This is a genomic window from Terribium retamae (genome assembly GCF_022347545.1).
GTDB lineage: Bacteria > Pseudomonadota > Alphaproteobacteria > Rhizobiales > Rhizobiaceae > Mesorhizobium > Mesorhizobium retamae.
Genome location: NZ_JAKREW010000014.1, coordinates 55,611 through 112,097, shown reverse-complemented (window position 1 = coordinate 112,097; position 56,487 = coordinate 55,611). Strand labels below are relative to the sequence as shown.

At 62.4% G+C, this 56,487-nt stretch carries 55 protein-coding genes (2 of these 55 running past the window's edge); 27 read left to right on the top strand and 28 right to left on the bottom strand.

All coding sequences use genetic code 11. The features are described 5' to 3' along the window. The 3 genes in view from L4923_RS15850 to L4923_RS15840 are tightly spaced (at most 16 nt apart) and all read right to left on the bottom strand, a layout consistent with a single transcriptional unit that may run on beyond the window. Nucleotides 1-121, bottom strand: partial view of an HPr kinase/phosphorylase gene (locus tag L4923_RS15850; protein ID WP_239366736.1) — the beginning only. The gene continues 353 nt to the left of window position 1, outside the view; only the first 121 of its 474 coding nucleotides appear in the window; the start codon lies at nt 119-121; its stop codon lies beyond the left edge, outside the window. A 5-nt stretch (nt 122-126) separates the two neighbouring features. Next, entirely contained in the window at nt 127-1,908 is a 1,782-nt protein-coding gene (locus L4923_RS15845) for a sensor histidine kinase (RefSeq protein ID WP_275448431.1), read from the bottom strand. A gap of 16 nt (nt 1,909-1,924) precedes the next feature. After that, nucleotides 1,925-2,626 carry a response regulator transcription factor gene (locus L4923_RS15840; RefSeq protein ID WP_129412111.1) on the bottom strand — a complete coding sequence of 234 codons (702 nt, stop codon included), beginning with the start codon at nt 2,624-2,626 and terminating at the stop codon, nt 1,925-1,927. Nucleotides 2,627-2,978: 352 nt separating this feature from the next. On the opposite strand from L4923_RS15840, the gene L4923_RS15835 reads away from it, so the two are divergent. The 4 genes from L4923_RS15835 to L4923_RS15820 all read left to right on the top strand — a co-directional run bounded on the left by L4923_RS15835 (nt 2,979) and on the right by L4923_RS15820 (nt 6,520). Continuing rightward, nucleotides 2,979-4,589 (top strand): phosphoenolpyruvate carboxykinase, encoded by a 1,611-nt coding sequence (locus L4923_RS15835; protein WP_239366734.1) that lies wholly within the window; start codon nt 2,979-2,981, stop codon nt 4,587-4,589. Between the two features lie 182 nt (nt 4,590-4,771). After that, the gene (gene arfB, locus L4923_RS15830; RefSeq protein ID WP_239366732.1) at nt 4,772-5,209 is read left to right on the top strand and encodes an alternative ribosome rescue aminoacyl-tRNA hydrolase ArfB; all 438 of its coding nucleotides are present in this window, start codon (nt 4,772-4,774) and stop codon (nt 5,207-5,209) included. An 85-nt stretch (nt 5,210-5,294) separates the two neighbouring features. After that, on the top strand, nt 5,295-5,762 hold the full coding sequence (gene lysM / locus L4923_RS15825; RefSeq protein WP_239366730.1) for a peptidoglycan-binding protein LysM: 468 nt from the start codon (nt 5,295-5,297) through the stop codon (nt 5,760-5,762). A gap of 104 nt (nt 5,763-5,866) precedes the next feature. Continuing rightward, nucleotides 5,867-6,520, top strand: coding sequence for an alpha-ketoglutarate-dependent dioxygenase AlkB family protein (locus L4923_RS15820; protein WP_239366728.1), 654 nt, complete (start codon nt 5,867-5,869; stop codon nt 6,518-6,520). On the opposite strand, the gene L4923_RS15815 is transcribed toward L4923_RS15820, so the two are convergent. The 10 genes from L4923_RS15815 to hisB all read right to left on the bottom strand — a co-directional run bounded on the left by L4923_RS15815 (nt 6,496) and on the right by hisB (nt 13,541). After that, nucleotides 6,496-7,722, bottom strand: a complete 1,227-nt coding sequence (locus L4923_RS15815) for a glycosyltransferase family 87 protein (protein WP_239366725.1) — start codon at nt 7,720-7,722, stop codon at nt 6,496-6,498. The genes L4923_RS15820 and L4923_RS15815 overlap by 25 nt on opposite strands. A gap of 64 nt (nt 7,723-7,786) precedes the next feature. Continuing rightward, nucleotides 7,787-8,746 (bottom strand): type I pantothenate kinase, encoded by a 960-nt coding sequence (gene coaA / locus L4923_RS15810; protein WP_239366722.1) that lies wholly within the window; start codon nt 8,744-8,746, stop codon nt 7,787-7,789. Between the two features lie 23 nt (nt 8,747-8,769). Beyond that, nucleotides 8,770-9,096: a phosphoribosyl-ATP diphosphatase gene (locus L4923_RS15805; RefSeq protein WP_239366719.1), complete on the bottom strand. Its 327-nt coding sequence runs from the start codon at nt 9,094-9,096 to the stop codon at nt 8,770-8,772. A gap of 9 nt (nt 9,097-9,105) precedes the next feature. Further along, nucleotides 9,106-9,900, bottom strand: coding sequence for an imidazole glycerol phosphate synthase subunit HisF (gene hisF, locus L4923_RS15800; RefSeq protein ID WP_239366717.1), 795 nt, complete (start codon nt 9,898-9,900; stop codon nt 9,106-9,108). Next, a complete protein-coding gene (locus L4923_RS15795; protein WP_239366714.1) occupies nt 9,897-10,754 on the bottom strand; it encodes an arginase family protein in 858 nt (285 codons plus the stop codon). Before L4923_RS15795 ends, hisF begins: the two co-directional genes overlap by 4 nt. After that, a complete protein-coding gene (hisA, locus tag L4923_RS15790; RefSeq protein WP_239366711.1) occupies nt 10,751-11,497 on the bottom strand; it encodes a 1-(5-phosphoribosyl)-5-[(5-phosphoribosylamino)methylideneamino]imidazole-4-carboxamide isomerase in 747 nt (248 codons plus the stop codon). Before hisA ends, L4923_RS15795 begins: the two co-directional genes overlap by 4 nt. Beyond that, nucleotides 11,498-11,788 (bottom strand): DUF1330 domain-containing protein, encoded by a 291-nt coding sequence (locus L4923_RS15785; RefSeq protein WP_239366709.1) that lies wholly within the window; start codon nt 11,786-11,788, stop codon nt 11,498-11,500. A gap of 10 nt (nt 11,789-11,798) precedes the next feature. Then, complete coding sequence (gene hisH / locus L4923_RS15780) at nt 11,799-12,449, bottom strand: imidazole glycerol phosphate synthase subunit HisH (RefSeq protein WP_239366708.1); 651 nt, start codon at nt 12,447-12,449, stop codon at nt 11,799-11,801. Nucleotide 12,450: 1 nt separating this feature from the next. Beyond that, nucleotides 12,451-12,939 (bottom strand): DUF2628 domain-containing protein, encoded by a 489-nt coding sequence (locus tag L4923_RS15775; RefSeq protein ID WP_239366707.1) that lies wholly within the window; start codon nt 12,937-12,939, stop codon nt 12,451-12,453. Nucleotides 12,940-12,941: 2 nt separating this feature from the next. Beyond that, nucleotides 12,942-13,541, bottom strand: coding sequence for an imidazoleglycerol-phosphate dehydratase HisB (gene hisB, locus L4923_RS15770; RefSeq protein ID WP_054312620.1), 600 nt, complete (start codon nt 13,539-13,541; stop codon nt 12,942-12,944). A gap of 238 nt (nt 13,542-13,779) precedes the next feature. On the opposite strand from hisB, the gene hslV reads away from it, so the two are divergent. From hslV to L4923_RS15720, 10 genes are all read left to right on the top strand, one after another. Continuing rightward, complete coding sequence (gene hslV, locus L4923_RS15765; protein WP_054312621.1) at nt 13,780-14,331, top strand: ATP-dependent protease subunit HslV; 552 nt, start codon at nt 13,780-13,782, stop codon at nt 14,329-14,331. Between the two features lie 2 nt (nt 14,332-14,333). Further along, nucleotides 14,334-14,861 carry a GNAT family N-acetyltransferase gene (locus L4923_RS15760; RefSeq protein WP_343303382.1) on the top strand — a complete coding sequence of 176 codons (528 nt, stop codon included), beginning with the start codon at nt 14,334-14,336 and terminating at the stop codon, nt 14,859-14,861. Further along, nucleotides 14,858-15,457: a DUF2585 domain-containing protein gene (locus L4923_RS15755; RefSeq protein WP_239366706.1), complete on the top strand. Its 600-nt coding sequence runs from the start codon at nt 14,858-14,860 to the stop codon at nt 15,455-15,457. Before L4923_RS15760 ends, L4923_RS15755 begins: the two co-directional genes overlap by 4 nt. 7 nt (nt 15,458-15,464) lie before the next feature. Beyond that, complete coding sequence (locus L4923_RS15750) at nt 15,465-16,643, top strand: hypothetical protein (protein ID WP_239366705.1); 1,179 nt, start codon at nt 15,465-15,467, stop codon at nt 16,641-16,643. A gap of 12 nt (nt 16,644-16,655) precedes the next feature. Further along, a complete protein-coding gene (gene hslU, locus L4923_RS15745) occupies nt 16,656-17,963 on the top strand; it encodes an ATP-dependent protease ATPase subunit HslU (RefSeq protein WP_239366704.1) in 1,308 nt (435 codons plus the stop codon). Between the two features lie 62 nt (nt 17,964-18,025). Beyond that, on the top strand, nt 18,026-18,361 hold the full coding sequence (locus tag L4923_RS15740) for a hypothetical protein (protein ID WP_239366702.1): 336 nt from the start codon (nt 18,026-18,028) through the stop codon (nt 18,359-18,361). Nucleotides 18,362-18,523: 162 nt separating this feature from the next. Next, a complete protein-coding gene (locus L4923_RS15735; protein ID WP_239366700.1) occupies nt 18,524-19,486 on the top strand; it encodes a DUF1402 family protein in 963 nt (320 codons plus the stop codon). A 199-nt stretch (nt 19,487-19,685) separates the two neighbouring features. After that, nucleotides 19,686-20,681, top strand: a complete 996-nt coding sequence (gene iolG / locus L4923_RS15730; protein ID WP_239366697.1) for an inositol 2-dehydrogenase — start codon at nt 19,686-19,688, stop codon at nt 20,679-20,681. A gap of 19 nt (nt 20,682-20,700) precedes the next feature. Next, nucleotides 20,701-21,495, top strand: a complete 795-nt coding sequence (locus L4923_RS15725; protein WP_239366695.1) for an SDR family oxidoreductase — start codon at nt 20,701-20,703, stop codon at nt 21,493-21,495. A 302-nt stretch (nt 21,496-21,797) separates the two neighbouring features. After that, nucleotides 21,798-22,889 (top strand): 3-deoxy-7-phosphoheptulonate synthase, encoded by a 1,092-nt coding sequence (locus L4923_RS15720; RefSeq protein ID WP_343303378.1) that lies wholly within the window; start codon nt 21,798-21,800, stop codon nt 22,887-22,889. A gap of 43 nt (nt 22,890-22,932) precedes the next feature. Here L4923_RS15720 and L4923_RS15715 read toward each other — a convergent pair whose 3' ends face one another. Beyond that, the gene (locus L4923_RS15715) at nt 22,933-24,048 is read right to left on the bottom strand and encodes a Gfo/Idh/MocA family protein (RefSeq protein ID WP_239366693.1); all 1,116 of its coding nucleotides are present in this window, start codon (nt 24,046-24,048) and stop codon (nt 22,933-22,935) included. Between the two features lie 141 nt (nt 24,049-24,189). On the opposite strand from L4923_RS15715, the gene L4923_RS15710 reads away from it, so the two are divergent. From L4923_RS15710 to iolB, 6 genes are all read left to right on the top strand, one after another. Then, a complete protein-coding gene (locus L4923_RS15710; protein WP_239366691.1) occupies nt 24,190-25,011 on the top strand; it encodes a MurR/RpiR family transcriptional regulator in 822 nt (273 codons plus the stop codon). 125 nt (nt 25,012-25,136) lie between these two features. Beyond that, nucleotides 25,137-27,068: a bifunctional 5-dehydro-2-deoxygluconokinase/5-dehydro-2-deoxyphosphogluconate aldolase gene (locus L4923_RS15705; protein ID WP_239366690.1), complete on the top strand. Its 1,932-nt coding sequence runs from the start codon at nt 25,137-25,139 to the stop codon at nt 27,066-27,068. Nucleotides 27,069-27,378: 310 nt separating this feature from the next. Continuing rightward, nucleotides 27,379-29,232: a 3D-(3,5/4)-trihydroxycyclohexane-1,2-dione acylhydrolase (decyclizing) gene (iolD, locus tag L4923_RS15700; RefSeq protein ID WP_239366689.1), complete on the top strand. Its 1,854-nt coding sequence runs from the start codon at nt 27,379-27,381 to the stop codon at nt 29,230-29,232. Between the two features lie 42 nt (nt 29,233-29,274). Continuing rightward, nucleotides 29,275-30,192: a myo-inosose-2 dehydratase gene (gene iolE, locus L4923_RS15695; protein WP_239366688.1), complete on the top strand. Its 918-nt coding sequence runs from the start codon at nt 29,275-29,277 to the stop codon at nt 30,190-30,192. Nucleotides 30,193-30,204: 12 nt separating this feature from the next. Beyond that, on the top strand, nt 30,205-30,432 hold the full coding sequence (locus tag L4923_RS15690) for a DUF3329 domain-containing protein (RefSeq protein WP_239366687.1): 228 nt from the start codon (nt 30,205-30,207) through the stop codon (nt 30,430-30,432). A gap of 4 nt (nt 30,433-30,436) precedes the next feature. Further along, complete coding sequence (gene iolB, locus L4923_RS15685; protein WP_239366686.1) at nt 30,437-31,231, top strand: 5-deoxy-glucuronate isomerase; 795 nt, start codon at nt 30,437-30,439, stop codon at nt 31,229-31,231. Nucleotides 31,232-31,297: 66 nt separating this feature from the next. On the opposite strand, the gene L4923_RS15680 is transcribed toward iolB, so the two are convergent. The 6 genes from L4923_RS15680 to L4923_RS15655 form a co-directional block, all read right to left on the bottom strand. Beyond that, on the bottom strand, nt 31,298-32,404 hold the full coding sequence (locus L4923_RS15680) for a DUF1513 domain-containing protein (protein WP_239366684.1): 1,107 nt from the start codon (nt 32,402-32,404) through the stop codon (nt 31,298-31,300). Nucleotides 32,405-32,414: 10 nt separating this feature from the next. Then, a complete protein-coding gene (locus L4923_RS15675; protein ID WP_239366682.1) occupies nt 32,415-33,554 on the bottom strand; it encodes an imelysin family protein in 1,140 nt (379 codons plus the stop codon). Beyond that, complete coding sequence (locus L4923_RS15670; protein ID WP_239366680.1) at nt 33,554-35,179, bottom strand: di-heme oxidoreductase family protein; 1,626 nt, start codon at nt 35,177-35,179, stop codon at nt 33,554-33,556. Before L4923_RS15670 ends, L4923_RS15675 begins: the two co-directional genes overlap by 1 nt. Nucleotides 35,180-35,190: 11 nt before the next feature. Then, complete coding sequence (bfr, locus tag L4923_RS15665) at nt 35,191-35,676, bottom strand: bacterioferritin (protein ID WP_239366677.1); 486 nt, start codon at nt 35,674-35,676, stop codon at nt 35,191-35,193. Further along, the gene (locus L4923_RS15660; RefSeq protein WP_239366675.1) at nt 35,642-35,953 is read right to left on the bottom strand and encodes a (2Fe-2S)-binding protein; all 312 of its coding nucleotides are present in this window, start codon (nt 35,951-35,953) and stop codon (nt 35,642-35,644) included. Before L4923_RS15660 ends, bfr begins: the two co-directional genes overlap by 35 nt. Before the next feature lie 92 nt (nt 35,954-36,045). Then, the gene (locus tag L4923_RS15655) at nt 36,046-37,350 is read right to left on the bottom strand and encodes an imelysin family protein (protein WP_239366673.1); all 1,305 of its coding nucleotides are present in this window, start codon (nt 37,348-37,350) and stop codon (nt 36,046-36,048) included. 467 nt (nt 37,351-37,817) lie between these two features. Here L4923_RS15655 and L4923_RS15650 point away from each other — a divergent pair, with 467 nt between their 5' ends. Continuing rightward, nucleotides 37,818-39,071: an NAD(P)/FAD-dependent oxidoreductase gene (locus tag L4923_RS15650; protein WP_239366671.1), complete on the top strand. Its 1,254-nt coding sequence runs from the start codon at nt 37,818-37,820 to the stop codon at nt 39,069-39,071. Between the two features lie 174 nt (nt 39,072-39,245). Here the strand turns inward: L4923_RS15650 and L4923_RS15645 are convergent, their stop codons facing one another. Beyond that, nucleotides 39,246-40,520: a 4-aminobutyrate--2-oxoglutarate transaminase gene (locus L4923_RS15645; RefSeq protein ID WP_239366669.1), complete on the bottom strand. Its 1,275-nt coding sequence runs from the start codon at nt 40,518-40,520 to the stop codon at nt 39,246-39,248. A gap of 316 nt (nt 40,521-40,836) precedes the next feature. Between L4923_RS15645 and L4923_RS15640 the strand changes: the two genes are divergently transcribed. From L4923_RS15640 to L4923_RS15630, 3 genes are read left to right on the top strand one after another with little or no spacing between them, the layout of a single operon-like run. Further along, nucleotides 40,837-41,919, top strand: coding sequence for an efflux RND transporter periplasmic adaptor subunit (locus L4923_RS15640; RefSeq protein ID WP_239366667.1), 1,083 nt, complete (start codon nt 40,837-40,839; stop codon nt 41,917-41,919). Then, nucleotides 41,916-42,983, top strand: a complete 1,068-nt coding sequence (locus L4923_RS15635) for an efflux RND transporter periplasmic adaptor subunit (RefSeq protein ID WP_239366665.1) — start codon at nt 41,916-41,918, stop codon at nt 42,981-42,983. Before L4923_RS15640 ends, L4923_RS15635 begins: the two co-directional genes overlap by 4 nt. A 10-nt stretch (nt 42,984-42,993) precedes the next feature. Beyond that, a complete protein-coding gene (locus L4923_RS15630; protein ID WP_343303370.1) occupies nt 42,994-46,059 on the top strand; it encodes an efflux RND transporter permease subunit in 3,066 nt (1,021 codons plus the stop codon). Nucleotides 46,060-46,082: 23 nt separating this feature from the next. Here L4923_RS15630 and L4923_RS15625 read toward each other — a convergent pair whose 3' ends face one another. Beyond that, complete coding sequence (locus tag L4923_RS15625; RefSeq protein WP_239366662.1) at nt 46,083-46,658, bottom strand: TetR/AcrR family transcriptional regulator; 576 nt, start codon at nt 46,656-46,658, stop codon at nt 46,083-46,085. Nucleotides 46,659-46,892: 234 nt separating this feature from the next. Here L4923_RS15625 and L4923_RS15620 point away from each other — a divergent pair, with 234 nt between their 5' ends. Further along, entirely contained in the window at nt 46,893-47,729 is an 837-nt protein-coding gene (locus L4923_RS15620) for a DUF3313 domain-containing protein (RefSeq protein ID WP_239366760.1), read from the top strand. 5 nt (nt 47,730-47,734) lie between these two features. Here L4923_RS15620 and L4923_RS15615 read toward each other — a convergent pair whose 3' ends face one another. From L4923_RS15615 to L4923_RS15590, 6 genes are read right to left on the bottom strand one after another with little or no spacing between them, the layout of a single operon-like run. Beyond that, complete coding sequence (locus tag L4923_RS15615) at nt 47,735-48,181, bottom strand: MarR family winged helix-turn-helix transcriptional regulator (RefSeq protein ID WP_239366659.1); 447 nt, start codon at nt 48,179-48,181, stop codon at nt 47,735-47,737. Beyond that, nucleotides 48,178-48,762 carry an amino acid synthesis family protein gene (locus tag L4923_RS15610; protein ID WP_239366656.1) on the bottom strand — a complete coding sequence of 195 codons (585 nt, stop codon included), beginning with the start codon at nt 48,760-48,762 and terminating at the stop codon, nt 48,178-48,180. The genes L4923_RS15615 and L4923_RS15610 overlap by 4 nt, the downstream gene beginning before the upstream one ends. Continuing rightward, entirely contained in the window at nt 48,755-49,648 is an 894-nt protein-coding gene (locus L4923_RS15605) for a UPF0280 family protein (protein ID WP_239366653.1), read from the bottom strand. The genes L4923_RS15610 and L4923_RS15605 overlap by 8 nt, the downstream gene beginning before the upstream one ends. After that, complete coding sequence (locus L4923_RS15600) at nt 49,645-51,180, bottom strand: 6-hydroxynicotinate reductase (RefSeq protein WP_239366650.1); 1,536 nt, start codon at nt 51,178-51,180, stop codon at nt 49,645-49,647. The genes L4923_RS15605 and L4923_RS15600 overlap by 4 nt, the downstream gene beginning before the upstream one ends. Further along, on the bottom strand, nt 51,177-53,957 hold the full coding sequence (locus L4923_RS15595; protein ID WP_239366647.1) for a molybdopterin-dependent oxidoreductase: 2,781 nt from the start codon (nt 53,955-53,957) through the stop codon (nt 51,177-51,179). The genes L4923_RS15600 and L4923_RS15595 overlap by 4 nt, the downstream gene beginning before the upstream one ends. Continuing rightward, the gene (locus L4923_RS15590) at nt 53,954-54,814 is read right to left on the bottom strand and encodes an FAD binding domain-containing protein (RefSeq protein WP_239366644.1); all 861 of its coding nucleotides are present in this window, start codon (nt 54,812-54,814) and stop codon (nt 53,954-53,956) included. Before L4923_RS15590 ends, L4923_RS15595 begins: the two co-directional genes overlap by 4 nt. A gap of 383 nt (nt 54,815-55,197) precedes the next feature. Here L4923_RS15590 and pncA point away from each other — a divergent pair, with 383 nt between their 5' ends. Next, on the top strand, nt 55,198-55,797 hold the full coding sequence (gene pncA / locus L4923_RS15585) for a bifunctional nicotinamidase/pyrazinamidase (RefSeq protein ID WP_239366759.1): 600 nt from the start codon (nt 55,198-55,200) through the stop codon (nt 55,795-55,797). A gap of 98 nt (nt 55,798-55,895) precedes the next feature. Then, on the top strand, nt 55,896-56,487 hold the beginning of the coding sequence (locus tag L4923_RS15580) for a sodium:proton antiporter (RefSeq protein ID WP_425530958.1). Its footprint extends 815 nt past the window's final position; the window shows 592 of its 1,407 coding nt (coding positions 1-592); its start codon is at nt 55,896-55,898; its stop codon lies off the right edge, out of view.

Below are 56,487 nucleotides of genomic sequence, written 5' to 3'. Positions count from 1 at the left end.
CCAGCGTCGACTTTCCCGCGCCCGACGGTCCGGCAATGAGAAGGCCACGGTCCCCAGCCAGAAGCGCGGTGCCATGAATGTTTTCGGTGGCTCTCGCAGCTACCCGCTTGTCGACGGCCAAAGGAATCACCCTTCGGCCGGCAAGGCGACGACGAAACGAGCGCCCTTGATCTCGCCCGGTTTGGTGCCTGGAATATTCTCGGCTGTCAGCGTTCCACCATGGGCTTCGACGATCTGCCGGCTGATCGATAGACCAAGACCCGAGTTCTGGCCAAAAGCCTCGCTGGCCGGCCTGTCCGTATAGAAGCGCTCGAAGATGCGCTCGATATTCTCGGCGCGGATGCCCGGACCGTTGTCGTCCACGGTCAGGATGTTGAATTTGCCGGAGCGCGCCAGCGACAGGGTGATCTGGCCATGGCCGTCAGGCACGAACGAACGGGCATTTTCAATCAGGTTGGTGATGACCTGGCCGAGACGCAGGTCGTGCCCTTGCACGAAATAGCCTTTGACGCCCTGCGGCAGCTTGGCGACCTTGAGGTCGATCTCGACCGACTTCTTGTGATGCGAGGCTTCGCGCGACACGCTGACGAGATCGGAAACGAATTGCTTGAAGTCGACCCTGGCGGCATCGTCGCGCGCCAGCTCGGCGTCGAGGCGCGACGCGTCCGAGATGTCGGTGATGAGGCGATCGAGCCGCTTCACGTCATGCTGGATCACTTCCATCAACCGGTTGCGCGATGCTTCGTTCTTGGCCAGCGGCAAGGTTTCGACGGCACTGCGCAACGAGGTCAGCGGGTTCTTCAGTTCATGCGAAACGTCGGCAGCGAAGCTTTCGATGGCCTCGATGCGGGCATAAAGTGCATTGGTCATGTCGCGTACCGCGATCGACAGATTGCCAATCTCGTCCTGGCGATCGGAAAAGTCCGGGATCTCCTCCCGGTTCTTGATCGAGCGGCGCACGCGCACCGCTGCCGCGGAGAGACGACGCAACGGATTGGCGATGGTGGAGGCAAGCAGCATCGACAGCAGCGCCGTCACCAGCGCGGCGACACCAAAGACGCGCAGGATCGCTTTGCGTTCGGTGGCGACGATCTTATCGATGTCTCCGCCTTCCGTGGACAGCATGAGCACGCCGAGCACCGCGCGGGGCCGCTGGATCGGAACCGCAACCGAAACGATCTGCTCGCCCTTCTCGCTGATCCGGACAAATGTCGAAGGGCCGCCCGTCAGCGCTTTCATCACCTCGGGAAAGGCTGCGCCATTACCGCCCGGCTGTTCCTTGTAAACCGGCAGGGAACGGTTCGAGAAAATATCGAATACGAATTTCTGCGCCCGCTCGACGAAGCTCGGTTCATCGTCGTCGACCGGCGGCAGATCGTAACGCAGGACCTGGCCCTTGGAATAGAGATGCCTGGAATCCAACAACAGATTGGCGTCGCGGTCGTAGATGCGAGCGCGGGTCCGGGTCGGCGATATCAGCCGCCGCAGGAGCGGCGCGACCCGCTCGGGATTGATCGGAAAGTCGAGATTGTCGAGTTGGTCGACGGAAGGCCCCAGGCTTTCGCCGGCCTGCAGCTCCAGCAGCTTTTCCGGATCGATGCGGATGGCATCCGTCTCCACCGTTGCCGAAGTCGCGACGGCGCCGGCGATGATCTCGCCCTGCGTCATCAGGCTTTCGACGCGGGCGTCGATCAGGCCGTCCCGGAAGGTATTGAGATAGAGGATGCCGACAACCAGCACCGCCAAGCCGGCGAGGTTGAGGAACAGGATGCGCCGGGTGAGGCTGGAAAAGATATGGTGGCCGAGGAAACGGCGCATCGGCACCGTCACCCTCGATAAGGTTGTGGGTAGAAATCGCGACGACCGCCGCGCGGCCGCAGGCCTGTTCCGCTCCACTTCTACCGCCATTGGATCCCGGTCAACCTCAGGCTTCGCGGAACCGGTAACCGACCCCGTAAAGCGTTTCGATCATCTCGAAGTCGTCGTCGACGGCCTTGAACTTCTTGCGCAGCCGCTTGATGTGGCTGTCGATGGTGCGGTCGTCGACATAGACCTGTTCATCATAGGCCGAATCCATCAGCGCATCACGGCTTTTCACGACGCCCGGGCGCTGCGCCAGGGAATGCAGGATGAGGAACTCGGTGACGGTGAGCACGACGGGCTCACCCTTCCAGGTGCAGGTATGACGCTCCTGGTCCATCACCAGCTGGCCCCGCTCCAGCGAGCGCGACGCCTGCGCCGGAGCCTTGGCGGCCGCCTCGCGAGCGCTGGTGCGGCGCAGGACCGCGCGCACCCGTTCGACCAGCAGGCGTTGCGAGAATGGCTTCTTGATGAAGTCGTCGGCGCCCATCTTCAGGCCGAACAATTCGTCGATCTCGTCATCCTTGGATGTCAGGAAGATGACCGGCAGATCGGTTTTCTGGCGCAGGCGTCGCAACAGCTCCATACCATCCATGCGCGGCATCTTGATGTCGAGAATGGCAAGGTTCGGTGGACGCGCCGCAAGCCCCTCGAGCGCCGATGCGCCGTCCGTATAGGTTTCAACCCGATATCCTTCCGATTCCAAGGCAATCGAAACCGACGTCAGGATGTTGCGGTCGTCATCGACCAGCGCGATAGTCGCCATTTCCAGCGGCTCCCTCATAAGCGGGTGTCCCTTCATAAGGTGGGAAGGGGCTTGTGCAGGACAAATTGGGTACAAAATGTGGCACGCCGCCAGCCGTCCTACATCGGCTAAGCGCTTATGTCCACAATGAGTCCTTCGCCATCACTTCGCCAAGGTTGGGACGCTGCTCCCCTTTCGGTCCTTTGGCGAAGACCTGGAGATTTTCACTTTTAAACGATTTAAACATCTTTCAAACTTTTTAAATCGATTAAAGATTTGATATCGTTTGCCTTTTCTGATTTTGGCCTTTTTCCAAGGCTTGGATCGCCCGATCCTGACGCAACCACCGAAACGGCAATCAAGGAGAATATCGATGGCGGAACGCGGCAAGCGTAATCCCGCATGCGGACTCGAGGCGATTGGCCTGAAGACGTCTGGCACGGTGCGCTATAATTTCGGCGCCGCCGAACTCTACGAGGAAGCACTGCGCCGCAACGAGGCGAAGCTGACCGCCCACGGCGCACTGGTTGCGGAGACCGGCCAGCACACCGGCCGCTCGCCCAAGGACAAGTTCGTGGTGCGCGATGCCAAGACCGAAAACTCGGTCTGGTGGGGCAACAACAAGGTAATCACATCCGAGCAGTTCGACACGCTGCTTGCCGATTTCCTGGCGCATGCAGCCGACAAGGATCTTTATGTGCAGGATCTCGTCGGCGGCGCCGACACCGAGCTGAGCCTGCCGACCCGCGTCATCACGGAATTCGCCTGGCACTCGCTGTTCATCCGCAACCTGCTGATCCGCCCGGAGGCCGAAGCGCTGGCCAGCTTCCTGCCGAAGATGACCATCATCGACCTGCCGTCTTTCCGCGCCGATCCTGTCCGCCACGGCTCGCGTACCGAGACGATGATCGCGCTCGACCTGACGCGCATGATCGTGCTGATCGGCGGCACTTCCTATGCCGGCGAGATGAAGAAGTCGGTGTTCACAGCGCTGAATTACCTGCTGCCGGAACAGAGTGTGATGCCCATGCATTGCTCGGCCAATGAAGGTCCCGCCGGCGATGCCGCCGTGTTCTTCGGCCTGTCCGGCACCGGCAAGACCACGCTTTCTGCAGATCCGTCGCGCACGCTGATCGGCGACGACGAGCATGGCTGGGGACCGCACGGCATCTTCAACTTCGAAGGAGGCTGCTACGCCAAGACCATCAAGCTGTCGGCCGAGGCGGAGCCCGAAATCTTCGCAACCACCCGGCGCTTCGGCACCGTGCTGGAGAACGTCATCCTCGACGACCAGCGGGTGCCGGATTTCGACGATGGCCGGCTGACAGAAAACACGCGCTGCGCCTACCCGCTGAACTTCATCCCGAATGCCAGCGCCAGCGGCCGTGCGAACCACCCCAAGAACATCATCATGCTGACGGCCGATGCCTTCGGTGTGATGCCGCCGATCGCCAAGCTGACGCCGGCACAGGCCATGTATCACTTCCTGTCCGGCTACACGGCCAAGGTGGCCGGCACTGAAAAAGGCGTGACCGAGCCCGAAGCCACTTTCTCTACCTGCTTCGGTGCGCCGTTCATGCCGCGTCACCCCTCGGAATATGGCAATCTGCTGCGCGAACTGATCGCCCAGCACGGTGTCGATTGCTGGCTGGTCAACACCGGCTGGACCGGCGGCGCCTATGGCACCGGCCGCCGCATGCCGATCAAGGCGACACGTGCGCTGCTCGCCGCCGCGCTCAATGGTTCGCTCAACAAGGCCTCGTTCCGCACCGATCCGAATTTCGGCTTCGAGGTACCTGTAGCGGTGGAAGGCGTCGACAGCGCCATTCTCGACCCGCGCTCGACCTGGGCCGACAAGGTTGGCTACGACCGCCAGGCTGCCAAGCTGGTCGGCATGTTCATCGACAATTTCGGCAAGTTCGAAGACCACGTCGATGCAGCCGTGCGCGGCGCGGCGCCACGCGTACAGGAAGCGGCGGAATAGCCAGCCGCAAAGTTTACATCGGTTCTCTGCCTCCAGGGCCCGACTTCGAGCAATTCCAGGAAAAGTGTGCAACGGTTTTCCGTCCGGAATTGCGCAAAACAAAATTGGAGCGTTTCCGCACGTACGGAAACGCTCCAAGGTGGGGCCTTTTCTTTTTGGTGCAGGCGCGCCATCACTGCACCATGGCGAATGAAGATATCATCACGGTGAGCAGAGAGGCGGTCATCCACCCGGACGACCTTGAAGAGAGTTTCATCCGTTCGTCCGGCCCCGGCGGCCAGAACGTCAACAAGGTGGCGACCGCCGTGCAGTTGCGCTTCAATGCAGCGAATGCGGTGGGGCTTTCCGAGCGCGTGCGCGACCGCGTTATCCGCTTTGCCGGCCAGCGGGCAACCAAGGACGGTGTCATCGTCATCGAGGCGGGCCGTTTCCGCACGCAGGAGCAGAACCGCGCCGATGCGCGTTCCCGACTGGTGGCATTGGTGGCCAAGGCAGCGGAGCCACCACCCCCGCCGCGCAAGAAGACTAAGCCCAGCAAAGGTGCAATCGAGCGACGCCTGAAAAGCAAGGCCGGGCGCTCGACAGTCAAAAAACTACGCGGGAGGGTTGGCGAAGAATAAGGGCCAAGTTCCTGAAGGCACTTCCCTTAGCGGCTTTCTGATGCAAAGTTGGCGCTCCCGCTCAACAGGCATGGAGGCCTCTCAAATGGGAATTTTCGATTTCGTCAAAGGCGTCGGCAAGAAGCTCGGCATTGGCGACGATGAGGAAGCGGCACCAGACGCCGGCACGCTGAAAAAGGAACTCGACTCGCACAATCTCGGCACCGATGGCGTGCAGGTCGAGGTCAAGGGCGATACGGCGGTGCTGAAGGGCGAGGTCAAGGACCAGTCGATCTTCGAGAAGGCAGTGATTGCTGTCGGCAACACGCTGGGTGTTTCGAAAGTGCAGGCGGATGAACTGAAGGTCGGCACCGACACCGCCACCGCAGCACCCGCCAAGGCCCCTGTGTTCTATACAGTGAAAAAGGGCGACAATCTCTGGAAGATCGCCGAAGCGCAATATGGCAAGGGCCAGGGCGCCAAGAACAATGTGATCTTCGAGGCCAACAAGCCGATGCTGACCCATCCCGACAAGATCTATCCGGGTCAGGTCCTGCGCATTCCCGAACTCTGATCGGCCGCAATAAGGCAAACAACGAGACGGCGGCTTTCGGGTCGCCGTTTTTCGTTTGCGGATTACATTGCCCTTGAACGCGAGTCGAACCCGGAAAAAGTTCCATGCTTGTTCTGCCCAAAGGCGTCCGCCACATGCCGGGCCACTTGCCTCGATCGACCCAGGAAACCCTGGTCGAGGCCATACGCGCCATTGTGCAGGAAGCACCGCTCTACGTGCCTGCCATGCCGCGCACCGGCAAGGAGATGAGCGTGCGCATGACCAATTGCGGCGCGCTTGGCTGGGTCACCGACAAGGAGCGCGGCTATCGCTATCAGGCCACGCATCCGGTGACCGGGAAGCCTTGGCCGCCGATTCCTGAAACCCTGCTCTCGCTGTGGCGCGAGGTCTCGGGTTATCCGCATCCGCCGGAGGCCTGCCTGATCAACTTCTACACGGCTGACGCCAAGATGGGCCTGCATCAGGATCGCGACGAGCAGGAATTCGCGGCACCGGTCGTATCGGTCTCGCTTGGCGACGAATGCCTGTTCAGGGTCGGGCAGACGGTGCGCGACGGCAAGACGGTTTCGTTCAGGCTGAAATCAGGCGATGTCGTGGTGTTGGGCGGTGACGGCCGTCTCGCATTCCACGGCGTCGACCGCATCTATCCGATGACTTCAGCGCTCTTGAAGAACGGGGGGCGGATCAACCTGACGCTGCGAAGGGTGACAAAGCCAGCCGCCGCCGAGCCGCACTATCCCGCTGTCGATACAGAGTGAATGGATCGTCTCTTCTCGACACTGCTGTTGCCATTGCGGAAAGCAAATCCGGCCTGTTTCAGCGCAACCCACCAGATCGCCAGCATCACTGGCGGGGCGATTGTAATTTTGACGAGACCGAGAAACATCATAAGCACGGGCAGTAACATCGCCAGTGAAAAGAGGAATTTGCGAATCCAGTGGCTGGGCTCAGTCCTTGCGTCCTTCATGGCAAGCAAGGCTACGGCCGCCTCGAAACTGGCCAGGTCGTAATTCAGCGCATAGGGTGTAACGATGAATGTCGCGATCAGCAGAATGGCAGCGCGATCTCTCGCATCCGCAACACGAAACAGTGCCCAGATGGATATCGTGGCCGTCGGCAAAGCGATCAGCCAGTGCACCGCCAAAGCGAGGCTGGCTCCCGCGCCGATATTGCGGAGTGCCCCATAAGAGGACGGCAGCATATCGAGGAACAGGCCGCCCAGATTGGTCATGACGCTGGTTTGGTAGGGCAATACTTCGCTCAGATATCCCCGCCACGCCTCAATCCCGAAGACAGCAGCAGAAACAGCGAAAAATGCTACGGTTGCCGCCACGGTGCTGATGATCATCAGCCAACGTCGTTCGGCGATCAGGAGAAACGGAAACAAAATCCCCAATTGCGGTTTGATCGTCAGCATGGCGAGCAAAACGCCGGCAACGATCGGCCGTTTGTCGCGAAGAGCGAGAGCGCCCAGCGCCAGGGCGCTGCTCAGATAGCCGTTTTGCACGCACCAAAAGTTGAGGATGAGCAGAGGAAAGACGGCCACCCAAGCCAAAAGGCTGCGCTCGCCGATAAAGGCCCGATAGGCGACAACGAACGCAACAGCAGTGCTGCCAAGGAACAGCAGCGCGGCGCTCTTGTAGTCGAACAGGCCAAGCGGCCAGATCAACAGCAGGTAATGGGGAGGATAGCTCCAGTTGTGCCACTGGAATTCCGGGCCGAACGCTGCCTTCAAATGAGCAAAATAAGCAGGGTGCGGTCCAAAGAGATCAAGCACCTTGCCGTCTTGGATCAAGCGCCCTGCGATCCAATAATTCGCAAAATCCTTATCGGCTATCGACAGATCAACGCTCGGCTTGAGAAACCCCATCGTCATCGACGTAACGACCAGGACCGCAAGCGCCAGGGAGGCGTAGAGAACCAGTCGGTAAATGAGAGACATTTGCTGAAGTTGCTGCATGGCGCCGGAGACGGTTGTCCTTGGCTTTGTTGACAGAAACTTCTTAAGGAACGGCCACTCAGCCCTACAGCTTCCGCAGCGCCACTTCTTCAACCAGATGATTGGCGCCCTTGCGCAGGATGAGATCGGCGCGCGGGCGCGTCGGCAGGATGTTCTCGCGCAGGTTCTTCAGGTTGATGTTGGCCCACAAGCCTTCGGCGATGGCACGGGCCGCCGTTTCCGACAGCTGCGAATAACGATGGAAGAAGGATTCCGGGTTTCGGAAGGCCGTCTCGCGCAGCCGCATGAAGCGGGCGATGTACCATTCGTGGATCAGCTCTTCGTCGGCATCGATGTAGATCGAGAAATCGAAGAAATCCGACAGGAAAGGCACGAACTTACCGTCCATCGGCAGCTTGCCGGGCTGCAGCACGTTGATGCCTTCGAAGATCAGGATATCCGGCTGGTCGATGGTGACATACGCGCCGGGCAGCACGTCATAAGTCAGGTGCGAATAGAGCGGCGCACGCACGTCGCGTTCGCCCGATTTTATCGAGGAGAGAAAACGCAGCAGTGCGCCGACATCGTAGCTGTCGGGAAAACCCTTGCGTTCCATCAGCCGGTCGCGGCGCAGCACCTCGTTGGGCAGAAGAAAGCCATCGGTCGTCACCAGATCGACCTTCGGGCTCGACGGCCAGCGCGCGAGCAACTCCTTCAGCACGCGCGCAGTGGTCGACTTGCCGACCGCCACCGAACCGGCGATGCCGATGATATAAGGCGTCTTGACCACGCTCGCCTTGTTGAAGAAAGCCCGGCGCTGGCGAAACAGCATCTGGCTGGATTCGACATGCGCCGACAGCAGGCGCGACATCGAGAGATAGATGCGCGTGACCTCTTCCAGGTCGACCGGGTCGTTCAGCGAACGCAGCCTGTCGATCTCATCCCTGCCCAGCGTCAGCGGCGTGTCGGCGCGGAACTTGGCCCAGTCCTCGGCGGAAAAGAAAAGATAGGGAGAGTATTTCTCGGTCGGCGTGAGCTGGTCCATCGAGTTCCCCGCCCTTTCCAGCATCAGCCGCGCCCGTCCCGCGAGGCCTTCTCGGCGATGCCAGAACGCCCGGTCCGGCGTTCGAGTTCCGCCAGGATTTCGTCCAGCGGCACGCCGGCGATGCCGAGCACCACCAGCCAATGATAAAGAAGATCGGCGCTTTCCGAAACGAGCCCTTGCCGGTCACCCTTGACGGCGGCAATGACGGTCTCGACGGCTTCTTCGCCGAGCTTCTGCGCGGCCTTGTCGATGCCGCGCGCATAAAGCTTGGCCGTCCACGATTCCGGATCGCCGGAATGCGCACGCTCGCGAATGGTCGCTTCGAGATCGGACAGCGAAAAGCCAGTCATAATAGCCGTTTAGGACCCTTTGGAGAGCGAGTCGAGTCGCATCGGCAGCCCAGCCGCCGCCATATGCTGCTTGGCCTCGGCGATCGTATAGGCGCCGAAGTGGAAGATAGACGCTGCAAGCACGGCGGTGGCATGGCCGTCGCGGATGCCGGCGACCATATGGTCGAGATTGCCGACGCCACCGGATGCGATCACCGGCGCTCGAACGGCGTCTGCGACAGCCCGCGTCAGAGCAATGTCATAGCCCGCCTTGGTGCCATCGCGATCCATCGAGGTCAGCAGGATCTCGCCGGCGCCGAGATCGACGACCTTGCGGGCGAATTCGACGGCATCAAGTCCGGTCTTTTCGCGGCCGCCATGCGTGAAGATCTCCCAGCGGTCGGCCTCACCGGCAGCGGAAACCTTCTTGGCGTCGATGGCAACGACGATGCATTGGTTGCCGAACTTGTCGGCAGCCTCCGCCACAAAGGACGGGTTTTTCACGGCTGTCGTGTTGATCGACACCTTGTCGGCCCCTGCCAGCAGAAGCTTGCGAATGTCGGCCAGCTGCCGCACGCCGCCACCGACCGTCAACGGCATGAAGCACTGTTCGGCTGTGCGGGCGACGACGTCGAAGATGGTTTCGCGGTTGTCGGACGAGGCTGTGATATCGAGGAAGCAAAGCTCGTCGGCACCCGCCGCGTCATAAGCCCTAGCGGCCTCCACGGGATCACCGGCGTCGACCAGGTCGACAAAATTGACACCCTTGACCACGCGGCCGTCTTTTACATCCAGACAGGGAATGACGCGTGCCTTGAGTGTCAAAGGGCGGCTCCTTCGTTCGGCAAGCCTTCCACCACAGCCAGCAAATCGGTGAGCAGTTGCCCGACCAGCGGCGGTACTTCGGCCTGGGCATCGAACGCCGGATCATAGGCCGAGATGGTGATGCCGACGACCGGAATTTCCTTGGCCATGATGCATGCCGCACGGCGCACCTGCACCGGATTTGGACCGCCTTCCGTCATGTAGCGGTTGGCCTGCAGTTCCTTCGGGTCATGCACATCGAGGTCGATATGCATGTGCGTGCGTGTCGCACCGGCCGCCTTCAGCTTCGCCACGGCTCCCGCCGCGCCGCCACATTCCGTTCGAATGACGGGCAACGTTTCCAGCAATGCCTTTTCGTCGGGGTCGAGGTCGCGCGCGTCGATGAGCATGCAGCGCGAGGGATCAATGGGCTTGAAACCCGGTATCTCCAGGGCCATCGGCTTCCAGCAAAGGCCGAGCACCGTCGACAGCGCCATGCCGTCGAGGAAGCCGTAAATCGATGTCTCGGGCGTGTTGAGATCACCGTGCTGATCGGCCCAGATGATCGAATCGGCATTCTCTCCGGCGACGGCTCCCGAGGCCGTCAGGCAGTTGCCCGTCAGCACGATGGGGAAGCGACCCTCCTCCCGTACGTCGCGCACTTTTTCAGCGACGGCCCGGCAAACGGCAAAACCAGTTGCAATCTCGCGACCCTGCTCGTCACCGACCTTGCCGATGTCTTCCACGTCGACTTCGTGACCGGCAAGCGTCAGCGCTTCGACCAGTCCGCCGGCAATCAGCGCGTCAGGCCCTTGGCCGCAGCCGCCGTGGAAGTGGCCGCTATCGTAAGAAGCCAGGATGATCGAGAGTTTCACCAGGCAGCCTCCTTGGTCTTGCCCTTCAGGATCGCCAGGGCCTCCGTAGGATCGATGCGGCCGTCGTAAAGCGCACGGCCGGAAATGGCGCCTTCGAGCTTGGCGGCGTCCGGCATGGTCATGCGCACGATGTCGGCAATAGAGGCCAGACCGCCGGAAGCGATGACCGGGATCGATACCGCCTCGGCAAGGTCGATGGTCGAATCCCAGTTGATACCGGTGAGCACACCGTCGCGGTCGATGTCGGTGTAGATGATGGCCGCGACGCCGGCGCCCTCGAACTTCTTAGCCAGTTCGACGACGCCGAGGCTGGAAGCTTCCGCCCAGCCCTCAACCGCCACCTTGCCGCCCTTGGCGTCGATGCCGACGGCGACCTGGCCCGGGAATGCCCGGCAGGCTTCCTTGACCAGTTCGGGGTCGCGCACCGCGACCGTGCCCAGGATGACGCGCGCAAGCCCACGGTCCAGCCAATCCTCGATCTGCGGCAAGGTGCGGATGCCGCCGCCGAGTTGAACCGGATTCTTGGTGGCTTTCAGTATGGCGCCGACAGCGGCGCTGTTGACGCTCTTGCCCTTGAAGGCACCGTTCAGGTCGACGACGTGCAGCCATTCGAAGCCTTGCGCTTCAAAGGCACGCGCCTGATCGGCGGGATCGTCGTTGTAGACTGTTGCCGTATCCATGTCGCCGAGTTTCAGGCGAACGCATTTGCCGTCCTTGAGGTCGATTGCCGGAAAGAGGATCACTTATGCCCCCTCGACGATGGCGACCTTGCCGACCGATCCGGCCAGCCGATGCTTCAGCGCCTCCTGATATTCCGGCGAGTTGTAGCAAGCGAGCGCTGTCTCGTAGGAATCGAACTCGATGATCACGTGCCGGTTGCCGGTCGGGCCCTCGGGCTCGGTATGGCGTCCGGCCCGGACCAGGAACTTGGCGCCGTATTTGGAAAAAGCCGTGCCATTGGTTTCGATGTATTTCTTGTAGATATCCGCGTCGCGGACATCGACCATGGCCATCCAGTAGCCCTTCTTGCTCACGATATCCTCCTCACGGCTTCCAGCGCAGGAAATTGGCGATCAGTGCAAGGCCAAGCGCCTGGCTCTTTTCGGGATGAAACTGCGTGCCGGCAAGATTGTCACGCGCCACGGCAGCCGTTACCTGCCCGCCATAATCGGTGACAGCCAGCATCTCGCCAGGGTTCCGTGCATCGAGATGATAGGAATGGACGAAGTAGGCATGAAGACCGTCCTGCCCGGTCGGTATGCCGGCAAACAACGGATGCTCACGCTTCAGTTCGATCGTGTTCCAGCCGATCTGCGGTATCTTCAGTGCCGGCTCGGAAGGCTTGATCTCCTTCACGTCACCGCCGACCCAGCCGAAGCCCTGGGTGACCGTCTTTTCCAACCCGCGCTCCGACATCAGCTGCATGCCGACACAAATGCCGAGGAAAGGTCTGCCTTTGGCAATGGCAACTTCCTGCACGGCCTCCCACATGCCCCCGACCGCATGCAGGCCGGCAGCACAATCGGCATAGGCGCCGACACCGGGCAGCACGATCCGGTCGGCGTTGCGAACCCGTTCCGCGTCCGCTGTCAGGTCGATGTCGGCAGTTATGCCCGCTTCGCGCGCAGCGCGTTCGAAGGCCTTGGTGGCCGAGCGCAGATTGCCCGAGCCGTAGTCGATGATGGCAACGCGCATGTCAGTGTCGTCCGGGGTGGGAAAGTCCAAGCGCCATGCCAGTCTGCAGCGGGCGCGCGTGACTAGCGTCCGGCACGATCGTCGGGCGCGGTTCGGTTGGCTCGACCGCCGGTTCGGACGGCTGGCGCCCGAATGCATAGCGGGTTTCGGCATCGGCAAAATTCTCAGCCTCGACCACGCCCCACTCGGTCCAGCCGGCACGGCGCAGGGCGGCAGCCCGCAATGCCTGCCCTTCGAACCCCACGATGAAGGAGACGAGCAAGGTCAGCAGCGAACCGGCAAGAGCGAGCCCCTCGCTTTCACCGACAAAGGACAGCGCGCCAAGAACGACGAAGGCCAGCACTGCGGCAAACCAGAGCCGATGCCATAGCAGCCACAGCGGCGGGAGGATGAAGCCTATCCAGGAAAATCCGTCACGGATCAACCGCGTCCCCTCGGGCCTCGTATCGAGGCCATCGGAAGGGGGCTCCATGACGATGTAGCTGGCCATGACTAACCCTGCAGCGAACCCTTGGTGGAAGGAACCGCGTCCGGCTGGCGCGGATCGCTTTCGAGCGCGGCACGCAGCGCGCGCGCGACAGCCTTGAAGCAGGTTTCCGCGATGTGGTGATTGTTGGCGCCGTAGTGGTTCGTCACATGCAGCGTGATGCCAGCGTGCTGTGACAGTGCCTGGAAGAACTCACGCACGAGTTCGGTGTCGAAAGTGCCGATTTTCGGCGCCGAGAAAGCGACGTTCCAGACCAGGAATGGCCGTCCCGACACGTCGATTGCGGCGCGCGTCAGCGTTTCGTCCATGGCGAGATCGATCGAGGCGTAACGCATGATGCCGCGCCGTTCGCCAAGCGCCTTGGCCAGCGCCTGGCCGATCGCGATGCCGGTGTCTTCGACGGTGTGGTGATCGTCGATGTGCAAATCGCCTTTTGCCTTCACCGTCATGTCGATCAGGGAATGGCGCGACAGCTGGTCGAGCATATGGTCGAAGAAGCCGACCCCGGTCGACATGTCGGATTTGCCGGTGCCGTCGACATGAACCGACACGGTGATGTCGGTTTCCTTGGTCTTGCGGCTGATTTCGGCCGAACGGGGCGCCATGACCTCATCCTCGTTACAGGAAAACGAGTGGGTTCTAACAGCATGATCCGGCGATTGCCAGTTGCCAAAACCGCCAGTCGAAACATATGCCTTTGGAGGCTATGGTCGATAGGGAGCCGGGTTGGGCAGCTGCTCCAGTCCGGGTTTGCAAACGGGATGGAGCTGCATACATATGTCGCAACTCAACTCGTACCGCGCCGGTCGCCTTGAAAGGGATGGCGCGGGTCCGGAGCAACATATGTCAGACGAACGTTCCATGCACTCCACGACCATCGTCACCGTGCGCAAGGGCGGCAAGGTGGTGATCGCCGGCGACGGACAGGTCAGCCTTGGCCAGACCATCATGAAGGGCAATGCCCGCAAGGTACGCCGCATCGGCAAGGGCGGCAGCGTCATCGCCGGTTTCGCCGGCGCGACGGCCGACGCCTTCACGCTTCTGGAGCGACTGGAAGCCAAGCTCGAGCAGTATCCGGATCAACTGATGCGCGCGAGCGTCGAACTGGCCAAGGATTGGCGCACCGATCGCTATCTGCGCCGGCTGGAAGCGATGATGCTGGTGGCGGACAAGAATGTCTCGCTGGCGCTGACCGGCAATGGCGACGTGCTGGAGCCCGAACAGGGCGTGATGGCGATCGGCTCGGGCGGCAATTATGCTCTGGCGGCGGCGCGCGCCCTGATCGACACCGACAAGGATGCCGAGGAGATCGCCCGCAAGGCCATGCAGATCGCGGCCGACATCTGCGTCTACACAAACCACAACTTCGTCGTCGAGACGCTGGACGCCGCCTGATCGTGAGTTCCCCGAAGGCGCCCAGCTACGGCTTTCGTCCACTGACGCATGAGGACATGCCGCTGCTGGCGCGCTGGCTCGTCATGCCGCATGTCGCTGCATGGTGGGGCGAGAAGGAGACCGAGATGACGGAGATCGCCGAAGCGATCGACAGCATCTGGGTCGAGCCCTTCATCATCGAGCTGGATGGCAAACCGATCGGCTTCATCCAGAGCTACGACCCTCATCTCGATGAAGGCGAAAACCCGTTCCAGGACCAGCCGACCGGCACGCTCGGCATCGACCAGTTCATCGGCGAACCCGCCCTGATCGGCAAAGGCCATGGTACGCGGCTTATCGCCCAATTCGTGGAGATGCTGTTCGAGGAAGGCGCGCCCCGTGTCATCCTTGATCCCGATCCGGCCAACAGGGTTGCCGTCAGGGTCTATGAAAAAGTCGGCTTCCGCCCGGTGCGTCGTTTCAAGACGGAGAAGGGTGGCGAAGCGCTGCTGATGGCGATCCACAACCCAGACAAAGCGGACGCAGAATGAGCACTGCCGGCGCCACTGACCTGCCGTTGCATCAGCGGCTGGCCTGGCCAGCCGGGCTGGCGATCATGGCGGCGCTGGTCGTCATCCAGGCCTTGGTGCTTTACCTTCAGGGCCATCCGGCGATCTGCACCTGCGGCTATGTCAAGCTGTGGCACGGCGTGGTGATGAGCTCGGAGAATTCCCAGCACATTTCCGACTGGTATACGCCGTCCCATATCATCCACGGCTTCCTGTTCTATGCGTTGGCCCGGTTTCTATTTCCCCGCTCATCGATCTGGGTCCGGCTTGCTTTCGCGCTGGTGATCGAGGGCGGCTGGGAAATCCTGGAAAACAGCCCGATCATCATCGACCGCTACCGCGCGGGCACGATCTCGCTCGACTATTTCGGCGATTCCATCATCAATTCGGTGGCTGACACGGTGGCCATGGTGGCGGGCTTTGCAGCTGCCCGCTACCTTCCCGTCTGGCTGGTCGTGATCATCGCCATTCTGTTCGAGCTCGGTACCGGCTACATGGTTCGCGACAACCTCGCGCTCAACGTCCTGATGCTGGTATATCCGCTGGAAGCAGTCAAAGCCTGGCAAGGGGCCGCATGATGACAGGATGCCTGTTGTGATCAGCCAGGAAACGCTCGACAGCGCGGTCACCCAGGGCGTGATCACGACACAGCAGCGCGACCGGCTTTACGCACTGGAGCGCACAGGCTCGTTCAACGCGGAAGACGCAGCGGAAGCGGCCGAGGAGAACCTGCGGCTGATCGGCGGCGGCAACGATCTTTTCGTGACCGTCGGCACGATCCTGCTGACGGTCGGTTTCTATTTCGTGCTCAACACATTGCTGCCAGGCCAGCGATTGTGGATCGCTGCGCTGGTGGCGGTGTTTTCCTGGGGGCTTGCCGAAGTGGTGACGCGCCAGCATCGCATGAAGCTGTCGTCGACGGTGCTCAGCCTGTTTTTCGTCATATCCTTCACTGTCGCGCTCGGGCTGGAGATCTTCGCACGCTATCCAATTCAGAAACCGGAATCGATCTGGCAATTGCTGGCGCTGCGCCAGCAGGTCTCCAGCGCCGGCTATCTCTTCCTTGGCGGCACCATGGCGGCAGTTGCGCTCTATTTCTGGCGCTTCAGGGTGCCCATTCTGGCAGGTGTTTTCGCGATCGCGGCAACGTTGCTTGCGTTCCTGCAGACTGCTGTCCTCCTGTACGATGGGGTGACAACCGGGGCGGTTGCTCCGCCGCGCCTGGAAGACATGCCGGAGCTGATGCGGGCAGCGCTATACATGCCGCTGATCTGCGGCCTGGTGGTGTTCGGCACCGCGGTTGCGCTCGACGTGTATGACCGAGAACGGCGCAAGATCTGGTCCGATTGCGCCTTCTGGCTTCATGTCGTGTCGGCGCCGATGCTGGTTCATCCCCTCTTCATCATGGCGACCGGACAGGATGTCGTGATGGGCCGCATCGAACCCGATGCGAATGCCACCATCATGCTGGCCATCCTCATCATCGCCTTCGTTTATGTGGCGCTTGCCATCGACCGGCGGTCACTGCTGGTGCCGACACTGGCCTATTTCGGCTCGCTGGGCATCTACTACCTGATCAATTCGACGGCCAACAGCACCGGCATTCCGCCCTTTGCCTTGATCCTGCTGGTGGTCGGCGCCTTGATCATAACCTTCGGCGCAGGCTGGCAGCATATCCGGCGCTTGATCGTACGCCCGACACTCCCCACATCCGTGCTCGACAAGCTCCCTCCCATCAAACTCCCTTCCATCAAACAAGCGTAGACGTGTAATTTCATGAGCAATTTTTCTCCCCGCGAAATCGTTTCCGAACTCGACCGTTTCATCATCGGCCAGAAAGATGCCAAGCGCGCCGTTGCGATCGCGCTGCGCAACCGCTGGCGCCGCCAGCAGCTGGAAGGCCAGATGCGCGAAGAGGTGATGCCGAAGAACATCCTGATGATTGGGCCGACCGGCGTCGGCAAGACCGAGATCTCGCGCCGCCTCGCCAAGCTGGCGGGCGCGCCCTTCGTCAAGGTCGAGGCGACCAAGTTCACCGAAGTCGGCTATGTCGGCCGCGACGTCGAACAGATCGTGCGTGACCTCGTCGAGGTCGGCATCGGCCTGGTGCGCGAAAAGATGCGCGAAGACGTCAAGGCGCGCGCCCACGTCAACGCCGAAGAGCGTGTGCTGGAAGCCCTGGTCGGCAAAACGGCTTCGCCGGCGACCCGCGAGAGTTTCAAGAAGAAGCTGCGCGACGGCGAGCTGGACGACAAGGAGATCGAGATCGAGGTGGCCGACACCGGCACCGGCGGCATGCCAGGTTTCGAGATCCCCGGCATGCCCGGTGGGGTCGGCGTACTCAACATCAACGACATGCTGTCGAAAGCCATGGGCGGCAAGCGCACCAAGATGCGCAAGACCACGGTGAAGGAAAGCTATGACCTGCTGATCCAGGACGAGTCCGACAAGCTGCTCGACCAGGACGAGGTGGTGCGCCGTGCCCTGGAAGCCGCCGAGAATGACGGCATCGTCTTCCTAGACGAGATCGACAAGATCGCGGCCCGCTCCGATGTCTCGGGGGGACCTTCGCGCGAAGGCGTGCAGCGCGACCTGCTGCCGCTGGTCGAAGGCACGACGGTGGCGACCAAATACGGGCCGGTGAAGACCGACCATATCCTGTTCATCGCCTCCGGCGCATTCCACGTCTCCAAGCCGTCCGACCTTCTGCCGGAATTGCAGGGCCGCCTGCCGATCCGCGTCGAACTCAGGGCGCTGGAGAAGGAAGACTTCGTGCGCATCCTGACCGAGACCGAGGCGAGCCTCATCAAGCAGTATATCGCGCTGATGAAGACCGAAGGCGTCGAGCTGGAGTTCAGCGACGACGCCATCGATTCCCTGGCCGGCATCGCCGTCGACCTCAACGCGACGGTGGAGAACATCGGCGCCCGCCGGCTGCAGACGGTAATGGAACGCGTGCTGGACGAGATCTCCTATGACGCGCCGGACCGCAACGGCAGCAAGGTGACGATCGACGCCGACTATGTGAAGAAACATGTCGGGGACCTGTCGAAGAACACCGACCTGTCACGCTTCATCCTGTAATCTGGGAAAGAAATGGCCGATGAAATCGCTCATAGCCGCGCCGAAGCGGCAGCGGCGACCGAATGATTTCATCGGCATTGCCCAGCCACCATCACGGACCGCAAATGACAGACGCCACATCACCGCTTGCCACCGTCGTTGACTGTGCGGCGGCGGCCGATGGCGGCTCGCTGTGGATTCAGCTTTCGATTGGCGGCCAGGTAAAGAATTACACACTCAACCGATCGATCGCCTCGCGCGGCACCGCTCAATACGGCCAGGTCAGCTCGCAGCATGGCCCCCTGTCGAAACAGGAACTTCGCGATTTGCTGCTGGTGCTCGACGTCCCCCGACAGGGGATGTGCGCCGGGCTCGTTGAGGAATTCGTGCAGTTCCTGAAGAAGTCGGCCCTCGGATAGACAGAGCCTCGGTGTGGCCAAATGGAAGCAGGCATGCGTCTTTCGCCGCAATTGGACACGAAAGGCTCGACTCGCCCCCCTGCTTTTCCTAGAGCAAATCCAGCGCGAGGTCTGTCCGGACCGTTGCGGGTTCTGGGATTGCACGATTTCGAGCGGCCACTGATGAAGAAACTGGTCTCTTTCCTTATCGCTTCGGCGCTGGCCGCGGGGACGCTGGTTGCGGCCCATGCAGCCACTTTGGTGCCACCGGGCAACCGCAATGCCGAGCAACCCCCGATCCCCGGCGCCTCCAGCAAGCGCACCAAGGCGACCAACACGTCCTTCGACGCGAAATACCGCAAGGTATACGCGCTGCTGCAGAACGACGCCGAGCTGCGCGGCAAGATCAAGAAGGCCGCGGCAGCTTACGGTGTCGACCCCATGCATATTGTCGGCGCGCTTGTCGGCGAGCACACCTATAATGTCGGCGCCTATGACCGCCTGCAGACTTACTATGTGAAGGCGATGTCCTATCTCTCCTCGAAGCTGACCTTCGCCTACAAGGGCGAGGACATCTCCGAATTCATCCGCCGGCCCGAATTCGCGAAATGCGCCGGAGAAACCGGCAGCAACGACATCTGGGAATGCCGCGAGCAGGTGTGGAACCGCTCCTTCCGAGGCAAGACGGTGGGCGGCAAGAGCTTCCCCAACGACCGCTTCGGCGCCACCTTCTTCCAGCCCTACTATGCCGGCCAGACCTTCGGCCTCGGCCAGCTCAATCCGCTGACCGCGCTGCAGATGAGCGACATGGTCAACAAGGTTTCGGGCTTTCCCAAGCTCGATGTCGACGATCCCAACGAGATCTACAAGACGATCATGGATCCGGACATGACGCTGCCCTACGTGGCCGCGATCGTGAAGACCTCCATCCAGGCCTATCGCAACATTGCGGGCTTCGACATTTCGGACAATCCCGGCCTCACCGCCACCCTCTACAATGTCGGCAACCCGGAAGCGCGCGCCTATCAGCTGAAGACCGAGAACGACCGCCGCCGCGCCGCAGGCGAGCCGGAAAAGCTGCCGGAAGAGAATTATTACGGCTGGCTGGTCAACGACAAGCTGGCCGAACTGAAGGCGCTGTTCTAGCCTCGACCAGCTCGCGCAGGGTTTTTCACCGCTGCGTTCGTTTCAAAAAAACATGCCTGTGTTCGAGATCGTATCCGGCATGCCTTGGTGCTTGACGGCCCGAGAGAACATGGAATAAATATTTCATACAGAGTCTTTCTGGCCTTTTCATTCCGTATCCGGTGCGACCTCGACCGGCGCGCCTAGCAAAGGGGTTGTCATGACAGTGCGTTTTGGTCTCCTCGGCGCCGGCCGCATCGGTAAGGTTCATGCGCGAGCGGTCGGCTCGAACCCGCAGGCCAAGCTGGTCGCCGTCGCAGATGCTTTCGAAAAGGCAGCCAAGGAACTGGCTGCCAGCTATGGTGCGGAAGTCCGTTCCATCGAAGCGATTGAGAAAGCTGCGGACATCGATGCAGTGATCATCTGCACGCCGACCGACACCCATGCCGACCTGATCGAGCGCTTCGCCAGGGCCGGCAAAGCGATCTTCTGCGAAAAGCCGATCGATCTCGACGTCAAGCGCGTGGAGAAATGCCTGGCCGTGGTCGACAAGACCAAGGCCGCGCTGATGGTCGGCTTCAACCGCCGCTTCGACCCGCATTTTGCCGCCGTGCGCAAGGCGATCGACGACGGCGCCGTCGGCAAGGTCGAGCAGGTGGTGATCACCTCGCGCGACCCGGGGGCGCCGCCGGTCGACTACATCAAGCGTTCGGGCGGCATCTTCCGCGACATGACCATCCATGATTTCGACATGGCGCGTTTCCTGCTCGGCGAAGAGCCTGTGGCCGTGTCGGCGCATGCTTCGGTGCTGGTCGACAAGAAGATCGGCGAGGCCGGCGACTTCGATTCCGTCAGCGTCATCCTGGAAACTGCATCGGGCAAACAGGCCGTCATCTCCAATTCGCGCCGCGCCACCTACGGCTACGACCAGCGCATCGAAGTGCACGGTTCGAAAGGCATGGTCGCTGCCGAAAACCAGCGCCCAGTCTCGATCGAAGTGGCCAGCGAGAAGGGTTATGTCCGCCCGCCGCTGCACGACTTCTTCATGACCCGCTACATCGACGCCTATGCCAACGAGATCGCCACCTTCATCGAGGCGACGACCACCGGCAAGAAAGCTTCGCCCAGCGGCAAGGACGGACTGATCGCGCTGAAGATCGCCGATGCTGCGCTCAAATCCGCCAAGCAGGGCAAGACGATCCGTCTCGACAAGTAAGCCAGGCAGGGAGGCCGGAATGAGCGCTCTCGATACACGCAACAGCGCAACGCGGGCGCTGGTCACCGGGGGTGCGCAGGGCGTCGGATTGGCGGTCGCACGACAACTCGTCGACGAAGGCTGCAAGGCGCTGGTTCTGCTCGGACGTTCCGAGGAGAAAGGCCGGACCGCTATTGCCGAACTGGAAAAGAAGGGCGCGGAAGCGATCTTCGTCAGCGGCGACCTTGCCGACCCGGATGCCTGTCTCGCTGCCGTCGAAGCCGGCGTGAAGCGGTTCGGCGGCCTGAATGCACTGGTCAACGCCGCGGCCTCGGCCGCGCGCGGCTCGCTGGTCGAAACCACGCCCGCCATGTTCGACGAGATGTTCGCGATCAATGTGCGCGGCCCGTTCTTCCTGATGCAGGGTCTGGTCAAGCACCTGCTGGACACCCGGCAGGCAGGCTCGATCGTCAATGTGCTTTCGGTGAACGTGCATGGCGGCCAGTCCTTCCTGTCCTCCTATTCGGCGAGCAAGGGCGCCCTGGCGACGCTGACCAAGAATGTCGCCAACGCCTATCGTCGCAACCGTATCCGCTGCAACGCGGTGCTGCCCGGCTGGATGGATACGCCGGGCGAGGCCGATACGCAGGCGAAATTCCATGGCGCCGGAGCCGACTGGCTTGCCAAGGCCGAAGCTGCCGCGCCGATGGGGCAGCTGGTGAAGACGCATGAGATGGCAGGCCTCATCACCTACATGCTGTCGCCCCAGTCCGGCGTGATGACCGGCGCGCTGGTGGATTACGACCAGAACGTGCCGGGCATTATCGGCGAGTAATGCCAACGGTCATGCTGATGGCCGGCGCTGCCCGTTGGCGCGATGCCAGCGGCCATGGCCGCGCCAGCGCTTGAGGCGTCCTGGATCCATCAATATCCAGCGTGACAAACGCCGCGACTTCGGCTAGAAGCCACGCCATGATCCACCTGACCGCCTCGTTTTGGTACTTTAGCTACGGTAGCTCGCTGGCGGCGGGAGGATTGCGCTCGATCTGAAGATTGCAGCATAAAAATCCGAACAGCCGCCAGACCTGGCGGCTTTTTTGTTTCAGCCGGCAGGTCTCCAACCAGGAGCAGAAAGCCGTGTTGACCACCACAGACGACCTTCGGGTCAAGGAACTCAAGGAACTGAGCACGCCTGACCAGGTGATGCAGGAGATACCGCGCACGCTGACCGCGACCCGCACGGTTGCCGCGTCGCGCAATGCGATCCACGCCATGCTGACGGGTATCGACGATCGGTTGCTGGTCGTCGTGGGTCCCTGTTCGATCCACGATCCGGCCGCAGCCATAGACTACGCCAATCGTCTGGCGGCACTGCGCGATAGTCTGTCCGACCGGCTGGAGATCGTCATGCGGGTTTATTTCGAGAAGCCACGCACCACGGTCGGCTGGAAGGGCCTGATCAACGATCCCGATCTCGACGGCAGCTTCAACATCGACAAGGGGCTGAGACTGGCGCGAAACGTACTGGCCGCCGTCAACAATCTCGGTCTGCCGGCAGCGACCGAGTTCCTCGACATGACGACACCGCAATACATCGCCGATCTCGTCGCCTGGGGTGCGATCGGTGCGCGGACGACCGAGAGCCAGATCCACCGTGAACTGGCATCCGGCCTGTCCTGTCCGGTCGGTTTCAAGAACGGCACCGACGGCAATGTCCGCATCGCTGCCGACGCGGTGAAATCCGCCGCGCACCCGCATCATTTCATGGCGGTGACCAAAGGCGGGCGCAGCGCGATCGCGGCGACCACCGGCAATGAAGACTGCCACGTCATCCTGCGTGGTGGCCTTGCGCCCAACTACGACGCGGCAAGCGTCGAGGCTGCCAGCGCGGAACTCGCCCGTGTCGGTATCGCGCCACGACTGATGATCGATGTCAGCCACGCCAACAGCAACAAGAAGCCGGAAAACCAGCCGATGGTCGCCGCCGATGTGGCTACCCAGGTCGCGGCGGGCGACGACCGCATCATCGGCCTGATGATCGAGAGCAACCTCGTCGCCGGCAGGCAGGATGTGATCCCCGGCAAGCCGCTGGTTTATGGCCAGAGCATCACGGACGGCTGCATCGACTGGGCAACGACGGAGACCGTGCTCAAGGGACTGGCCGAGGCCGTCGAACAACGCCGCAGCGCGCAGCGCGCCATGATTGCCAAGCGACCAGGCGCTGCATGATCATGCACCTGCCTGGCGGCGGGTCTCCCGCCGCTAGGCAGCGTTATCGCACGTCGACCCAGCGCCTTTCCTCGAACGACCGCGCCATGGCATGCACGGTGCGCTCGATCTCCAACCCTTCGTCGAACTCGATCAGGTTTGCCTCTTCACCGCGGATGCGGCGGATCAGTTCGCGGCATTCGATCGTCTTGAGATCATTGAAGCCCAGCCCGTGGCCGGGCGCCGGGATGAAACGGTCATAGGGCTTGTGGACCGGCGCCGCCAGGATGGTGCGGTATCCCTGTTCGGTGGCGCGATCGGCAGTGACATAGAGCTGGAATTCGTTGAACCGCTCCTGGTCGAACAGGATCGAGCCTTTCGAACCAAAGATCTGCACCGCGATACGGCCCTTACGACCCCAAGCCGAACGATTGACCAGCAGCGTGCCCGACACGCCATTGTCGAGATGGACCAGGGTGCTGGCGATGTCATAAGTCTCGACGGCACGCCGCCCGCCGCCTGCCACGGCGCGATCGGCATAAGGCTTGGCCATGTCGCACATCACGCTGGCGACGTGACCGAACAGCGCCTTGACCAGCGACAGCGGATGTACGGCGAAATCATCCAGCGCGCCATAGCCGGATGCCGCCTCATGCTTCCAGTTGAACGGCGTTTCGGGGGCGGCCATGAAATCTTCGTCCATCTCGACGCGCAGATGATTGACCGTGCCGATCGCTCCTTCATTCAGCAGCGTCCGGATATGCCGGATCGACGGGCTCTGGATGTAGTTGTAGCCAAGCGCCGCCGCTTTGCCGGAACGGCGCGCCGCGGCCAGCATCGCCTCGGCATCGGCGAAGGACGGCGCCATCGGTTTTTCGCACCAGACATGTTTGCCGGCTTCGAGCGCAGCTATGGCCATCTCCGGATGAAACTGGTTCGGGGTCGTGATCGAGACGACATCGACGGCCGGATCCTCGATCAGTGCGCGCCAATCGCCGGAAGCCTTCTCGAAGCCGAATTCGCTGGCGCGCTGCCTTGCCAGGTCGGGATTGGCCTCGGCCAGATGAACAAGCCGTACCGGTTCGACGTCTCCGAAGACGGTGCGCACGGACGTCCAGGCCAGGGCATGGCACTTGCCCATGAAACCGGTTCCGATCAAGCCGACGCCGATCATCTGCAATCTCCTCCGTGCGCAAGGTCGTGATGCATTTTTTAATCCATTTCCGTATCATACGGAACATATGATCTATTTCCTGTGACAGCTCTTGTTGAGACTGCTAAGCTCTTGCGATCAGGGACGGAACAGGGGATTCTCCGGCTCATGAACCCTCGCCTGCCGCAAGATTACGAATCGCTCCGCAACCTCGTCCTGGAACGGCGCGCCGCCTTGCCGAAGCGCATTGCGCAGATCGCCGCCTATGCGCTCGACAATCCCGACGAGATCGCCTTCGGTACGGCGGCGAGCATCGCAGCTTCTGCCGGCGTGCAGCCTTCGACGCTCATCCGCTTCGCACAGTTTCTCGGTTTCGATGGTTTCACCAGCCTGCAATCGGTTTTCCGGGAGCGGCTGCGCGAACGGACGACATCCTATGAAGACCGGCTGAAAACGCTGCGGGGGAGCGGCACCACGCAGAACCGCGCCATCCTCGACGGTTTCGTAGAAGCCTCGACTCGGTCGCTGGAGGCGGTGTCGCGTTCGCTCGACGATGGCCTGCTCGACCGCGCGGTAGATGTCCTGGCGAAGGCCGAGACTATCTATCTCATCGCCCGCCGCCGTTCCTATCCGATCACCTCCTACATGGCCTATGCACTGGGCAAGCTGAAGATCCGCTACACGCTGGTCGAATCCGCTGCCGGCCTCGATCCGGAAGTCATGTCCTTCGCCACGCCGAAGGATGCCGTGGTGGCGATCAGTTTCTCGCCCTACGCCACCCAGACCGTGGACTATGCCCGCATGCTTGCCGAGCAGGGCGTTCCAGTGGTGGCCATCACCGACAGCGCCTTTTCGCCGCTCGCCCAGTCGGCCAGGGTCTGGTTCGAAGTGGCCGAGGCCGATTGCGCCGGCTTCCGCTCCCTGTCGGCCACCATGGCGCTGGCCATGACGCTGGCCGTGGCAACCGCAGAGCGTCGCAGCGGAGCCTGATGGCCGCAAAATAGCTCGGGAATTTCCATTCCATATTGACTATGCAATGGAATTATCATTTCATATAAGGGAGTGACGACGGCGTCTTTTGGCGCCAGGAGCCTTTCATTTTCAGGGAGGAAAGCATGGCGAGCCCTCGCGACGCCGGCAAGGCGCTCGACGTCATCACCATCGGCCGCGCCTCGGTGGATCTCTACGGGCAGCAGATCGGCTCCCGGCTGGAAGACATCACCTCCTTCGCCAAATCCGTGGGCGGCTGCCCAGCCAATATCGCCGTTGGAACCGCACGGCTTGGCCTGAAATCAGCCCTGTTGACGCGTGTGGGCGACGAGCAGATGGGCCGTTTCATCCGCGAACAACTGCTGCGCGAAAAGGTCAATGTCGAAGGCGTCCATACCGATCCTGAGCGACTGACGGCCCTGGTGCTGCTTTCGGTGGAGGACGAGGGCGTCTCGCCGATGATCTTCTACCGTTCCGACTGTGCCGACATGGCGTTGTCCGAGGACGATATCGACGAGGCTTTCGTGGCTTCTGCCAGGGCGATCGTGGTCACCGGCACGCATTTCTCCAGGCCCAACAGCGATGCCGCGCAGCGCAAGGCAATCCGCATCGCCAAGGCGAGTGGCGGCAAGGTGGTGTTCGACATCGACTATCGCCCGAACCTCTGGGGCCTTGCAGGCCACGCCGAAGGGTTCGGTCGTTATGTCAAATCCGATCGCGTTTCGGCACAACTGAAGACCGTTTTGCCGGACTGCGACCTGATCGTCGGCACCGAAGAAGAGGTGCTGATCGCATCGGGCGAGAGCGACTTGCTGGCCGCCCTGAAGACCATCCGTTCGCTGTCGTCCGCCACCATCGTCCTCAAGCGAGGCGCCAAAGGCTGCATCGTCTATGACGGGCCGGTCAGCGACGATCTCGAGGACGGCGTCGTCGGCGACGGCTTCCCAATCGAAATTTACAATGTGCTCGGTGCCGGCGATGCCTTCATGTCCGGCTTCCTCCGCGGCTGGCTGGGCGGCGAGGATTTTGCCACTGCCGCGACCTGGGCGAACGCCTGCGGTGCATTCGCCGTATCGCGGCTGCTCTGCGCTCCCGAATATCCGACCTACACGGAACTGCAGTTCTTCCTGAAGAATGGTTCGAAACATCTGGCGCTGCGCAAGGACGAAGCGATCAATCACGTCCACTGGGCGACGACTCGCCGCCGTGACATCCCTCTCCTGATGGCGTTGGCCTGCGATCATCGCCTGCAACTGGAAGACATCGCCGCCAAGGCCGAGGTGGATGTTTCCCGAATCAACGCCTTCAAGGTGCTGGCGGTGAAAGCTGCGGCCAAGGTCGCTGCAGGCCGTGCCGGCTACGGTATGCTGCTTGACGAAAAGTACGGCCGCGAAGCGATGTTCGAGTTCGCCCGTCATCCCTTCGTCTGGCTCGGCCGCCCGGTCGAACTGCCGGGCTCGCGACCGCTGCGGTTCGAGTTCAGCCAGGATATCGGGTCGCAATTGATAGACTGGCCCGTCGACCACTGCATCAAATGCCTCTGTTTCTATCACCCGGACGACCCGGAAGATCTGAAGAAGGAGCAGCAGGAAAAACTGCGCACACTGTTCGAAGCGGCGCGAAAGGTCGGCCGCGAGCTGCTTGTCGAGATCATCGCCGGCAAGCACGGCAAGATCGACGACACTACCATTTCCCGTGCGCTTCAGGAACTCTACGCACTCGGTATCAAGCCCGACTGGTGGAAGCTGGAGCCCCAAGCCTCCGCGACTGCATGGGCGAAGATCGAGGAGACCATCCTCAGCAACGATCCGTTCTGCCGCGGTGTCGTGCTGCTTGGCCTTGAGGCGCCTCTGGCGGAGCTGGAGGCGGCTTTCGCCGCAACCGCGGAAGTACCGATCGTCAAGGGTTTTGCGGTTGGCCGTACAATCTTCGCGCATGCCGCCGGCCAATGGCTCACAGGCAACATGAACGATGAGCAAGCCGTGAACGACATGGCGCGGCGCTTCGAGGAATTGACCAGCGCGTGGCTTGCCGCGCGTGACCGCAAGGCGGCATAAGACCGGTCGGAGGAGACCCACGATGACTGGCCTGCATTTCTCACACTCGATGTGGCCTGCGCCGCTTCTTGAACCGGCCGTCCGGGTTGCCTTTCGGCGGACGTCTACGGCGTCGAGGGGCTCATCCGTATGTCCAATACGCTCTTCGGCCCTCGACGCCGTATCCGCCTCGCCAGCGCATGACCCCGAAAATCGCCTTCGATTTTCGGAAAGGATCATGCGCCAACTCAAAGTGTTGGGGCGTCCTTTGCGCGTCCGAATGGATGCGCGGCGCTCCAAAGTGCAACGCAGGTCACATGGAGTGTGAGAAATGCAGGCTAGAACCGTTCGCCTGACGATGGCGCAGGCGCTCACCCGCTACCTGTCCCGCCAGATGACCGAGATCGACGGCGAGAAGCTGCCGATCTTCGGCGGCGTCTGGGCGATTTTCGGCCATGGCAATGTCGCCGGCATCGGCGAGGCGCTCTACCAGCAGCGCGGCGAACTGCCGACCTTTCGCGCACATAACGAGCAGGCCATGACGCATGCGGCCATCGGCTATGCCAAGGCGCACTTCCGCCGCCGTTTCATGGCCGCCACAAGTTCGATCGGTCCGGGCGCCGTCAACATGGTCACCGCTGCTGCTCTCGCGCATGTCAACCGGCTTCCCGTGCTGCTCTTGCCCGGCGATGTCTTCGCCAACCGTGTTCCCGATCCGGTGCTGCAGCAGGCCGAAGATTTTTCCGACGGTACGGTCTCGGTCAACGACTGCTTCCGCCCTGTCTCGCGCTATTTCGACCGCATCACCCGGCCCGAGCAGATCATCCCGGCACTGGCCCGCGCCATGCAGGTCCTGACCGACCCTGCCGAGTGCGGACCAGTGACACTGTCGCTGTGCCAGGATGTGCAGGCTGAGGCCTATGACTATCCGGAGCGTTTCTTCGAGGAGCGCATCTGGCAGGTACGCCGGCCACGCCCGGACCGCGCCGAACTCGCTGCCGCCATCGACGCTCTGAAGGGCGCCAAGAAGCCGTTGGTGATTGCCGGCGGCGGCGTGCTCTATTCAGGCGCCTCCGCCGAACTGACGAGTTTCGTTGAAGCCGCCGGCATTCCGGTCTGCGAAACGCAAGGCGGCAAATCCTCCTTGCCGGACACCCACCCGCTCAACATGGCCGCTGTCGGCGTCACCGGCACCTCGGCCGCCAACCGGCTGGCTGAAGAAGCCGATGTCATCCTGGCAGTGGGGACTCGTCTGCAGGATTTCACCACCGGGTCCTGGGCTTTGTTTCGGAATGAGGCCAAGACCATCGTCGGTCTCAACGTCCAGCCTTTTGACGCCGGCAAACATCGTGCTCTGCCGCTGGTGGCCGACGCCGCCGAGGGACTGGCGGAACTGGCTGCCGGCCTGCGGGGCTGGAAAGCTCCGGCTGACTGGACGCAGAATGCGACCAACGGCAAGACCGAGTGGCAGGCTGCCGCCGCCAAGGTCACAGCGCCCAGCAATGCGGCCTATCCGTCCGACGCGCAGGTAATCGGCGCAGTGCAGCGTGCGATGGGCTCCGGCATCACCATTCTGCACGCCGCCGGCGGGCTGCCGGGCGAACTGCATAAGCTGTGGCAAGCCGGCGCCCCGGGTTCCTATCACGCCGAATACGGCTTCTCGACCATGGGTTACGAGATCGCCGGCGCCCTCGGCGCCAAGATGGCGAAACCGGAGCAGGAAGTGGTCGTCATGCTCGGCGACGGTTCCTACCTCATGCTCAATTCCGAGATCGCAACCTCGGTGATGCTCGGCCTGAAGCTCACCATCATCCTGCTCGACAATCGCGGCTATGGTTGCATCAACCGGCTGCAGATGGCGACCGGCGGCGCCAACTTCAACAACCTGCTCAAGGATGCGCGCCACGAGACGCTGCCCGACATCGACTTCGCTGCCCATGCCGCAAGCCTTGGTGCAACCGCGGAAAAGGTCGCCTCGATCGCCGACCTGGAAAGTGCCCTGGAGAGGGCGAAGACCAACAGCCGCACAACGGTCATCGTCATCGACACCGATCCCCTGGTCTCCACCGAAGCCGGCGGCCACTGGTGGGATGTGGCGGTGCCGGAGGTGAGTACACGCGCTGAAGTCAATGCCGCCCGCAAGAACTACGAAGAAAAGCTGAAATTGCAGCGCGTGGGCGATTGAGCAACCATCGCCGCGATCTGATCACTGAACCGGAGTCCTGAATTGAAAGCCAAACTGGGCATGTCCCCCATCGCATGGTGGAATGACGACCTCGTGGAACTGAGCGACGATGTTTCGCTCGAGGAATGCCTGCGTCAATCGCGCTCGGCCGGTTTCACCGGCATGGAACAAGGCCGTCGGTTCCCGAGCACGCCGGAGGAAATGCTGCCGATCCTGAAACAGGCCGATGTCACGCTGTGTGGCGGCTGGTTTTCGGGCACGCTGGTCAGCGAAGAACTGGCCGCCAACAAGGACCGCATCACCCCGATGATCGAGCTGTTCAAGGCGGTCGATGCACCCTGCATCGTCTATGGCGAGGTCGACCGCTCGATCCAGGGCGACCGCTCCAGGCCGCTCGCCACCAAGGCCGTGCTTTCCGATGATGAGATGAAAGCCTACGCCCGCAAGGTGACGGAGTTCGGCGAATGGTGCGCTGAACAGGGCATGCCGCTCTCCTACCATCATCACATGGCGGCCGTGGTGCAGTTCGAGCATGAGCTTGACGCGTTCATGAAGCACTCGGGCGAAGGCATTGCGCTGCTGCTCGATGCCGGTCACCTGGCGTTTGCCGGCGGCGACGTGCTTCGCGCCATCGACAACCATCACAAGCGCATCAATCATGTGCATGTGAAGGACGTGCGCATGGACGTGATCAACGGCCTGGACTGGTCCAGACAGTCCTTCCTCGATGCGGTGGCGCTCGGCGCGTTCACCGTGCCGGGCGATGGGTCGCTCGATTTCGCCGCGATCGTGCAGAGATTCGCCGACTATGGCTATGAGGGCTGGTTCGTGGTCGAAGCAGAGCAGGACCCGAAAAAGAACCCGCCGCTGAAAATGGCGCAGGTCGGGCACAAGGAACTGATGCGCGTGATGACCGCAGCAGGCTATACGGTGGAGACGCAAGGTTTCCCAAATAGCTGAACGGATATCGCCATGAACAAGGACAACCAGCATCCCTTCTTCCGGCCATTGTGGCGCCGGATCGCGGTGGTGGCCGTGTGTGTGATCTGGTCGGCCATCGAATTTGCGGTGGGCACGCCGTTCTGGGGTACGCTGGTCGGAGGCATGGCCATCTACGCCACGTGGACGTTCCTGATCAGCTACAAACCGGGGGAAGAGGCGCCGCCATCGCCCTCCGATGAAACCAAGGGCAAGGATTAAAGCCATGTCGAAACTGCTGGTGAAGGCCAGGAAGGGCCACGGCCACGTCGCCAATGTCACACCGCAGAATGCCGGCTGGACCTATGTCGGTTTCGACCTGCACCGGCTGGCGCCGGGGCAAAGCGTTTCCGGCGAGACCGGCGACCGCGAAGCCTGCCTCGTATTCGTCACCGGCAAAGGCAAAGCCACTGCTGGCGGGCAGGAGCTCGGCCTGCTCGGCGAACGCATGTCGCCTTTCGACGGCAAACCATGGTCCGTCTATATGCCGGAGGGTTCGGACTGGTCCGTCACCGCCGAAACCGAACTGGAACTCGCCGTCTGCACGGCGCCGGGACTGGGCGGCGGTCTGCCGGTACGGGTGATTGCCCCGGAAGATCTTGGCCAGGAAACCCGCGGCAAGGGCACCAACACGCGCTATGTCACGAACATCCTGCCGGAAGGCGAACCGGCGGATTCTCTGCTGGTCGTGGAGGTGATCACGCCGGGGGGCCATACATCCAGCTACCCGCCGCACAAGCACGATCGGGACAATCTGCCCGCCGAATCCTACCTGGAGGAGACCTACTATCACCGACTCAACCCGCCGCAGGGCTTTGCCTTCCAGCGCGTCTATACAGACGATCGTTCACTCGACGAGGCCATGGCGGTGGAAGACGGCGACGTGGTGCTGGTGCCCAAGGGCTACCACCCCTGCGCCGCGTGCCACGGCTACGACCTCTATTATCTCAACGTCATGGCCGGCCCGAAGCGGACGTGGAAGTTCCACAATGCGGTGGAGCATGAGTGGCTGGTGAAGTGAGCGAATAGTGAGTAGCGAATAGCGAGATAGTTGGCGGCCTCCTCCCGTACCCCTATTCGCAACTCCCTATTCGCTACTCGCTATCCTCAACATGTGATTATCCCAGACATAATCCGGCTCCGTCATCGTATTGCCGTCCGGCTGCACGATGGCGCCGGCGCCGGTGGTGGCGAGGAAACCGCTATGGTCGGGCGCCAGACCACAGACCTCGGTCAGGCTGCTGGTCTTGAGGACTTTGCCGCTCGCAGCCTCGATCACGGCGAAGACATTGCCTTGCGGTGACGACACCGCAACCGTGCCGGCATCCGGGTTGGCTGCCACCGAACCGATATAGTTGCGGAAACCGGCCAGCACGTCCTTCGGCATGTCGAGCAAGGCCAGGTCCTTGCCACGCTCGGCGCGCCCGACCAGCAGTGGCTGCTCCGTCGCCGGACCGCGATGCTGGCAGCCGAACCACACCGTGCCCTTGGCATCAAGATCCATGTGGCGGATGGACAATTGGTGCAGCGCGGCCGGCAGCTCATGCTTTTCAAGCATCTCGCCGGTGATGCGGTCGACCAACACGTAAGACGGCTTCATCGTGGCGATGTTGAGTTCCGCGCGACCAAAATCGGGATGCGTTTCGATGCCGCCATTGGCAATCGCAATGGTCCGGCCATCACCCAGCAATAAAAGCTCGTGCGGACCGATGCCATAGGTCGGGAACTCGCCGATGCGCTTGAAGCCCTCCTTGGCATCGTAGACACCGACCATGCCGGCGGCATTGTCGAAGTCGTTCTCAGTGGCGTAGAGCAGCGCGCCGTCGGTCGAGAACGCACCATGGCCGAAGAAATGCCGGGCAGGCTGGCTGGCAATGGTCAGCGGTTCACTGCGGCCTTTATGGTCGAAGACAACAAAAAACGTGCCGGGCTGGCGGGCGAACACTGCCGAGCGTCCCGAAACCGGATCGAAGGTGACGTCGTGACCGCGATCCGGCAGATCCACCGCATGCAACATCTTGCCGGCTTCGGAAAGTACCGCGGCACCATAGCTGCCGTCGCGCTTCATATAGGCGGTGGCAAAGACGGCGTCGGCCTCCAGCGTCGCGGCCCAGGCCTGCGGCGCCAGTGCAGCGAGGAAACCCGTCCCTGCCGCTTTCAGGAAATCACGGCGGTCGATAAGTGGGGTGCGCATGGGTGGCCCCTCAATCACCGTCCAGCGAGGAGAAGCCGGCGGTCAGGCCGAAAGCGGCGGATAGCCGGGTGCCGAACAGATTGCTGAGGCTGCTGGTGATAAGCTGGAAATGCTCCAGCGCAGCGCGCCGCTTGGGATCGGCCAGCACCTCCGCGACAGACCCGGACGCTTCCTTGGCCGCCGCAACACCGTTGACCAGCTGGATCTCGATCGAGTCTGCGATCCAGCGATCGTCCTTGGGCAAGGCGTCACCGAGATTCGAAGCCTGGAACAGCCGGTTCATGCCGTCGAGGTTGGCGGCAAGCGAGGCGCCGGTGAGGCCGGAGCGCCAGTAGATCGCCTGCTTCGGCTTGGCGGCATCGGCATTGGCTCCCAGGAAGTTCTTGAGCCGCTGATCCCGCACCAGCTCGAGCCCATTGATGAAGACGCCCATCAATTCCGTCACCGCTTCGCTGCCGTCACGGTAGAGCGGGTTGTCCGGGCCGGGACTGGCCCATAACGCGGCAAACCCATCCGGTTTCGCCCATGCAGTGGACACGTCTGTTGCGATCGTCTCGATATTGCCGGCAATGGCCGAGCCGAAGGAACAGCGATAAGCGCCGTCCTTGCCGGCGAGCATCTCCGCATCGGTGCCGTGGAGCACGAACTCCAGGGCACCCAGCCCCTGCATCGCGATGCTCTTGCCGGCAATGCCGGCGGCATCCGTGGCCGAAACATCCTTCTCGGCCAGCGCCGCCTGCACCTGCTTGAGGCCGAGCCCCTTGCGGTCGGGCCAGTAAAGCATGCGCTCCAGCCGGTTGTTCTCGGTGATCGGTCCGAAACGGACGATCTCGATCGCCGACCAGGCCGTCACCGCGCCGGCGAATTCTGTCCGCGCGGCATCGAGTGCCTGCTGCGAAGGCGCTGCGCACAAGGCCTCCACGGCCTTGGCAGTCGCAGCTGCATGCTGCTGCAACGAAGCATAGGCCGGGCGAATGAAGCCATCGACAGCACTCTTGACGACATCCGAAGCCTGGACGGCCGCGCCGGCAGGCTGCGAGATGGCAAGAGCAAACGGGACGACAAGCGCGGCGGCAAGTTTGTTTTGCCGCAGGTTCTCGTCGCAAAATCGCGCAACACTTTTGCGGAACCTGCTTAAGTGTTTCAGCATCACAGCGACTCCAGGAACTTGATCAGCGCGTCACGCTCTTCGGCGCCTGCGGCGGCGAAGCGATCGCGCGCCTTCTGGCCTTCGCCGCCGTGCCACAAGATGGCTTCCGTCAGATTGCGGGCGCGGCCGTCATGCAGGAAGAAGGTGTGGCCGTTGACGCGCTTGGTGAGCCCGATGCCCCATAATGGCGGTGTGCGCCATTCATTGCCGGTCGCGTCGCCCACGGCCTGGCCGTCAGCCAGGCCCTCGCCCATGTCGTGCAACAGGAAGTCGGAATAAGGCCAGATCAACTGGAACGACTGCGCCTTGTTGGGCGCGTCGCGACGGGTGACGAATTTCGGCGTATGGCAAGATACGCAGCCCATCTCGTAGAACGCCTTCTTTCCGGCCAGCACGGGCTGCTTGTTGATGTCGCGGCGTGCCGGTACGGCGAGGTTCTGCGAATAGAAGGTGACGAGGTCCATCACCGGCGATGGCGCCTCGACCGAGCCGAGCCGTTCCTGCACCCCGTTCGGCAAATCCAGGCACGACTTTTCGGCCTTGGTGCAATCCCCCCAATGGTCCGGCTTTTCAGGCGTCGAAATGCCGATGTCACCGGCAAAAGCATCTGCAGACTGCTGGCGGATCGAAGGGGTCTGTGCCTTCCAGCCGAAAAGACCGAGGGTGAGCTCGCCGCTCAAGGCATCGCGCACCATGTTTGGCCGACCGGAGATGCCGTCGCCGTCGCGGTCATCCGGATCGACCTTGGCCAGGATGTCGGCCGGGTGAATCTGCTCGACGAGGCCGAGCCCGATCATCGCCGGCGTTACACGGGGCGAAAGCGTGGTGTCCGGGTGTATCGGACCGTAGGCAAGGCCGTCGACCGCATAGCTCGGCTTGCGCAGCGACACGGTCGTGCCGTCGCCGAGCGTGACCGGCTGCTCGGCATAGGTGATGCGCATGCGCCCTTCGCCGGCGAGGCCGGGCACGGCGAGATCCTGCAGTTGCGCGCCATAAGTCGGATCGGGGAAATTCAGCACCTTATGCTCGGCGCGCTCGGCTTTTTCTTCTTCGGTCGAGGCTTCGCGCGCCAGCCTCAGGAACATCGACGTGGCGTCTGCATTGCCTTCCGGCGGATGACCCCGGCCGTCCTTCAGGTGGCAACTCTGGCAGGCGCGTGCGTTGAACAGCGGTCCCAGTCCGTCCGAAGCCTGCGTGGAGGATGGCGAGGAGACCCAGTTCTTGCGGAAGATGGCGTTGCCGAGTTTGAAGGTGCCTTCTTCCTCGAAGGTGATGTTGGCCGAGGACTGCGAGAACGCGTCAGCATTGACGCGTTTCCTGGAGGTGCCGGCACCGCCTTGCATCAGCTCATACTCCTCCGGCTTGGAGAAGTCCGTCGTCGGCTTGGTGATGGCCTCGACGCGAGCGCGATCCTGTTCCGTGAGATCGGTACGTGCGCTGGGCAAATCGGGAATGTCGCCGGCAAGGGCGAGTGCCGCAGGCGACAGGGTGGCAATCAATCCGGCAACGGCCAAATGGCTAGCAGTTGGCCAGAAAAGACCAGCCATCCCCATGACGGGCTGGCTGGTTTGTTCAGGTGTCCATCCGCGCGACGCGCGGCGCAACAAGTCTACGATGCGCCGCATGCGCGCATGTCCTATTCCGCTTCGTTGGCCGAATCCGCGTTGAGCAGGCCGTATTTTTCTTCGCCGAGCGAGGCAAGCAGGTCGAGTTGGGTCTCGAGGAAGTCGATATGGCCTTCCTCGTCTGCCAGCAGTTCTTCGAACAGCTTCATGCTCACATAATCACCGAGATCGGAGCAGATCTCGCGCGACTGCTTGTAGGAAGAACGCGCGTCATATTCGCCGGCGAGGTCCGATTCCAGCACTTCCTTGACGTTCTGACCGATCCGGAGCGGCGCCACCGACTGCAGGTTCGGATGCCCCTCGAGGAAGATGATGCGGGCCACCAGCTTGTCGGCGTGCTGCATTTCCTCGATCGATTCCGCCCGCTCCTTCTTGGCGAGCTTGGTGTAACCCCAGTCCTCCAGCAGGCGATAGTGGACCCAGTACTGGTTGACGGCACCGAGCTCTAGGAAAAGAGCCTCGTTAAGCCGCTCGATGACCTGTTTTTCGCCCTTCATGGGTTTTGCTCCCGTATTGGACACGCAGTTCTCTGACGCGGTCCAGATGTGAAACGACATCCACGCCGCCCGCCTCCGAGCGGGCATGGTAGTTCTCGGTGACCCGAATGATCGTTTCCACCACATTTGGGAAGCAGCCGCAACAGCGACCACGCTTGCGCATCGAATGATAGACCTTTGCCGGCACGATAAGCTGCCATGGGTCCTCATCCAGCAAGGCGATGATGGCCTGCTCGATCTCCTTTTCGGTGATGATATTGCAATGACAGATCAGCATTTGCGGTTCTGGATGGCTGGCGGCGCCTCACCGGCGCCGCGTGGCTTTCTGGGTTTCAGTTCGCACCCGCCTCTGCGGCGGGTGCCGTACTCCTATTTGAACACCTTGTCGGGCGAATCGAGGCTGTCCGAGCCTTCGAAGGCGATGGCGTCCAGCTTCAGCGCCGCCACCACGCGCTCGATCGACTTGGTCTGGTCGACCAGCGCGTCGATCGCAGCCTGCACGGTGGCGTTGCCGTCCTTGTTGCCTTCGCCGATCTGCTGGTCATAGGCCTCGCCGCCTTCGGCGCGCACCTTGATCGCTTCCATCTTGGCGACGCTCGCTTCCAGCTTGCCCGCGACTTCCTTGTCGAGTGCCGGATCGATCGCCTTGACAAGATCGGCCACCGAAGGACCGGAAACCGTGCTGCCGTCGATACGCTTGTAGCTTGCCAGATAGGCATCGCGGATACCGACGGCATCATAGAGGTGCGAGTTGTAGGTGTTGTCGGAGAAGCAGTCGTGCTCCTCTTCCGGATCGTGCAGCAGCAGACCGAGCTTCATGCGCTCACCCGCGAGTTCCCCATAGGAGAGCGAACCCATACCGGTCAGGATGACGGAGATGCCGGCCTTCGGATCGCCGTCGGCCAGGGCTTTGCGTGCCGCGCCGCCTTCCTTCCAGTTGCCGACCATCTCTTCCAGATCGGCGACAAGCAGGTCGCTGGCCGACTTCAGATATTCGGCGCGGCGGTCACAATTGCCGCCAGTGCAGTTCTTGGCGTCATAGTCGGTGAAGGGGCGGTTGCCGGCACCCGGCCCGGTTCCGTTCAGGTCCTGACCCCAGAGCAGGAATTCGATGGCGTGATAGCCGGTAGCAACGTTGGCCTCGATGTCGCCGGCTTCCTGCAGTGTGCCTGACAGGAATTCCTTGGTCAGCTTGGAAGCGTCGATCTTCTTGCCGTCGATCTCGATTTCCTTGTTTGCGATGACATTGGCCGTGTAGAGCGCATTCTCATCCGAATCCGTGCCGTAGCTCTTGTCGACATAGTCGATCAGCCCTTCATCCAACGGCCATGCATTCACCCGGCCTTCCCAATCATCGACGATCGGATTGCCGAAGCGGTAGACCTCGGTCTGCTGGTAAGGCACACGCGCCGCCTTCCAGGCCGTGCGGGCAGCATCGAGCGTTTCCTGCGACGGCTTGGCGATCAGTGCGTCGACGGCGACATCCAGCGCCTTGGCGGTGGTCAGCGAGTCCTCGTATTTGGCGAGCGCAATATCGGAATAGGTCTTGATGACCGCCTTCGGATCCGTCTCGGCCTTGGCCGGCAGCGCGAAAATGGCCGTGGTCAGCGCCAGCGTGGCGGTGATCGCGGCGATTTTTCCGCCGAAGCGGGCCGTCACCTTCTTGTTCGTCATTTCAAACGTCTCCCCGGGACATCAATGAACGGCCAACAGCGCCGGGATCGAAGGCCCGGTGAGCAGACGGCTCAACTGTGAGAAAAGAGCATGCGGACGCTGCGACGCCTGTCGCGGAAAGATCGAACGGAGAACCGCCGAAAGGCGCGGCGCGCGCGGGAAAAGCAACAAACTGCCTCCAATCGAAAGGGTTCAAGGCCCAGACATCAAAGGAATGCGCGGGATGCGCGAACTTCCATAAAGCTGCGAGAACGGCGAAAGTCAACGCAATTCGGCAATAAAGCCTTTCAAAACAATAGTTTAGAATTATTCTAAACTAGAAGGATCAAGTTTACGCCAAATTTGCATCCAGCAACGACATTGACAGCCGGCTGTCCAGGGTGCGACCCGCAGGTGGCCTCTTGTGGCGGCAGCGGACAATCGCCACTTGCGGCATCGATCTAAATTTCATCCGAAGGCGGGTTATGATGAAGAATGGTGTCGTCATTGTCGGAACCGGCCATGCCGGGGTTCAGGCTGCAGCCAGCCTGCGCGAGGAAGGCTATGACGGTCCGGTCATCCTGCTCGGCGACGAGAAGGACCTGCCCTATCACAAGCCGCCGCTATCCAAGACCTTCATCAAGGACACCGAAGCCAAGCCGCAGCCGTTGCGCGGCGAAACCTTCTATTCCGGCCACAATATCGACCTTCGACCAGGACTGCGCATCGATCGCATCGATGCCGGCGCGCGCGCCCTGGACGTAGCCGGCGGCGGCACCATCCCCTTCGACCGGCTGATCCTGGCCACGGGATCGCGGCCGCGGTTGCTGCCCTTGCCGGGCAGCGATCTCGCGGGCGTCATTTCCCTGCGCTCGCTGGACGATGCCCGCATCATCCGCGAACTCAGTGCGAACGCGTCCGACGCCGTCATCCTCGGCGGCGGGTTCATCGGGCTGGAGATCGCAGCGACGCTGAGCGCCGGCGGGCGCAAGGTCACCGTGGTCGAGGCTGCCGACCGCGTGCTCGGCCGTGCCGTGGCGCCGGTGATCGCTGCCCATGTCCATGAGCGGCTGATCGCCGGCGGCGTGCGCATTCTGACCGGAACCACCGTTGCCAGGCTTGAAGGCGAAAACGGTCACGTATCAGCAGCCGTCACCTCGACCGGCGAGCGGCTTGCGGCGCAACTGGTCATCGTCGGCATCGGCGTGGTACCGAACAGCGAACTGGCCGAGACGGCAGGCATTGCCACCGGCAACGGCATCCGCATCGACAACCGGATGCGAACCTCACTGCCGGAAGTGCTGGCCGTGGGCGACGTCGCCAATTACCGGCATTGGGCGACGGAGACCGATGTGCGATTGGAGTCGGTGCAGAACGCCACCGACCAGGCCAAGCTTGCCGCGCGCACGATCCTGGGTCGCGAAGAAGCCTATTCCGCCGTGCCATGGTTCTGGTCGGATATCGGCGACATGAAGCTGCAGATGGTCGGGCTGACCACCGCAGGCGACCGGCATATCGTCTCGGGCGATCCCGCCGAGAACAAGCTTTCTGTCTATCATTTCTGCGGCGACCGGCTGATCGCGATCGAATCCATCAACCGACCCGCCGATCACATGCTTGGCCGCAAGATGCTGGGCGCCGGCTTCTCGCCGACGACCGAGCAGGTCCAGGCCGGGCCCGATGCGCTGAAGGCCGCCCTTGCGGCGCACCAACAGGCCGTGCCGGCCGCTGCGGCCGGCTGAATACGGGCCGCAAACGAAAAGAGCCTCCCGGATCCTGCGATCCCGGAAGGCTCATCCGGTGGCTGATCAGCGAGACCTAGAGCATTTTGTAGCCAAGGAATCACTTGGCGTTACAATAATGCGGCGAAAGCAAAAACTTAGAGCGTTCCGCGTTTCCGTGAAAACGGAAACGCTCTAAGCCCGCGCGGCGCGGATCGAGTCCTCGAGAATGTCGAGCGCTTCCGTCATGACATTGTCCTGGATGGTGATCGGTGCCAGGAAGCGGATGACATTGCCGTAGACGCCGCAGGTGAGCAGGATCAAGCCCTTGTCCAGCGCCTTCAGCCGCACAGTGTTGGCGAATTCGGCCGATGGCAGCTTGGTCTTCACATCGTTGAACTCAACCGCGTTCATGAAGCCGGGCCCACGGATGTCGACGATCTCGGGCACGTCGTCACGCAGGGCTTCCAGCCGCTGCTTCAGTCGGGAGCCGAGCGTATTGGCGCGGTCGCTGAGCTTTTCTTCCTCGATCACGTCGAGCACGGCATTGGCAGCCGCGACGCCGAGCGGATTGCCGGCATAGGTGCCGCCGAGGCCGCCGGGATTCGGCGAATCCATCAGTTCCGCGCGGCCGGTGACAGCGGAAAGCGGGAAACCGCCTGCAAGGCTCTTGGCCATCGTGGTGAGGTCCGGCGCGACATCGTGATGTTCCATGGCGAACATCTTGCCGGTGCGGGCAAAACCGGTCTGCACTTCGTCGGCGATCAGCAGGATGCCATGCTGGTCACAGATCTTGCGCAGCGCCGAGACGAAATCGCGCGGCGCCTCGTAGAAGCCGCCTTCACCCTGCACGGGTTCGACGATGATGGCAGCGACACGGGCCGGGTCGACGTCGGCCTTGAACAGCTTGTCGAGCGCGGCCAGCGAATCCGCCGCGGTGACGCCATGCAGCGCGACCGGGAACGGCACGTGGAAGACATCGCCTGGCATCGCGCCGAAGCCTGCCTTGTAGGGCTGGACCTTGCCGGTCAGCGCCATGCCCATGAAGGTACGGCCATGGAATGCACCGGTGAAGGCGACGACCGCCTGGCGGCCGGTGGCGTGGCGCGCGATCTTGACGGCGTTCTCGACCGCTTCGGCACCCGTGGTGGCAAAGATGGTCTTCTTGTCGAACTTGCCCGGCAGCAGACCATTGAGGCGCTCAGCCAAGCGAACATAATTCTCGTATGGCACAACCTGATGGCAGGTGTGGGTGAAGTGGTCGAGCTGCGCCTTGACCGCCTCGATCACCCTGGGGTGGCGGTGGCCGGTGTTGACCACCGCGATGCCAGAGGCGAAGTCGATGTAGCGGCGGCCTTCGACATCCCAGATCTCGGAGTTTTCGGCGCGATCGGCGTAAATCTGCGTGGTCATGCCGACGCCGCGCGATATGGCGGCATTCTTGCGGGCTGAAATGGTCGCGTTGCTCATCGTGCTTCTCTCCTGGAGGGCTCCGTTGCCCCTGTGTTCTTCTGCTTTCGGCTAGCCTTCTGGCTTTATTTCCAGCCCAACTCAAGCCGACAGCTTGGCCCAAGCCGTTAGGCCTGCGCAAGACGGTCTCTTGCGGTTGTCGCGGCGTCATCGGTACGGAATCAATGACCTATTTCAAAATCCGGACCACAAGCTATCCTGCTTCCGATAGCGTTCCTCTCTTGTCGAGGCAGCGCCAGAGCAGAGGGATTCCATGGTGACACGGCGAGCGGTCCCGTTGAGAACGGCAGTGTGGGTTCGGCCATTCATGCCACAAATGGCCTCCTTGATCCTTGCCGCCACCGTAACCGCAGCACTCGTCTCAGGCTGTCAGCGGCAGGAAACCAAAAAGGCCGAAAAGCTGCCGGTTCTGGTCGCGACACAGAAAGCCGAATTGAGCGACTTCGCCGACACCGTATCGCTGACCGGCGTCATCGCTGCGCGAACGCTGAACAATCTCTCTTTCCGCGTCGGCGGCCGCGTGGCGGAGCGGTTGGTGGAAGTCGGCGACCATGTCGACAAGGGACAGGTCCTGGCCCGCATCGACCTGCAGGAGCAGGAATCGGATTTGCGTACCGCGCAGGCAAATCTCGATGCCGCGCAAGCGCAGCTGACGCAGGCATCCGCTGCCTTCGATCGCCAGAAGACCCTGCTTGGCCAAGGCTACACGACACGGCGGGACTACGACCAGGCAGACCAGGCGCTGAAAGTGGCGCAAGGCAGCGTCGAGGCGGCGAAAAGTGCGCTCGCCAACGCCAAGGAAAATCTCTCCTTCACTGAATTGCGCGCCGGCGCGCCCGGCATCGTCACGGCCCGCACGATCGAGGCCGGCCAGGTGGTGCAGGCCGCGCAGACCGTTTTTGTCGTTGCCGAAGACGGCGATCGCGACGCCGTCTTCAACGTCCAGGAAACGCTGGTCGCTGACGTGCATGGCGGCACGCCACCGCCTGTCACCGTGGCGCTGCTTGCCGACCCTAAAGTCACGGCACTGGGAACCGTGCGCGAAATAGCCCCGGTGGTCGACCCGGCGTCGGGATCGGTGCGGGTCAAGGTGGCCATTCCCGACACGCCGCCAACGATGCCCTTGGGCGCGGCCGTGGTCGGCAGCGTCAGCGGCAAGCACGGCCAAGCGGTGACATTGCCCTGGCAGGCGCTGACCTCCAGCGACGGCAAACCCGCGGTATGGGTGGTCGACCCGGCCAGCAAGGCAGTAACCATCGCGCCCGTCACCGTGCTTGCCTATGGCACCGCCACTGTCGTCATCGGCGAAGGGGTGAAGGCAGGCCAGACGGTCGTCACCGCCGGCGGCCAGTTGCTCAGTCCCGGCCTCGTCGTCGAAACCGCGGAGACGGCAAAATGAGACGCCTCCTGCTCTTCGTCGCCTTGCCAACCGCCGCGTTGCTGACGGCCTGCTCCCAGAAGACCGGCGACAAACAGCCGGAAGAAGCGCCGCGGCCGGTTCTGTCCGTCGTGGTTCAGCCACGCGCGGCTCAGACTTTCGGCTTCGCCGGCACGATCGAGCCACGCTACAGCGCCGCTCTTTCCTTTCGCCTGCTCGGCCGCGTGGTCGCGCGCGATGTCGATGTCGGCGACACGGTGTCGAAAGGCACGACGCTTGCAGCACTCGACCCGACCGCACTCGATCTTTCCGTTCAGGCCGCCAAGGCCGAGCTCTCCAACGCGGAGGCGCAAGCCGCCAATGCCAATGCCAGCGAAGAGCGCATGCGGCAGCTTTTGGCTTCCAAGAACGCCTCGCAGGCGGTCTATGACGCGGCCCAGCAGGCAAAGCTGGCGGCCAATGCCAATGTCGAACGCGCCCGTGCTTCGCTTGCCAAATCGGAGGAACAGCTTGGCTATGCCCGCCTTTTCTCGGATTTCGATGGAGTCGTGACCGCGGTCGGCGCAGAGGTCGGACAGACCGTCTCACCCGGGCAGATGGTCGTCACCGTAGCACGCGCCGACGCACGCGAGGCAGTGGTTGATATTCCAGACTGGCTGACCGGCGACCTTGCCGCGGATGCACCGTTCGAGGTTTCGTTGCAGTCGCTGCCGTCGATCAAGACCCAGGCCAGGCTGCGGGAAATGGCACCGCAATCCGACGATTCCACGCGCAGCCGCCGCGTCAGGTTGTCCCTTGTCGATCCGTCCGACGCCTTCCGCATCGGCTCGACCGTAACCGTCACGCGGGCCACGACACTCAAGCCGGCGATCGAGCTGCCGCTGTCCGCGCTGCTGGAGAAGGATGGCAAGACGCAAGTCTGGATCGTCGACGAGAAGACAGCCAGCGTCGCCCCGAAAGATATCCAGGTGGCCGCCCGCACCAACGGTACCTTCACCGTAGCGGACGGGCTGGACGCCGGAACCCGCGTGGTGACCGCCGGTGTGAATAGCCTGACGCCCGGCCAGAAGATCAAGTTGCAGTAGGAGCGGACACGTGCAGCGTTTCAACCTGTCCGACTGGGCCCTCGAGCACCGCTCGCTGGTCTGGTATTTCATGCTGGTCTTCATCGTGGCCGGCATCTTCTCCTACATCAATCTCGGCCGCGAGGAGGACCCCTCCTTCACCATCAAGACGATGCTGATCCAGGCGAACTGGCCGGGGGCCTCCGTCGACGAGCAGGCCAAGCAGGTCACCGATCGGATCGAGAAGAAACTCGAGGAACTCGACAAGCTGGATTTCACCCGTTCGGTCACCACTGCCGGGCGCACCATCGTCTTCGTCAACCTCAAGGACAACACCAGGGCGCGCGACGTTGTGCCGACCTGGGTTCAGGTCCGCAACATGATCGAGGACATCAAGCCGCAGTTCCCGCAGGGTGTGCTCGGGCCTTTCTACAACGACCGTTTCGGCGATGTGTTCGGCAATGTCTACGCTTTCACATCCGATGGGCTTTCGCCCCGGCAGTTGCGCGACTATGTCGAAAATGTCCGTACCGAAGTGCTCACGGTGCCGAATGCCGGCAAGGTGGAGTTGATCGGCGCCCGCGACGAAGTGATCTATCTGGAATTCTCCACCCGCCAGATCGCCGCGCTCGGCCTCAACCAACAGCAGATCATCGCCTCGCTGCAGGCGCAGAACGCGATTGCGCCGTCCGGCGTCATCCAGTCGGGGCCCGAACAGGTCAGCGTGCGCGTCACCGGCCAGTTCACGTCCGAAGAGAGCCTGCGCGCCATCAATCTGAGGGTGAACAACAGCTTCTTCCGCCTCAGTGACGTCGCCACCATCACGCGTGGCTACACCGATCCGCCGGCCTCGCTGTTCCGCTTCAATGGCGAGGACGCGATCGGGCTCGCCGTCGGCATGAAGCCCAACGCCAACCTGCTCGAATTCGGCAAGGCGCTGGAACACAAGATGGAAGAGGTGAAGGGCGAATTGCCGATCGGCGTCGGCGTGCATCTGGTCGCCGACCAGCCATTGATCGTCGAGGAAGCGGTGTCGGGCTTTACGCGGGCGCTTTTCGAAGCGGTGGCCATCGTGCTCATCGTGTCCTTCGTCAGCCTCGGCGTGCGTGCCGGCTTCGTGGTGTCGCTGTCGATCCCGCTGGTGCTGGCGATCACCTTCCTGGTCATGGCCTATCTCGACATCTCGCTGCAGCGCGTTTCGCTGGGCGCCCTGATCATCGCGCTCGGCCTGCTGGTCGATGACGCCATGATCGCCGTCGAGATGATGGTGGCCCGGCTGGAAGCGGGCGATCCGCTCAACAAGGCGGCGACTTACGTCTACACGTCCACGGCGTTTCCGATGCTCACCGGCACGCTGGTGACGGTGGCGGGCTTCATTCCTATCGGTCTCAATTCGAGCGCCGCCGGCGAATACACCTTCACGCTCTTCGTCGTCATCGCGGTCTCGCTGCTGATCTCATGGATCGTGGCGGTGCTGTTCGCGCCGCTGCTCGGTGTCACTTTCCTGCCGGCGACGATGAAGAAGCATCACGATCAGCCCGGCCGCTTCACCATGCTGTTCCGGCGCATCCTGGTGTTGTCGGTTCGCCGGCACTGGCTCACCATCATCGCCACCATTCTGCTGTTCCTTGCCTCGCTTGGCGGCCTAACCCTGGTGCAGCAGCAATTCTTCCCGGCGTCCGACCGGCCGGAACTGATCGTCGACTGGAACCTGCCGCAGAACAGTTCGATCGCCGAGACACGCGCGCAGATTGAGCGTTTCGAGAAGATGGCGCTGGTCGGCAATGAGGACATCGACCACTGGAGTTCCTATGTCGGCCAGAGCGCGGTCCGCTTCGTGCTTGCCTATGACGTGCAGCCATCCAATCCCTATTACGGGCAGACCGTCATCGTCACTAAGGGGGTCGAGGAACGCAACCGCGTGCATGCGGCGATCGACAAGCTGCTGCGCGAAGAATTCGTCGGCACCGACACCTTTGTGAAGACGCTGGAACTGGGCCCGCCGGTCGGCCGGCCGGTGCAATACCGCGTCAGCGGCCCGGATGTGCAGAAGGTCCGCAGCCTCGCCCAGGATCTCGCCGGCCAGATTTCGACCAACCCCAAGCTCGCAGCTCCGAATTTCGACTGGAACGAACCCGAACGCGTGCTGAAGGTCGACGTCCTGCAGGACAAGGCGCGCCAGCTCGGCATCACTTCGCAGGACATCGCCTCTGCGCTCAACAGCGTGGTCGGCGGCGTCACCATCACGCAGGTGCGCGATGCGACCTATCTGGTCAATGTCGTGGGGCGTTCGCGTGAAACCGAACGCGGCTCGCTGGAAACACTGAAGAACATGCAGCTGCCGACCGGTACGGGCGAATCCATCCCGCTCGCGGCGGTGGCCAATTTCGACTACGCGCTGGAGCAGCCGACGATCTGGCGGCGCGGCCGCATTCCGACGCTGACGGTGCGGGCCGGCCTGGTTGGCGATGCCTTGCCGGATACCGTCGTCAACGAGTTGAAGCCGACGGTCGACGCCTTCATCGCCAAGCTTCCGGCCGGCTACAGCGTCGCTACCGGCGGTTCGGTCGAGGAAAGCGCCAAGAGCCAGGGGCCGATCGCCGCCGTAGTGCCGCTGATGCTCTTCGTCATGGCCACGATCCTGATGATCCAGCTGCAGAGTTTCCAGCGCCTGTTCCTGGTCGTGGCCGTGGCACCGCTGGGGCTGATCGGCGTGGTGGCGGCAATGGTACCATCCGGTTCGCCGATGGGTTTCGTCGCCCTGCTTGGCGTACTTGCGCTGATCGGCATCCTGATCCGCAATTCGGTGATCCTGATCGTGCAGATCGAAGACCTCGTCAAAGAAGGCAAGGATCGCTGGCTGGCGGTAATCGAGGCGAGCGAGCATCGAATGCGTCCGATCGCACTCACAGCAGCCGCCGCATCACTGGCCCTGATTCCGATTGCGCGCGAAGTGTTCTGGGGGCCGATGGCCTATGCCATGATGGGCGGCATTATCGCCGGAACCGCGATCACCCTGCTTTTCCTGCCGGCGCTCTATGTCGCCTGGTTCCGGCTGAAAGAGCCCAAGGCGGCGGAGGAACCCGCAGCGAACTGAGATCGGCTCGCCTCTTCACAGGTCTAACTCGCGCGAACGAGCGGCAGGAAAATGCGGTCGATCCAGGCTGTGCGCAGGTCCGGCGGCGGCGGCGCAAAGTTCATGACAACATGTTCCCGGAAGAGCGACCCCAGCAAGGTGTCGACGGGTGGAACAAGCTTTTCGCGCGCGACCTCGCCGCGCTGCACAGCGCGGTCCAGAATGGCCGGCAGCACAGAGCCATTGCCCTGGATGAGAGCGGCGCGCAGATCCTTCGGCGCCGAGGCCGCTTCTGCGAAATATTCGCTTGAGAACAGGGTGAAGACGGCTGCTATGCCCAATGCGCGCTTCGAGGCTCTCTCCAGGAATTCCAGCAATTCGGCGCGCAGATCGCCTCGATCCGTCACATTCATCGGATATTTCGCGATTTCCCGTCGGATAGCGGCGATGGTGAGCGGCACCTTGCCCTCCCAGCGGCGTGCAAGCACGGGACGGCTCGTACCGGCCCGCTCCGCAACGGCTTCCATCGTCAGTCCCGCATAACCGCGCGCGCTCAATTCAAACCAGGCTGCCTCCAGGATCGCTTGTTCCAGATCGGCGCCCCGCCGTCGTCCTCCCATAAAATCCCAACTCCAAATAAGGCTAAAATAAGATGCATTCATGCATCTTGACTCGCATTAGAAGACCCGAATAGATGCAGCATCGCATCTTAAATTCGGAGTTCCATCGTGACAAGTTTCTGCAGCTCGCAGCCGCGAGCCGTTTCCCTTGCGCGCGCCTCTCTGATGCCGCCAAGCTCGGCAAACAAGGCCAAGTCCGCCATCGATCTTCACGCGGCAGCCCTGTTTCTGGGCATGTTGAAACTGCTTCCCTTGAAACCTCTCTCTTTTGCGCTGCCGTTCCTGGCGGCAGGGTGCGCGTCCGTTCCCCTGAAATCCGCCGGTACGCTGGCTTCCTATGACAGGCTGGGTTCACCGAAGGGCACGTTCTCGAAATCGCGCATCTATGTCGATGCCAAGGCCCTGGCCCCTGTGAAGACGGTCGCCATCGTTCCAACCACGCTCGCTCCCAACGCGTCCTTGCGTGTGAAAAAGCAGGAAGATCGCGCCCTCGTCGCGAATGCTCTCGACCGCGAAGTCTGCCTTGCCTTGAGCGAGAAGTTTCTTATCGTCCCAAAGGGCCAGGTTGCCGATCTCACCGTCCGAGCCGTCGTCACCGATCTCGTCCCGACCGACAAAACCATCGCCGGCGTGGCGACGGCAGTGACCTTCGGCAGCAGCGTTGCCGGCTTGCCGGTCAGCATTCCGCGTCTCCCCTTCGGGCTGGGCGGGCTTGCGATCGAAGCGGAGGCCCTCGACGGCAACGGCGTTCAGCGTGCGGCGATCTTATGGGCGCGCGGCGCCAATTCGATTTCAAACAAACCACGTGTGTCCGAAGTCGGCGACGCCTACAGCCTCGCAACCAAGTTCGGCAACGAGTTCTCGCGTATCCTTGTCACGGGCCGCGAGCCCCGCACGATCGACCTGACGCTGCCGTCCCGCCACCGCGTGCAATCCTGGCTGGGGGGCAAGCCGAAGTATAAAGTCTGCGATTCCTACGGCCGCGCTCCAGGCCTCCTGGGCGCCGTCGCAGACAAGTTTGGCGCTCCACCCGAATGGACGGACAAGGGTGCGAGAACCGCCGCACCGTGAAACGCTCAGGCGATCTTGCCGAGCAGGCGCAGGAACTGCGCGGCTTCCTTCTGCGTCAGCGGCGTCAGCGTTTCCTCGGTGATCGTTTTGGCCAAGGGGATGAGTTCTTCGACAGCTTCACGTCCGGCTGCGGTCAGCGATACCAGAAGCAGCCGCTTGTCGGTGTCATGCTTCTGGAGGGAGACATAGCCTCGCGACTTCAGCCGGTCGATAACGCCCTTTACCGTGGCAGCGTCCATGGCGATCATCTGGCCGAGCTGGTTCTGCGAGGTCTCGCCGATTTCATAGAGTCGCGCCAACGCAGCGAATTGCGGCGGCGTCAGATCCGCAATGCGTGAGGCAAAGATCGCCACATGGCGCTGGTGCGCTTTGCGCAACACGAACCCGACCTGGTCCTGCAACCGATAGATGCCGTCCGGCTCGTCGCCGACCAATGCCAGTGGTGTCGTCATCGCTGACCGTCCCAGACCTTGATGTCCTTGGCCTCCAGCCCTGCCATGCGATTGTGGATGCGTGGACCACAGGTCATGACCAGGCAGAACAGGATCTCGTCCGACCGGGGGCCGTCGGCGATGCCGACTTCCATAGCATCGAAATGCGAACGTACGTAAGACGCGTTGATATGGCCGATCGGCACATCGAGACGTGCGCCGAAAGCCCCGACCTTCTTGGCTGAAGGCACGATCGCCTTGGCTTCGCCAAGCCGCTCCCGCATCGCGTAGCCGCCCGGCACATGCCAGAGCGCACCATGCTCGAGTTCGCCGGCGCTGCCGACGATGGCGCCCTTGCCGTAGCCGTCGATGACATGGGCGTCACCGCCAAGTGCCGCGATCAAGCGATCGGTGAGAATGAGGCCAAGCGGCTTCAAATCCTCCATCGCGCTCTGCAATTCTTCCACATAGCGCCCCGCAAACGGGTTCTTCACCAGCGCCATCGCCGCAGCGCGGCGACGCGGCACGTTCACCACCGGACCGCCATCATGGACGATTTCCTCGGTGAGAACCGCGATCTTGCGAATGGGGAATTCAGGCATGGACGAGATCCTTGGTTTGGTCGGATGAACGCAGCCGATCGCTGCGAAGGTCAGGGAAATTCCCGGCGAGAACGTTCGCGCCGTTGAGGAACAGCGCTGCCGCCGTGATCAGCCCGCGTTGGCGATAATCTTCAGCGACCATCAGGCCGGCCTGCAAAGCTTGGGCGGTTTCCCGAGGCGATATCATCGAAACCTCGACTGTCACAAGCCGCGTGCCGAGATCATTGTCCGGGGCAAGTTCGAAGGCGGGTTGTCGTTTGATGGCGGGATTGCCGGGCAGGTCGACGGCATTGGCGATCAGCGTCGCGGCGGCATCGGCGGCTGCTCCGGAAGATGCCAGGACAGTCACCGCATCGGCGATGCCGAGCGAAAAAGATCGACCGCGCCAGCCGCTGGTGGCGATACCACGAACGCTGTCTTCAGCGCGCACAAGAACGCGATCCGCAAAGCCGTGGCCGGTCCCTGCAATCGCCACCGTCGTCGATTGACCCAGTGCCAGATACAGTGCGCTGTCGCCGCCATTGTTGACATAAGCGCGCTCGAGCCTTCGCCCTGCAATCATCGCGGCCAGCATTTCGTCGGCGACCGAGCCGGCAACGGCGGCCATCGGCGTGACGAACCGTTCGGCCAGCGGTGAGACGGCGGCTTCCATGCGCCGCGCGGTCGGACCGGTGAAAACACGCTGAGCGGCGGCGGCGGGACGCCGCAAAGCCGGCAATTCTTCAACGAGTTCGGACAGGATGGTCTGAAACCGACCGACGGCCTGTTCGTAAGCTGCCCGCACCTCGACTGCATCGCCAAAAGCCTCGATGACGAGATCGATCGGCCCATGATTCAGATGCAGCCTTCGGCCGTCGGCCAGCCAATGCGCCTGCGGCTCGTTCATAGCTCGCCCCGATTGCGCTTGAGTTGAGCCAGCGGCGGCCAGGGGTTCACGCCGGATGCTCCGGTATTGCTGCGCGGATTGAGATATTCGCCGCCGCGCGCGAAAAGATCGGCGAGGTCGCGGATCTCGGATTCGTAGCCACCCAACTTAAGATAGTCGTCGCGGCGCAGGGTGAATTCGATCGGTGCCACCAAGGCCGGCGTCGGCACATAGCCAAAGGCGCCTTCCGGCACCCGACTGACATCGACCATCAAGGTGATGCCGCCACCCGGCCAGACATAGACGGGCGCGCCGCCGACGGTGACGTAGGTGTCCAGGCGCTGCACGGAACGCGTGAGATTGACCGGGTTCTCCGTGACGCCCGCCCTGAGGCTGCCGCCAGCGCCGCCGACGAACAGCACCGTGCACAGCGCCGGTTCGCAATTCTCCTCGATGAGCGACACCGATTTCAGCAACCGTTCGGGGAAGGGTTTTTCGACGGGCTTCAGGTCTTCGTCCAGCTCGTAATAGGCAAACTGCTCGCCGGTGGTGGAAACCATCAGCAGCGACAGGCCGGGCCGCGCACCCTTCGCGCCGTTCCATGGACCGAGAATTGATAACGGGTCGTCGATGGCGGTGCCACCCCAGCCGAGCCCGGGTTCGGAGACCTTGAAATAGCGACCGGGAGTGGAACGGCGGCCGACGATGCGGATACCTGTGTCGGACCAGCCAAGCACCTTGCCGGCCTGATGTTCGGAAACCACGCCGGTGATGTGATCGTCCACGACGACGACCTCGTCGACCAGTCCGCGCCATTGCGCGGCGAACATCCCGATCGTGGCCGAACCGCAGCCGACCCGCATGCGATGTTCGAGTTTGCCATCGATCACCGGGGCCTTGCCCGCCTGCACGACGACGGGGGCGCCACCGTCGATGGCAAGTTCCACCGGCTGTTGATTGCACAGTGCCAGCAACGCGTCGCAGGTAGCGCGCCCTTCCGCCTTGGAGCCGCCAGTGAGATGATGCACGCCACCGAGCGACAGCATCTGCGAGCCATATTCGCCGGTGGTGACATGTCCGATCGCCTCGCCCCCTGCGCGCACGGTTGCCGTCTCGGCACCGATATGGCGGTCGGTATCGATCTTCACCTTGACGCCGCAGTAGGAGAAGATGCCCTCCGTCACCACGGTGACGAGGTCTACCCCCTCCACCTCCTGGCTGACGATGAACGGCGCCGGCTTATAGTCCGGGTAAGTGGTGCCGGCGCCGATCGCTGTCACGAAACGCCGGCCGGTGTTGACGAGTTGGCCGGACCACGCCTCGCCCTCGGCGACAAAGGGCACCACGGCCTGGCCGGTTTCGGCAGCGTGGTCCAGAATGGTCAGTGGATCGAGCCGCACGATGCGGCCCGCCCGGTTGCCGTAGCGATCGCAGGCGCCGGTGCGGCCGTCGGCGATGTAGCACATCACCGGGCAGGCATCGCAGCGGATCTTCTCGGCAACCTGCTTTTCGCCGGCTTCATGCGTGTCGAAACGTTCGGCGAGTTCGCTCAACGGCCCGCCTCCTTGATCGCAGCCAGGATACGCGACGGCGTCGCCGGCACCTTAGTCATCATCACGCCGGTGGCGTGGCGGATGGCGTTGAGGATCGCGGGCGCCGTCGGAATCAGAGAATGTTCGCCGAGCCCCTTGGCCCCGGAGGGTCCCTCTGGATCGGGCACCTCGACCAGGATCGTCTCGATCGGCGGCACATCGCCTATGGTCGGGATGAGATAGTCGTGCAGGTTCTCGGTGCGGCCGGGGATGTATTCTTCCATCAGCGCCATGCCGATGCCCTGGGCGATGCCGCCTTCGATCTGTCCTTCGGCCAGCATCGGGTTGATCGCCCTGCCGACATCATGCGCAGCAGTGATCTTGATCAGCCGCACAGTGCCGAGGCGCATGTCGACCTCGAGTTCGGCGAGCTGCGCGCCATAGCCGTAGACGGCATAAGGCTTGCCCTGCCCCATGGCATCCAGCGGAGAGGTCGGCGGATCATAAGTCTCTTCGGCACGAAAGACGAAGCCGTCATCATCCGCCGCCAGTGCGGTGAGTTCGACGCGGCGGGTGGCGTCGCCCTCGCGGATAAGCAGCAGGCCGCAATCGAAGGAAAGCGTGGCGGCATCGGAGACGTTGGCATGGCGCAGGATGTGCTCGCGCAAGGATCGTCCCGCCTTTTCGGCGGCCTTGCCTGTCACGAAGGTCTGGCGGGACGCGGATGTCTTTCCGGCATCGGGGGTGATCGCAGTGTCTGCGCTTTTCAGCTTCAGGCTCTCCAGCGGGACACCGAGCGCATCTGCGCAGATCTGGGCGATGACGGTGTTGGAACCCTGGCCGATGTCGACTGCACCTTGATGGAGGACGACTTCGCCCGTCGGCGCAACGCCCAGTTTGATGGTCGAGGGATTGGGCAGCGAAGTATTGCCGCAGCCATACCAGCAGGAGGCGACACCGACACCACGCCGCAGTGCGCGGCTCCCTACAGGATCGCTGGCGTTGAACGCGTCGGCGTCCGCCAGCGCACGCACCCAATGCGGTTCGAGAGCCTCGAGACAGGCCCCGATGCCGACACCGGCTTCCAGCTTTTGGCCGGTAACCGTTTCCGAGCCGTCGCGCAGGCAGTTCTTCAAGCGAAATTGCAGCCGGTCGATGCCGAGCCTGTCTGCCAGCTGATCGTAAAGCGCCTCCTGCATGATCGTTGCCTGCGGTACGCCGAAGCCGCGAAAGGCGCCTGAAATCGGACCGTTGGTGTGGATGGCTCGCCCTTCGGCCCGATAATTTGGCGTGACATAGGGGCCCGAGGCATGCACCGGCACACGGTTGGCGACCGTCGGGCCCCAGCTGGCATAGGCGCCCGTATTGAAATCACTCTCGAAGCGCATGGCAGAGATCGTGCCATCCGCTGCCGCGCCCACCTCGGCTCGCATGATTGCCGGGTGGCGCTTGGTTGTCGCCATCATCGAGTCCGAACGAGAGAAGGTCAGGGCGGCCGGCCGGCCCGTCTTCAGGGCGACCAGACCAATCAACGGCTGAACGGAAATGTCGAGCTTTGAACCGAAACCACCACCGGTGGCCGTCGGCACGATACGCACCTTATCCGGGTCGAGCCCGAGAACACGCGCGGTATCGTCACGGTCCATATAGGGCGCCTGGGTACAGGCGATGATGACGAGTGTGTCGCCATCGAGATAGGCATAGCCAGCCTCGGGCTCGATATAGGCATGCTCGACATAGGACGTTTCGATGGTCGCCGAGGCGATAACGGGGGCAGCGGCAAGAGCTTTGTCGGGCTCGCCCCGCTCCACGAACCCCTTGGTCAAAAGATTGCCGGCGCGATCCGGATGGATGGCCAAGGCATCTTCTGCCCGGGCTTCATTCGCCGACAGCAGATGCTGCGTCTGTGTCCACGTCACCGGGAAATCGGCGAGGTCGAGATCGGCTGCAACAGCCCGTTCGGCCGCAACCAGCGCAACCGCCTCGCCACGGAAGCGGACAACGCCTTCGGCCAGTGCCGGCTGGTCGGCGAAGGCCGGGATGACGCCGAAGAGGTTCCGCCCCGGAATATCGGCTGCGGTGAATATGCCGACGACGCCGGGATGCATTGAGCGCCAGGCTCCGAGATCGCCGAATGCAAAACGCGCGTGATGGTGAGGTGAACGCACCACCAGGGCAGTCAAGGCGTCCTCGGGAAACGCATCGGCACCAAATTTTTCGACGCCTGTGACCTTGGGCACACCGTCAAGACGCACGGGCGAGGAACCAACCGCCTTGCCGGCAGCCGGCATGCGGAAGTCGATGCCGAGACCTTCGTGTCGCCTGGTCGCCTCGTTGCGGGCTGCATCCAGCACCGCGGCAATGATCTTCCGATAGCCGGTGCAACGACACAATATGCCGCCGAGCGCGTCGCGCACGTCGGCTTCGTCGGGTTGCGGATTTTTCTCCAGCAGCGCGGTGGCAGTCACCAGCAAGCCAGGCGTGCAGACGCCGCATTGCGCGGCACCATGTTCGAGAAACGATGCCTGCAAGGCAGACAGCCGACCATTGGCCAGGCCTTCGACTGTCGTAACCGTCGCCCCGTCAATCGAAGCGACCGGCGTCAGGCAGGCGCAAACCGGCTGGCCGTCGACAAGCACAGTGCAGGCCCCGCAATCCCCGGCGTCGCAACCGACCTTGGTTCCCGTGAGTTGCAATTCGTCGCGCAAAACGGACGACAGCCGGCTGACGGGTGAGACGGATAGGATCGCCTGTGCGGCATTCACCTGGAAGGCTATGTGCTGGCGCGCCATACTCATGCCGCCACCTCTGCCCGGGACGGTGAGCAGGCTGTTGCCTGGACCGCGCGGGCTGCGATTTCGCGGGCTGCATCCAGCCGATATGCGGCGGAACCACGCACATCGTCGATGGGCGCAAGTTGCGGCATCGCCGCGGCCTTGACGATATCTGCTAGCGGATCATGCAGCGTCCGACCGACAAGTGCGTGCTCGACATCCGGCAGTCGCGTCGCGACAGCCGAACAGGCGCCGACGGCGATTGCCGCGTGCCGAATGATGTCGTCTTCAATGACCAGCCGGACAGCCGCCATGGCGATCGAGATGACGAGATACCGCCGCGCACCGAGCTTGACGAATGCCGAGGTTCCGGAGGCGCTGGTCCTGGGCACGCGGATAGCGGTGACCAACTCGTCCGGCCGGCGCGCGGTGCGGCGGTTGCCAAGGATGAAATCGGCGAGCGGGACCTGACGGGTGGCTTGGGCCGAGCGCAATTCCACCTCGGGATCCAGAACCAGCAAAGCGGGGACTCCATCCGCCGCGGGCGAAGCGTTGCAGAGATTGCCGGCCACCGATGCGACATTCTGAATCTGCGCTGAGCCGATTTCGCGTGCAGCTTGCTTCATGGCATCGAAGGCTGGGGGCAGCGACCGGCCGATGATATCCGTCCAGGTCGTGCGAGCGCCGATTGACCAGTGTGTTTCATGCTCGACAACGCCACGCAGCATGCCGATGCCGTTTATGTCGAGGATGTTCTCACGAAGTGGCCGGGTGCCCTGCGCAGGGTAGAAGTCGGTGCCGCCTGCAAGCACGCGCCACGATGTTTCGCCAAGCAGCGCGAGCGCTTCGTCGAGTGTGGCGGGTTTCGCGTAACGGATCACGCCTGCCTTCCCGGTTCCTCCCGAAGGAGGCTTTCTCCCCTTGGAGCGCCTTCCGCTCCAACACTTCGATCGGCCGGTGCATCGCCGGCAAATTCATTCGTATGCAAATGATATCAGTCGCACCGGCTTTGTCAAAGCGGGCGGTATTCGAGACCCGACTTTGACGGCTCGAGCTTTAGAAGGTTGACGCGAGCGACCTTCTGATTGAGTTTCTCCACCCCGGTCGTCGAGGACGTATTTTCGACGCGCCTAAGCGACCTTCTCCCAGAGCGGTTCACCGTTTCACAGAAACGGCGTTCCCTCTATTTCTTTTTGATGCAATTCCGGACGGAAACCGCTCCACACCTTTCCTGGAATTGCTTTGGATGCCGAAAGGGAATCTCATGGCGGATGAAGCGTTGATCGTCGTCGATCTGCAGAACGACTTCTGCCCGGGCGGCGCCCTCGCCGTCATCGGCGGTGACGAGATCGTGCCTCTGGTCAACGACCTGATCCGCAACGCCGAGCATGTGATCATGACGCAGGACTGGCATCCCGCCGGTCACTCCAGCTTCGCATCCAGCCATCCCGGCAAGCAGCCCTTCGAGATGATGGAGATGCCATACGGCCCACAGACCTTGTGGCCGGATCATTGCATTCAGGGTAGCCTCGGCTCCGATTTCCATTCCGGCCTTGCCTGGAGCAAGACCGAACTGGTCATCCGCAAGGGCTTCCGCCCAGGCATAGACAGCTATTCGGCTTTCTTCGAGAACGACCACACGACGCCGACCGGACTTGCCGGCTACCTGCGTGAACGCGGCATCGAAGCCATCACGCTCGTTGGCCTGGCAACGGATTTCTGCGTGGCTTTCTCCGCGCTCGACGCTGTCAAGCAGGGATTTGCAACGACGGTGCGTCTCGATGCGTGCCGCGGCATCAATCTGAACGGTTCGCTCGATGCCATGCTCGCCCGCATGCGCGACGCCGGCGTGAAACTGGTCTAGCGGTCGGGTAAAGACGAAGAGGTAAGGCGTTTCCGTGAAAACGGAAGCGCTTCAGGGTCAGTGTTTCGGGCGATCGGTTGAGGGGCGGCGTGCATTTCATAAAAGTCTTCACCGCGGCAGGGCTGCTTTTCGGTAGCGCGATTCCCGCTTTCGCCGAGGAGGGCTTGCCCGGCGCTACCATGTCCCTCTGGTGGGCGCTGCCATTCGCCGGGCTGCTGCTGTCGATCGCCAGCGGCCCGCTGCTTTTCCCTCATGTGTGGGAGCATCATTACGGAAAGATCGCTGCGGTCTGGGCTGTGCTGGTCATCGGCCCGCTGGCCGCGGCTTTCGGTGCGGACCTTTCCGTCAATGCGGTGCTGCACGCGCTGCTCACCGAATACATGTCGTTCATCATTCTGCTGTTCGCCCTGTTCACCATTGCAGGCGGCATTCTCGTTGCCGGCAACATCCATGGCACGCCGTGGACCAATGCAGGTCTGCTGCTGATCGGGGCAATGCTCGCCTCGGTGGTCGGCACCACCGGCGCTTCGATGATCATGATCCGGCCCGTCATCCGCGCCAATGACAACCGGCCATTCAATGCCCATGTCGTCGTCTTCTTCATCTTCCTGGTTTCCAACATCGGCGGCTCACTGACGCCCCTCGGCGACCCACCGCTGTTCGTCGGCTTCCTGCGCGGCGTCGACTTCT

Excerpts from the sequence above, each read along its gene's own strand:
- L4923_RS15845 (WP_275448431.1), bottom strand. The coding sequence starts at position 1,908 with ATGGCGGTAGAAGTGGAGCGGAACAGGCCTGCGGCCGCGCGGCGGTCG.
- L4923_RS15840 (WP_129412111.1), bottom strand. The coding sequence starts at position 2,626 with ATGGCGACTATCGCGCTGGTCGATGACGACCGCAACATCCTGACGTCG.
- L4923_RS15835 (WP_239366734.1), top strand. The coding sequence starts at position 2,979 with ATGGCGGAACGCGGCAAGCGTAATCCCGCATGCGGACTCGAGGCGATT.
- arfB (WP_239366732.1), top strand. The coding sequence starts at position 4,772 with ATGGCGAATGAAGATATCATCACGGTGAGCAGAGAGGCGGTCATCCAC.
- lysM (WP_239366730.1), top strand. The coding sequence starts at position 5,295 with ATGGGAATTTTCGATTTCGTCAAAGGCGTCGGCAAGAAGCTCGGCATT.
- L4923_RS15820 (WP_239366728.1), top strand. The coding sequence starts at position 5,867 with ATGCTTGTTCTGCCCAAAGGCGTCCGCCACATGCCGGGCCACTTGCCT.
- L4923_RS15815 (WP_239366725.1), bottom strand. The coding sequence starts at position 7,722 with ATGCAGCAACTTCAGCAAATGTCTCTCATTTACCGACTGGTTCTCTAC.
- coaA (WP_239366722.1), bottom strand. The coding sequence starts at position 8,746 with ATGGACCAGCTCACGCCGACCGAGAAATACTCTCCCTATCTTTTCTTT.
- L4923_RS15805 (WP_239366719.1), bottom strand. The coding sequence starts at position 9,096 with ATGACTGGCTTTTCGCTGTCCGATCTCGAAGCGACCATTCGCGAGCGT.
- hisH (WP_239366708.1), bottom strand. The coding sequence starts at position 12,449 with ATGCGCGTTGCCATCATCGACTACGGCTCGGGCAATCTGCGCTCGGCC.
- L4923_RS15775 (WP_239366707.1), bottom strand. The coding sequence starts at position 12,939 with ATGGCCAGCTACATCGTCATGGAGCCCCCTTCCGATGGCCTCGATACG.
- hisB (WP_054312620.1), bottom strand. The coding sequence starts at position 13,541 with ATGGCGCCCCGTTCGGCCGAAATCAGCCGCAAGACCAAGGAAACCGAC.
- hslV (WP_054312621.1), top strand. The coding sequence starts at position 13,780 with ATGTCAGACGAACGTTCCATGCACTCCACGACCATCGTCACCGTGCGC.
- L4923_RS15755 (WP_239366706.1), top strand. The coding sequence starts at position 14,858 with ATGAGCACTGCCGGCGCCACTGACCTGCCGTTGCATCAGCGGCTGGCC.
- L4923_RS15750 (WP_239366705.1), top strand. The coding sequence starts at position 15,465 with ATGCCTGTTGTGATCAGCCAGGAAACGCTCGACAGCGCGGTCACCCAG.
- hslU (WP_239366704.1), top strand. The coding sequence starts at position 16,656 with ATGAGCAATTTTTCTCCCCGCGAAATCGTTTCCGAACTCGACCGTTTC.
- L4923_RS15740 (WP_239366702.1), top strand. The coding sequence starts at position 18,026 with ATGATTTCATCGGCATTGCCCAGCCACCATCACGGACCGCAAATGACA.
- L4923_RS15735 (WP_239366700.1), top strand. The coding sequence starts at position 18,524 with ATGAAGAAACTGGTCTCTTTCCTTATCGCTTCGGCGCTGGCCGCGGGG.
- iolG (WP_239366697.1), top strand. The coding sequence starts at position 19,686 with ATGACAGTGCGTTTTGGTCTCCTCGGCGCCGGCCGCATCGGTAAGGTT.
- L4923_RS15725 (WP_239366695.1), top strand. The coding sequence starts at position 20,701 with ATGAGCGCTCTCGATACACGCAACAGCGCAACGCGGGCGCTGGTCACC.
- L4923_RS15710 (WP_239366691.1), top strand. The coding sequence starts at position 24,190 with ATGAACCCTCGCCTGCCGCAAGATTACGAATCGCTCCGCAACCTCGTC.
- L4923_RS15705 (WP_239366690.1), top strand. The coding sequence starts at position 25,137 with ATGGCGAGCCCTCGCGACGCCGGCAAGGCGCTCGACGTCATCACCATC.
- iolD (WP_239366689.1), top strand. The coding sequence starts at position 27,379 with ATGCAGGCTAGAACCGTTCGCCTGACGATGGCGCAGGCGCTCACCCGC.
- L4923_RS15690 (WP_239366687.1), top strand. The coding sequence starts at position 30,205 with ATGAACAAGGACAACCAGCATCCCTTCTTCCGGCCATTGTGGCGCCGG.
- iolB (WP_239366686.1), top strand. The coding sequence starts at position 30,437 with ATGTCGAAACTGCTGGTGAAGGCCAGGAAGGGCCACGGCCACGTCGCC.
- L4923_RS15680 (WP_239366684.1), bottom strand. The coding sequence starts at position 32,404 with ATGCGCACCCCACTTATCGACCGCCGTGATTTCCTGAAAGCGGCAGGG.
- L4923_RS15675 (WP_239366682.1), bottom strand. The coding sequence starts at position 33,554 with ATGCTGAAACACTTAAGCAGGTTCCGCAAAAGTGTTGCGCGATTTTGC.
- L4923_RS15670 (WP_239366680.1), bottom strand. The coding sequence starts at position 35,179 with ATGCGGCGCATCGTAGACTTGTTGCGCCGCGCGTCGCGCGGATGGACA.
- bfr (WP_239366677.1), bottom strand. The coding sequence starts at position 35,676 with ATGAAGGGCGAAAAACAGGTCATCGAGCGGCTTAACGAGGCTCTTTTC.
- L4923_RS15660 (WP_239366675.1), bottom strand. The coding sequence starts at position 35,953 with ATGCTGATCTGTCATTGCAATATCATCACCGAAAAGGAGATCGAGCAG.
- L4923_RS15655 (WP_239366673.1), bottom strand. The coding sequence starts at position 37,350 with ATGACGAACAAGAAGGTGACGGCCCGCTTCGGCGGAAAAATCGCCGCG.
- L4923_RS15650 (WP_239366671.1), top strand. The coding sequence starts at position 37,818 with ATGAAGAATGGTGTCGTCATTGTCGGAACCGGCCATGCCGGGGTTCAG.
- L4923_RS15645 (WP_239366669.1), bottom strand. The coding sequence starts at position 40,520 with ATGAGCAACGCGACCATTTCAGCCCGCAAGAATGCCGCCATATCGCGC.
- L4923_RS15640 (WP_239366667.1), top strand. The coding sequence starts at position 40,837 with ATGGCCTCCTTGATCCTTGCCGCCACCGTAACCGCAGCACTCGTCTCA.
- L4923_RS15635 (WP_239366665.1), top strand. The coding sequence starts at position 41,916 with ATGAGACGCCTCCTGCTCTTCGTCGCCTTGCCAACCGCCGCGTTGCTG.
- L4923_RS15625 (WP_239366662.1), bottom strand. The coding sequence starts at position 46,658 with ATGGGAGGACGACGGCGGGGCGCCGATCTGGAACAAGCGATCCTGGAG.
- L4923_RS15620 (WP_239366760.1), top strand. The coding sequence starts at position 46,893 with ATGTTGAAACTGCTTCCCTTGAAACCTCTCTCTTTTGCGCTGCCGTTC.
- L4923_RS15615 (WP_239366659.1), bottom strand. The coding sequence starts at position 48,181 with ATGACGACACCACTGGCATTGGTCGGCGACGAGCCGGACGGCATCTAT.
- L4923_RS15610 (WP_239366656.1), bottom strand. The coding sequence starts at position 48,762 with ATGCCTGAATTCCCCATTCGCAAGATCGCGGTTCTCACCGAGGAAATC.
- L4923_RS15605 (WP_239366653.1), bottom strand. The coding sequence starts at position 49,648 with ATGAACGAGCCGCAGGCGCATTGGCTGGCCGACGGCCGAAGGCTGCAT.
- L4923_RS15595 (WP_239366647.1), bottom strand. The coding sequence starts at position 53,957 with ATGAGTATGGCGCGCCAGCACATAGCCTTCCAGGTGAATGCCGCACAG.
- pncA (WP_239366759.1), top strand. The coding sequence starts at position 55,198 with ATGGCGGATGAAGCGTTGATCGTCGTCGATCTGCAGAACGACTTCTGC.